Genomic DNA, 57671 nt, shown 5'->3' on the forward strand with positions numbered 1-57671 from the left:
TTATCACTACTAAACAATTGGTAAAAGATAGAAGGTTCATATTCTAAACCACTTTTTTTAGGGCCTCTAAAAGTAAAACCGGAATATATTTGGTAATTAGAAAGCAAATTAGGTTCTAATTTTCTTATAGAACTATCAAAATCTTTATCTAATATATTATTAGCATTAAAGCTTACAAAGAATCCTTTATATCTGTAAAGCGCACTCACATCAAAGTTATGATTTGAAGTTCGTCTATCATCAGTAACAAAAGGGTCTATTATTGGGTTTTCGTAACCTGTATTGAAATTATTTATATCAATTCTGAAATTATTTAGATTATACGAAATACCAAATGATAAATATTGTTTTGTGTAATAATCTAAAACTAGATGATGTGCAAATGAAAATTTAGCACCCGTTTGAATTGTATTTCCGTTTCTATCATTATAAAGTGAGACTCCAATACCAGATCGGTCAGCAATCCTGAAATCGCCATAAATGGATTGATTATCTGGAGCTCCTTTTATGCCAACCCATTGGGTCAATCCGTTAGCTCTAATTTTTAAATTATCACCAATACCTGCATAAGCTGGAGATATAACAAATTCGTTATCTGCTAAATACTGCGTAAAAACAGGTAAGTTTAATTCTTGGCTATAACTAAATGTTACAGTTATAAAAAGAATATATATGATTAGTTTTTTCATTTTAATTTTTTTTGAGGGTTTTATCTGTACAATGTAAAGTGACCAACAAACTCACGATCGTCCAGATTATCGTTTAACCTTACTACATACCAGTAATCACCAGTAGGAAGTTCTTTGCCATTGTATTTGCCATCCCATTTTTGTCCAACCCTTAAAGTTGCTATTTTACGACCATATCTATCAAAAATATCAAACGTCATATCTCTATACTGATCTGTACAACCAGGCCCCCATCCATCTAGAACACCATCATTATTAGGAGTAAAATAATTAGGGATACACACATCTATATATTCAAAATATCTAGTAGCAATTGCAACACAACCATTACTATCTGTTACTGTTACTGTGTAATCGCCAGACGCATAAATAAGGAAAGTATTAGTGCTTCCGTAAGACACACCATTTAGTGTATATTCATAATCTCCAGAGCCTCCAGAAGCTACAGCAACTATTTCGTTTAATGCTCCATCTTCTAAAACTAACACTAATGGTTCGTAAGCAATAATATCAAAAGTATCAGTTCTTTTAATACATCCATTTGTATGCCTTACATCTATAAAATGATTTAATCCTGGCGGCACATCTATAAATACATTACTCGTTTGGTATGCCCCTCCATTTAATGAATAGTCTAAATCTGATGGATTTACACTAGCATCAACCGTTACAGTAACTGTGTTGGTTGATAAATTGTTTGTACATCCATAGTCTACTTCTACCATAGGGTCTATTAATACTGATGGTGGAAATGTAATGTTCCATTCAGATTCACAACCTTGAGCATCACGTACATAAACTACATGGTCGCCACCTGCTAATCCTGTAAAATCGAATTGAGTTTGTGTTAAAGTACCAGTTGTATATGTACCATTAATATCATCTAAACTAACACTGTAAGGTAAATTTCCTCCAGAAATTTCAATACTAAACTCACCGTCTAAATCACCATTACAAACTTCTGGAATAATTGAGTTTGGAACAATAGTTAGTGTTACTGGAGTTGGTTGATCGATAATAAAATCTAAAAGAACAAAACAACCTAATTCATCTTGAGCAATAGCTTGATAAGTTCCTGGTGCTAAATCTTCAAAAATAGGAGTATCAAAAAACTGATTTAATTGAGGTGAAATAGCATATTTTATAACTCCTGTCCCCCCAGAAGCAGTAATTTCCATTACGCCATCATTACTTCCAGTACAAGTAACATCAGTAACCCTAAAGTTTACAATTAATGGTGCTGCTGGTTCTGTAATTGTTGCTTGAGCACTTGTAGATAAGCAATCACCGCTATCTACCTGTACTTGATAGGTACCAATTGGTAAATCAGTAAATACTCCTGGGCTACTTTGTATTGGTGCAGGAGCAATATCTGTTCCTGAACCATCTTGTAATGTATAAACATAGCTACCTAAACCTCCTTCAGCAGTTGCTATAATAACACCTGTACTATCTCCAGCACAATTAATTGAAGCATTAGTAGTATCTAAACTAACCATTAATGTTGGTAATGGATCTATTGTAATTTCATTAGAAACACTAGATATACAACCATTAGTATCTCTTACATAATACATATATGTACCTGGTGTAACACCAGTAATAGTTGTAGATGTAGCAAAAGAACCTAAAACAGTTGCAAAAGTAGCAGAATTACTATACTCGTAAGTTCCTGTTCCGCCAGTTGCACTTAAAGTAAGGGTCGCATCTGTAGTACAAGTTGGTGTTGTAGCAACAACCAAGCTTGGTTGTATTTCAGTTGGTTCTGTAATAACAACATCGGCTGAAGTGTATATACAATTATAACCATCAGTAACAACAATATTATAAGTTCCTGCTCCTAACCCATTAAATACATTTGATGGTTGAGGACCAGACGTACTAGTTGTTGGAGAAGTCATATTTAATGTATACGAATAGTTGCTCCCTTGCCCTCCACTCACAGCATTTACTGTTATTGAAGCATTAGTGTCTCCAAAACAAGACAATAACGGTGTATTTGCAGTAGCTGTAGCCGTAATTGGAGGCGGAATAACTAATGTTGTTCCATCGGATGCTATACATCCACCAGCATCTCTAACATTTACTGTATAGATACCTGCTGATAAATTAATAAACGTACCGCTTGGTGAGTATGCAACTGTTGCCGCTCCTGTTAACTCATATTCATAAGTTCCCCAACCGCCACTCGCAACAGCAGTAATTGTTCCGCTGTTATTATCACAAGTCACATTTGAAGTCTCAGTAGCAACAACCGATAAGGCTTCAGATGGAGAAGGAATAATAACGCTTCCAGTGTTGGAACAAAACGGGCTAGCAGTTTCTGTAATAACAATAGAATAACTACCTGCAAGTAATCCTGTAACTGGTTGAGGGTTTGTTGATGTATTAGCAGCTACAACACCAAAAACAGAAGTGCTGGAACTATCAAATACTTCATAATTGTATGGACCTGAATAACCACTCACATTTAATTCAAATGAGCCATCATTATCACCAAAACAGGTTACTGGAGCTGGTGTTGTTGAGATTGTTGGAAGCGCTGTTGTAGGAACAACTATAATTGCATCTTCAGAACATAATGTATTAGTATCAGTTATTGTTACAGTATATGTACCAGACGGTACACCCGAAAACACGTTAGTACTTAAACTAATTGATGCAGGGTTAGGACTAATAGTATATGTATATATTCCTGTACCTCCTGAGCCAGTTACAGTAATTTCTCCATCATCGTCATTACAAGTAGCTAATGCTGTTACTGAAGGAATTAAGTCTATTGGTGCTTCTATAGTTACAGTTACTAAATTTCCGCAACCGTTTATATCTTGAATTTCAACAGTGTGCACTCCAGATGATAAATTTGATATGGTAAATGGTGCTGTACGTATTTGAAATGCACCGCCATCTATACTATAACTATATGGTGCAATACCTGCTGTTGTTAATGCAACATCAATTTCAAAATTACCTTCTGTAGCTGTACATTGATTAGTAACTAATGCTGTTATAATTGGTTCAGGGTCTGCTGGTAAAACTAAAACCGGGGTCGATTTAATACAACCATTAGCATCAATAACATGTACATAATAACTATTAGCATCAACATTGAAAGTACTTGCAGATGCCCATGAAGGATCTGTAGCTAATGGTGGAACTGCTGATGTAGTAATTTGATATAAATATGGTGCTGTACCATTTGTGGCAATAGCACTAATTAATCCAGAGTTTGGATTACAATTTGCGTTTTTATCAACCGTAGCAGTTATATCTAAATCTATAGCAGATTCTGTAATTTCAAAAATTGCCGTTGCAGATTGACAGCCATTGAATGAACCTGTTCCGTTTTCAGTAAAAACAATATAATATTGTCCTACAGCTAGCGTTCCAGGTGACGGTGTTGTTACCGTTTCTGGAGTCCCAAAAGTAACCGGCAAATTTGTTGGTCCATCTACTAATACATTTGTAAACGCTGTATAAATAGCATAATCAACTGATGTCGTTGTACTATCAAAGTTATCAATAGTAAATGTTACACTACCATTGTTTTCACCTATACAAACTACATTATTAGGAACAACTGATGATGTTAAAGTTGAAGCTGGATCTATTGGTGCATCAGCAGATTTAACATAGTAACAATCTGTTACAAGATCGTGCACTACAAAAGTGTAAACAACTCCTGGTATTAGATTTGTAAATGTTCTTCTATTTGGAAAACCTACATCCGAAGGGAAAAAAGTTGATGTATAAGGCGCAAAATTAAATTCTAAAATACCAAACTCATAACTACCACTACCTACAGCAGATATTGCTTCTACAGTAGCTGTACCACCTGACGTACAATCTGGTACAACGGTAGTAACATCAATTAACAAATCTGATGGTGGTGATGCAATAACTATTTGCTGAGAAAAACTACAACCATTAGCATCAACTACATTTATTGTATAAGTACCAAAATTGATAATATTGAATGTATGATCTTCATTTGATATAGCTGAATATGGGTTACCAGGAATAACATCATTAAAGTTATTGGTAATATGATATGTAAAAGGTGCAGTTCCTCCTGCAACGTTTTCAACAGTAATTGAACCTAAACTAGAACCTCCTGGATTATTACAAGTAATATCTACCTTTGTTAAATCAAAAGTAATCGGACTAGGTTCTGTAATAGTAATGGTTTCAGTATCTGTACAAGATTTAGAATCTGTTAATGTAATCGTGTACGTCCCTGCTGGTAAACCACTAGTTTGTGTACCGTAATCTGTAGCTGTTGTATCGTTATTAACGTTAATTACAAAAGGAGGTGTTCCAACTGAATTATTAATTGTTATTTGAATAGCAGCATTAGAATCTCCATTACATAAAATAGGTTGCGTTTGCACTACCGAAATAATTTCTGGTAATGTTATAGCATTTATAGTTTGTACATTAGACACGGCTGTACATCCATTGGCATCGGTTACCTCAAATTGATATGTACCATCTGTAGCCGTTGTATAAGTAAATGGGGTACCTGTTACACCTAAAGAAGTATAAGCTCCGCCATTAAATGAAACAGCATAGGTAAATGGTGAAACCCCTCCAGAAATTGTTCCAGCAATTGAAGCATCTGGTGATGCTGTACAATCTATATCTTTAGTTAAAACTGTGCTTACTGCAATTGGTGGTAATGGAGCAATAGTATAAGATTCAATGTATACACAATCATTTGCATCTCTTACTTGAAATGTATAAGTGTCTGGTGATAACCCTAAAAACACATTAGAAGGTTGATATGCTGTAGCTGAAGCAGCTGGAGCAATTATTTGATACTCTAATGGCAATGTGCCACCAGTAGTTCCTGTAATTGTAATATCAGTTGTAACAGTAGGGCAACTTAAAGGTGTATTACTAAACGCTAAATCTGTTGGTGGATTTAGTGGATCAATAGTTATTGGTGCAGTAACAAAAGTACAATTATTTGCATCTCTAATAGTTACTGTATAAGTTCCATCTGTTAATCCAGAAAATGTTGTTCCTAGTTGAAAATTAAATCCATCAATACTGTAAGCATATGGTGGGTTTCCGCCAGAAACTCCAGAAACTGTTATAACACCATTAGTTATACAAGTATAAGGTGTTGTTAATGTCGCTGTTCCCGAAATTGCAGTAGTAGCTATAATAGATACAAGCTGCGGAGTTGTAACACACACCTCTGTTCCAAAAGTATATTGTACCACCACATTATAATCTCCTGCTGCAAGTCCAGTAAATACAGGCGAATTAAAAAATGTCGCACCGTTATCAATACTGTATTCTAAAGTATTCCCATTTGGATTAGTGACATTAATATTTATTGCACCTACGTTACCATCATCTGAACACAGAATATCTGTTTTAGTAACATTAAAATCTGGTGATGGGGTGGCATCAACTGTTATCGATGTATCTGCAGAACAATTATTAGAATCTACAACAGTAATATTATAAACTCCTGCGTTGGGTACATTTATTATTGGTGTCGTTTGAAAAACCGTAGTACTATTTACAAAATAGAAATATGGTGGTGTACCTCCTACTGGATAAACAGTAATTTCGCCATCTGTACAGGTTAATGGTTTTGTTAATGCCGAAGTTGCTTCTAATAAAGGAGGGTTAATAATATCAATATTTCCAGAATAAGTACAGCCGTCTTCAGTTGATACATTTACTGTGTAAGTTCCAGGGTTTAAATTTGAAAATGTATAATTATTATCATTTATAGGTCCTACACTATTTACTAAAGTAGCCCCATCATAAATTGAAAAGAAATATTGAGGACGTACATCATTTGCAGCTAATACCACACTACCTAATTCGCCATTACAATAAGGTTGGGTAATAATTGTTGAAACTGTAAAATCTCTTTCTCGTATTTGAACATCTGGAACAGAAAATATACAAGGATTAGGAGTAACACCAATTTGTCTTACATAAACACTATAAATATTAGGCGAAGTAATTGAAAACACATTACTCGCTTGATAGTTAGTACCATCAATACTATACTCATATCCACTAGGCACACCTCCTACAACAATCTCTCCTGGTGTAGTACAGTAAATATCTCTAGATGTAACTGTAGGAACTAGTAAATTGGTATAAACATTAAAATAGAATTGATTAAAGCAACCTCCTGTATAATTTAAGGTTAATCTATATTGACCAGCCGTATCGATTAAATAATTAGGGCCGGTTTCAACTTGATTCCAAACGCATCCTGGGTCTTCATTAGCACAATCTTGGTCTACAACAGCTGCACAACTTGTCTCATCAAGTCTTTCCCAAATTATAGATGATGTATCTGTTATATTGGTTTGAATATATCTTGTATCTCCTCCTCCACATAAGAAAAAATTAGGCAGTTCTTTACCATCATTTGGGCAAATAACTACTTGGTCTGCAAAAGGAATTAATGGGTTTGTAACTCCTGCCCCAAAAGTAACAACATTAAATTCTTGATTTATTGATTGACAAGGAGCTGTAGCAGTATTTCGAACATAATATGTTCCTACTGCGGTTACTGTAATGGATTGTGTTGTTCCTATTACTGGTGTTCCGGTAGGGCTTGTAGACCAAGAATAGGAATCATAACCATCGCCAGCAGTTAGTACTGTACTTGCTCCACAAAGGATAACATCTTCAATAAATGTACAGTCAATATCTGCTAAAAAGTTTGTAGCAGAAGGATTTAGTAAACAACCTGCATTAGTATTAAAACTTGGATCATCTGATATGGTAAATGTTGGATTTAGCGTTCCGTTATATGTTGCAAAAGCCTGATTACTTATAATATTATCACAAGCATCATTTAATAAACTACAGGTTTGAACAACAGTTACTTTAAAACGAATTTCTTGTACAGGGTCATTTTCTTCTACAACAGAATTATCAACATTAAAAATTATTTCTCTTGTAACCGGATTGTAGCTTTGCACCGTAACTCCTGGTGGTAAAACATCTAAATCAGTAGGATAATTAAAAACTATATTTATAGGGAGTATATCTCTAATAGTAAGATTTGTTGCATCATCATTACCTGTGTTTTGAAAACCAATAACGTAATTTAATTCATCCCCAAGTGCTACTAATTGGCCACCAATATCATTTCCTAAAGCATCTTCAACAATTTTAGTAAGTACAATATTTGGTTCAATAATATCTACCGCTAAGGCATAGAAATAAGGAAAATAAGTATCTCCACTAGTTTCTAAACGAACTGTTCCAGATGTAGCATCATTAGCAATAACTGTATTTCCTGGGTTAGGAACTACCATTACACCTGTATCAAATCCTAAAGTATTGGTACTATTTGGGTTTCTATTGTTTACTGGAGTTGCACTTAATTGGGTAACTGAGCTATTAAAAAAGTTAGTTGCTGGTCTATCAGTTGTTGAAAGATTTACGCCATTAAGTAATAACTGATCTCCCAAAATTGGACTATCACCTTCTAAAGTTGCAAATGCAAAATTTGCTCTAACTGGAGCTGGTGCTGGTACAGTTCTAAATCCAGAAACTGGAATATCTAATGCTGGATTTCCGCCAGGAACACTTATAGCGCTAAAACCATCAAAGCTTGTAATTGATTTCCCTGGTAATGTAGGATTCTCATAAACAATAAACAAAGACCATCCTGCTGAATGCCCTGTACCATTATATGGACTATAAGAATCTGTTTGCCCCTCTGCACTAGAAACATTAGCTACAGTATAAGTTCCTAAATCTGTTCCTAAACTTGTAACAATACTTGTAACGTCTGCATAGCAAGCATAAGGAAAACTATCACCACCATCTACAGAAGTTCCGTTGGCATCGAATACAACTGTTCCTACAATATCATTATAGCCTCCAGTGGGGCCTCTAAATTTAACGTTTGTAATAGGTGCTGCTCCATTTGTAACTGCTCCCCAATATAATCCTGCATGAATAATTCTATAACAATTAGGGTCTGAAATTACTAAGTCTGCGCTAGAAGAACTAAATGTTGACGCATCTCCATCTATATCAATATACCGCATATCAACATTATGGTTATATACGGTATTATCATTAAAGGCATTATTGTCTGGCCCCAAAATATTATTACCAATTAAAACTATATCGCCTTTTAAATCCTGATTAAACCTAGGAGTAAATGGTACAAAGTTTTGAGAAAAAGCATGAAGACTCACCAAGAGAAATAAAACAACAAGTCCAATGCTTACATAAGTAGTTTTTTTCATAGTCGATTAGTTTAGCTTTTCTTTTTCTTTGGGGGCTTTAAAAAAGAAATGTTACAGCTATTTAAAATCAATAAAGTAAGTCTATATCTACTTTAAAAGCATTTCGTCTATATTTAATGATTTTAAACGGTATAAATATCGTAATTTTTTTTGTAACAAAGCGGAAGATGGACAACAAATTAAGCAGTTTATCGATGAAATGATACATTAATCATTAAATTAAATTAAATTTGTAGTATTTTTAATGCAAAATATATTTATCAATAACTGTTTTTAGTTTAAAAGCAGACCTATAAGTGTATAATCATTCTTAAAACACAATGAAGTATTAAAAAAAAATGACAAAGAGTAACGGAAAACTAATTATTCATTTTCTATTTTAACCAGAGAAATATTACCATTATATGGTTTACTTCCTTTTAATTCCATTGCATTTCTTGCAGATTGTATATCATCAAATTTTTGGTAATAGATATAATATTTACTTGTAGTTACATCAAAGAAGAAGTCTATATTGGATTGACCAGCAGCCACTGCTTTTCTTAAAAATTCATCTCTTTTAGCTACATCACTATGTACACCAACTACAACATAAAATCCGTTTTCGGTATTTTTTACATCTTTAACAATTTGTATGCTGTTACTCTGCGCTTCACCAGAATCAAAGTCTTCTGCTGTTAAAGGTTCAGATGCAACAGGTGTGAATTGTTTTATTTGGTTTAAAGCAGCCCTGTCTTTTTGGTATCTATCTTCTTCATTATCGTAAGCAGCACGCTTAATTCTTCTTTTTCTTTCCACCTCAGTAGCAACCTTAATAGTTTCTAAAGTTGATAATAATCTGTCTTTTGTTCTTAATATCTGTATTTGCTCTGTTTTTAAGTCTTGAATGGCTTTAGAATAGAACGCATTAGCTGGATCATTCACATCACTAACTTCTTTAAGTCTTTCTGTATATAAATTCTCTAATCTCACTATTTTTTCATTTTGAGATTTAATTACATTATCAATATCAACTTTTAAAGATTCTAATTTTGCATTCTCTGCCGTTACACTTTTAAATGGCTTTGGAGCTTTATAAATACCTCTTTCACTTAAATCATTTTCCTCTTTTAAGTCTTTAAGGTCTTGTTCTCTACTGGCTACTGTTTCATTTAATTTTGCTAATAATTCTTGTTGCTCAATTTTAGAATCTGTTGTCAACTTAGTAAGATCATATAAATACCTAGTGGTTTCATCAGTTGGTGCAGGAACAATTACACCGTCCAATTCTATCATCTTAATTTCTTCTTCCTTCTCTTCTTCCTCTTTTGCCTTCTTCTGTGCTTCAACTTCTGCTATCGCTTTTTCTTCAGCCAATTTAATTCTAGCTTGTTCATCAGCTTTTAACTTTTCTTCTAGTTTTAATCTAGCTTCTTCGGCTGCCTTGAGTTTGTTTACTTCTTCTAACTTTAAACGCTCTTCTTCTTCAGCTTTCTTAATAGCATCAACTTTAGCCTGCTCTTCTTTAGCCTGTTCTTCTAATTTAATTCGGGCCTCCTCATCAGCTATTCTTTTTTCCTCTACTTTGGTTACATTATCTAACTCTAGTTCTGACTTTACACTAGAACCATCTACTGCTTTAACCAAAGTTTCTTCTTCAGTTATTACATTATTTTGTTGTGAAGCACGTTTTCTTTCTTCTGCTTTTTCTGTCGCTGCTAATCGTCTTGCTTCTATTCTGGCCTTAGCTTCTTCTTTAGCAATTCGTCTTTCTTCTGTACTTAACTTTGGTGTTGTAGTGCTTTTTGCAAATACTTTTCTTTTCTTTTTGCTTGTTAAAAGCGCTTGTTCATCGTCATCTCCGCTATAACTATATCGTTCTTTATTTTTGAATTTATATGCTAAAGTAATTTCATGGGAGTTTCCAAAATTTGAAAAATCACCTATAGACTTCTCATAATTATATTCTATTGCGATTTGAGTGCTAATGTTTAATCCTAATCCTCCTGACACACCATTTATACTATTATACCCTGCTTGCATCCAAATCCCTTTTGGCACACTTAACATAACTAGCCCAGAAATAACGGTTTGATCTTTTTTAAATTCTGATCGTAATAATCCTGAAAATTTACTTTCATCAAAAAAACCACGACTGTTTACATAACCTGTATACATTATATGACCTTGAACACCTTGTTCTGGGTTATCTTCAATAAGGTTTGAAGTGAGTAAATTATAGGAAACGGCATTGTTTATAGACACTCCAAAATCAAAAAAATCTGTACCATAATTTATACCAGGGTTTACCGTAATTATGGAATTTGATGGTATGTTTTCTAATGATGGGTCTGGGAAATTTGTGTTAACCCTACCTTCATTTATTCCACTCTTGTAAAACCCAAGGTTAAGTCCAAACGTTAAATTACTATCAGTATTAAGAACCGCATTGTATGCAAAATTTAAAATACCTCCAAAAGTTGTTAATACACCATAATCTTGTTGAAACACTCCAACTCCAATACCCACATTTTCTCTAAACCTTCCAGCATAACTCGCTAAATATGTTAATGGTGCATCATCAAACTGAACCCATTGTCTTTTATTATAAAAGCTTACATACTTATTTTGCTCTCTTACAAAACTAAATGTTGGGTTAATAGTATATTTGTTAAACTTTAAAGAATTTCTAGTTGGTATATCAAAAGCAACAATTCCATCCTCTTGAGAATAGAATTGCTGTGTAATACAGAAAAATAAAACTATATGTAATAATAGTTTTTTCATGCTATTTAATGATTGTTATCGAGCCTTTTTTAGTTTTATTATCTTGAGTTGTAATAACATAATAATAAACAGGGTTTATAGCTTTAAATGCTAATTGCTCTTCTGGCCAATTATTTAAATAGTTATCGGTTTGAAGCATTACTTTGCCTTGAGCACTGAGTATCGTTACAGATGCATTTGCTCCGTTTACATACTCTTGTGGAATTATCCATGTGTCATTTATTCCATCACCATTAGGGCTAATTAAATTTGGAATACTAGAAACATTAGGAAAAGCAGTACTTACTTTAAATAGAAATTCGCTTGTAGATATGCATCCTACAGTTTGTTTAATTACAACCTTATAGTCACCTGTTTGAGTAGCTTCGTAACTATTACTAGTTGCACCTGCAATTAATGTACCATTTAAATACCACTTAAACTCAGGGTTATTGGCAGTTGTAGTTACCGTTGCAACTAAGGTTTCATTATCTTCAATCATGTTAAGCTCTAGGACATCAATCTCACTAGTAAACCCAACACCATTTAAATCTATAGTTGCACTTGTTGCACAATCTCCTAAATCTATATCTACAGAAAACTCTCCAGATTCATTAGTTACATACATTTGGTTTGTTGCTCCAGGAATTTCTGTACCATCTTTATACCATTGATAGCTAATACCGTTTATAGCACTTAAAGTTGTTGAACCTTGACTTGCGCAATACGGGTTACCAAGACTAGAACTAATAGACGATGTTCCGTTTGTTGTTGATTCGCTTACAGTAACTCGATTTGAAAATGAATTTGATGTACATGTACCATAATTAGTTTCAGCAAAATAGGTACCTGATTGATTTACAGATAGAGTATTTCCAGATGAAACAAAAACTGATGTTGTTGGACTTGTTACTTTATACCAATTAAATGTAAGTGATGGGTATTGTAAAGGTGAATCGTTATCACCTGTTCCAGGATCATCAATAGTTAACAAATAACTACCGCCTGAACAATACACTCCTGTATCAATCAAATTGTTTATTGAGAATGGTGTGTCTTGAATTTTATAATATGCAGGAAAAGCTACCGAACCTGTACTTGTAGCAGTTGGAGCAGTACTTTTAACCCTAACCTTATAAGATTGACCAGCTGTATCAGTTGGTAATGAAATACTTAATGTTGCTGGAGATGTTGTAATTGCTCCTTGTGCAGAAGTATATACTACAGTAGCATTAGAAAAAGCACCAGTTTCATCAGAAAGTTCTATTATAAATTGATTGGATGAACTCAAATTTCCTTCAGGGGAAAAAGAAAACGTAACATTATAAGTATTGAAAGAAGGACTTGCACAAGCCTGACTGAAGCCTAAACTTGGCGTACTTATAACCACTTGTGCATCAATAATATTAGGTGCAAGAAGTGCAAAAAGCGCTATAACACAAGTAATGTAAAAATTCTTCATTCGATATTATTTTCTTTAAAAGAGAAATGTTTATCATTACTATCATAGAGTTTTAATTACCTGCTTCATTATTACTGGTTAATCATAATAAATTCCGATGTTTATGTACAAACAGGAAATCGAAAAGTTCTATCAAACTAATAATAACTGGATTCACTTCTAATCGTCTATTCGATTTAAATCTGGATCAACTTCATTTGAAGCTATTATTTTATTAATTCTTAACCTATAATCTGGTCGTCTTTTATTTTTTAAATCAATAAACGTTTCAGAATTATTACTTTTAGAATAAACATTAAAAAATGCTGTATTTCCATACCAGTTCTCTAAATCTTCATTATTCATATTGTTTTCAACAAAAATGTTTCCATTACAATTGTTAAAATACATATCTGTAAATTTGATTTTTTCCAAATTTTCTTGATTAACTCTAATTTTATCTTCAAATAAAACCGCTGGATTAAAACCAGATATAACACTTTTAACCATTTCTAGTGAAGCGTTATGACCAACATAAACTGCCTCTTTAACTAAGCCTTGATTTATATCAGATTTTAAATCATCGCTATCTGTTATTAAAGTTATATTTTTTGCTACTACTAAAGTTCCTTTTTTTGTGAAGTCTACTTCCTCTTTATTATCATAGGAGTTTACCTGTAAACATCTAGCTCCAGAGCTATTTGAAACATAAGGCGAACGAATAGCTAAAGAGTTGGATAAATTACATTGTGCTCCATAATTAAATTTAAAATCATTACTGTTTGACTTATACGAAACGGCTTTATTTAAATTAACCTCACCTCCTAAAACTTCAAATGAATTACCAGCACAATGACTAACCATTATATTTTCTAATACAGTTTCGTTACCAACACTAGCCAATAAAAGTCCGTTAAAATAGCCTGCATTTTTAATTCTCTTACCTGCATATTCAATTCTTACATATCTTAATATTCCAGAATTACTTGCAGGGTTTTCTCCTCCATAGTTTGAGTTTTTATAAATAGTAGCATTAAGTTGTGTATAATACGATGCTACAGATCCGCTTCCAAATTTTGTTATAGGTGCGTCACCAAGAATAATTAGTCCGCCCCAATCCCCTGCTCTTTTAACACTTCTGTTTGATGTAAAAATAATAGGGTCTGTTTCTAAACCATCTGCAATTATTTTTGCCCCTTTAGAAATAGTAAGTGATCCCTTTGTAGCATAATCTCCTATAATTACTGTTCCTGGCTCTATAGTAAGTGTCGTACTATCTGTAACAAAAACGCTACCAGACAGTAAGTAAACATATCGTTTTGAAAGTTTTGTGTCTTCGGTTATATTGCCTGCTAGTATCTGAGTAGGTTCACCATGATCTACCGACTTAGGCTTAAACTCCGTCCAATTGTGTAACCAATTATCAGTACCAATTATTCCTTTTTCTTGTTGTCCAAAAATGTTTCCAGCAACTAGAAGAAATACACATAGTATTTGAGTAAAATTTTTCATGAGTATTTTTTTATGTTAAATAGCAAATAGGTATATCTTTAATATTAAGCTCAAATATATAATAAAATATCTATGAAATACCAATTATTTCGATAAAATGCTTAAAATGATCATTTTTATATTACTTTTTTATCGATGAAATGCACATTAACAAGACAAAAAAATAGAAATAAAAGAAATGTAAAGCTTATTACATTTCTTTTATTTCTATTTTAGGTTTGAAAAACAATAGAATTAAATCTATTATCTAATCAATAGTTATCAATGAAACTCACTATACTCATGTAATGATTTCATAGTTTCTTCATAAAACAGAATAGCAGCAATTAAATTACTAGTATCTGAATATGGTAATATTCGTCTTTGAAACTCATTGTTTGTCTCCAAAAAGCTCTCTGTAGCTTCAAATTGTTCATCAAGTGCTGTTCTATTGTCTTTATCGTTCGGAATTCCTAAAGTAGTCATAGTTACTCCAGGTTTAGTAGCAAATGCAATATATGGCAATAATTTAACAAGGCTTTCTATCCGTTCAACATACAAATCCAATAACTGACCTTTTTGCATTCTGTCTAGATCTTCTTTTGTATGATATTTCTTTATAGAAACTTTTTCGCTAATGATGCTTTTTGCTACTTTCTTTTTTTGAGCAAAACCAATGCCAGTAACTAAAAAGAAACTAAAACTTATTAAAATAATTCTTATTTTCATGTCGAAGATTTAAGGGTTTAAAAAGCAAATTTATGTAATTAATCGTAAAAAACAAGCGTTTCATCGATTTTTTTATAAATTTATTTAGTTTCGGCATTTAAAAAAAAACTATTTTATCAAAAAAAGAATGGTTTACTATTCATATTAACTATGGTAATCAATATTTAGATCTAGTAGCCTCACAAAATTAATAGAACTTTAATACATAAGAAACTAAGCAACATTAACAAGACTTAGTCTATTTCCGGTACGAAATTGATACATTGAACATTAAAGTAAATCAAAATGTATCATAATAATAATTGATTCATAACGAATATTTCAATTAATATTAGCGCTACCATGTATTAAAAAAAAACTTTATTTTACTTATTAAGAGCATAGTATAAATCAATTGGTTGGTTGGTTAATAATCAATCAACCAATTCAAAATCGCCTTGTTCTATATAGTTTACTTCACTAGAAGTACCTGTTGAGGATAATTCTGCTACATTTCTTCCATCAACCAAAACAATTGGATTTCTTTTTGTTCCAGCCGCTGTAAACGACATACTATATATAGCGCCATTTATAGTATATTCTATTTTTGAAACTGCAGTATTCCCATTATTATTCTTCGTTGTTGTAATCTGAATAGCATAGGCCTCATCTGGTGTAATACAATCATTTGCTGTAATGCCAGTACCGTCTTCATGAACAAATTCAATAGACACGGGGTCAAAACTTTCTACAGTGACAGGTGGTGGTGCCGGATTATCATCATTTTTTGAGCATCCTAAAACAAAACATAGGATTATTATGGTTATGTAATAATATTTTGTTTGCATTACTTTATTCTTTTAAATTAATACTTATCTGTTTTTCAAACCCATTAACTTGAATGGTATAATTTCCTTCACTTAAACTGGTAAAAATAACTTCGCCATTACTTAAGGTTTGAGCAGCTTGTGCCACCTGATTTTTAAGTAACACCACTTCACTACCATTTTCGGAAGACAATACCTTAATAGTTCCCCCATTATAACACACGGCATCTTTTTTATAAAAGGTTAAATTCCCTATTACAGCATTATAACTTACAGTTATTTCCCATTCGTTGCGTGTAGATTCGTCTTCTGAAAGTACTTTAACCATAACTGGATTGGTAAAATCTAATACGCTACTATCTGAGATTAATTTTTGACTTTCACTAAACAGTTGCGCACCCGAGCTTATTTCAAAAATGGAAGTTAAGGCTGATACGTTTATACCATTATCTACATAAAGTATCATAGTATTATCTTGTATATTCCTATTACTAATAGTGACATCTTTAAAATTAAAACTAATTAGTTCTGCTTCATCATTTAAAGCGGGGCTCGCAAAACTAAAGGCTTGTGCTAAATCGCCATAAAGAGCATTAATTTCGAAGTTTACTGTTTTAACTATATCCACAACCTTATCGTTGGTGGAGTCGTAAACTTTAAAATTCAACGCTTCTCCATTGGTGTTTGAAAACACATTAAAATAAGCATAATAGCGATCTTTACTTGATACATAAATTAAGTTAGTAACACCTCTACATTCGCCACCTACAAATGCCGCCACTTTATCATTAGTACTGGTTAATGTTGCTCCATCTACATTTAAAAAGGCCACAAATGACATGGTATATTCAAAATCGTTTTCGTTTACAGACCATACTGGCTCTTGACCATAAACGGTTATTCCTATAAAGAAGAATACTATTATGTTTGTTATTATACGTTTCATAGCTTCTAGTTTTTAATGATTCTATAGGTTGTATTTACATTGTTGAGATTCACTTTTAAAAAGTATATACCGTTACTAATTCTTGGGGTCAGCTTAATTGTATTTTGCCCTTTTATTGTTTTGTGTGTTTCTGAATGAACAAGTTGCCCTACCACATTAAATAGTTTGAGTTCCATATTACTTACTTCGTTAGAATTAAGTTGCAACATCAATTCATTTTTAAACGGATTTGGATACATTTTAAGACTTTCTAAAATATCAGATTCTAACACTAGAGGGACTGCTACAGTACCTAGCACTGTATTACTTTTAAAGGTTACTACTTTTTGTGTTGGTCTTTGACTATTACCGTTACCTACGTGAAAGGTTAATGCTTCTGGGCGTTCTCCGTATATGGTAATAAAACTTAGTGCTTTATCGTCTACTATTTGGTTAGTTGCCTCTCCTTTTAACACACCATCTTCATCATAGATAAAGAGCTCATGATATCCCTCAGGCAGTAAAACCACAGCATTCATATTCTCTGAATATTTTGCAAATTCTGGTTCAGTGCGTTTGTGCACAAATGCCGTGTTAGTATTTTTTGAAGCCTTCGTGTTTGAAGATTTTCCAAAAATATTAGCATATTTAAAGGTTTGATCTTTACTAGATTTCACCATATATCCCTTGCCAGTTTCCAGGTAGCTTAAAGTTCCACTCCATCCATTCAATGGATCGTAAATAGCAAATAAATTCTGTGATTTTATGATGTCTCCATCGGACACATCAAACGTAGCTAAAGCTTCATTTACTGATACATTCTTATTTAATGGATAGGGCAGCCAATTCCAGTTCTCCTGAATATTAAAACTCCAAGCACTAACATCAACACTACTTCCTTTTAATTTTAATGATTGTTGATTTGCAAACTTCATCTTGTACATAAAATTTGTAGACAAACCAGAATTAGCACTAATTGCTCCATTCCATGAACTGTTAGCAGGTGTAGCGTTATCTTTGAAATAGGTTTCTAACTGTGTTGGAGAATGACTCAATATACGATCTGATGTTTGTAAATTCATACCAGATGTTAATACATTTAGGTTAGAGAAGTTAGCGTCATTTACATTAAATGACACCCAAGTCCAACCTGCATTTAAAGCAATGTCTTGTTCTACAACATTAGTGTTTTCAAATATTGCAGGATTGCTTAAAGATCCTATAACATTATTCTCCACAAAGGTTACGGATGCATTGCCATCTAAAGTAGATTGCATTATTTGGCCTTTTGTTGCATCCCATATACTGAATGCTATTGCTTCTCCTGATACAGTATTACTGTAAACTGTTAGGAATACAAAATATTCTTGATACGATTCGTTATAAACAATATTCGCAACACCTCTAGTTTCTCCATTTACAAAAGCTGCAATTCTATCGAATTCATCATCTGAGAAAATACCATCTATCTTTATACGACCAACAATATTCATACTAAAATCAAAGTCATTAGGGTCTACTTCCCATGCTGGTTCTTCGGCTAAAACTCTAACTTCTAGTTGTAGTTTTTCATCTAAACCAAAATCGGTTTGTAAATAAAGGTTTTCTATATACTCTCCTACAGATAGACTTGCATCAATAGTTGCCGTGATTGTGACCTTACTATCTGGTGCTAAACTGCCAGATTTACTACTTAAAGACAACCAGTTTGGCACACCTGAGATATTATAAGGCTGGACTAAACCACCTTTATTAATAATAGTAATTTCAAACGAAGGGGATTCATTACCTGTTTTAACAATATCAACAACTTCATTAAAGCCATCAACAAACCAGCTCATTTCGTTTTTCTGAACAAAGGCTGTCCAGGTAATTGGCGATTGCTGCATGTTGTTTGAAGCATCAAACATACGATGCACTGTAATGTCTAGTATCTGACCTTCCAAAGCTGCCCAGTCGGAAATAACAGGTTCCAATATCATATCATCTTCATTAATCACATGGTTTACCTGGAATTTGATGAGTTTACGTTCTGGTTTTATCGCTGGTACGTCATCAGAATAGTTCACAGTTCCTAAATTTAACACCGCGTTCGATGGAATCACGCTTTGATTTGTAAACGCATGATAATATCGTGGCCCGTTTGCTGTTACCGGATCGGGTTCGTTCATACGTGCATATAATAATAAACCTATACTTTCCACGTCCATTTCGTTGAATCGATCTCTGGAAATTTGGTCTACGTTACGTAATGTATTCCATAAACGGAACTCATCAATTTTACCTGTAAATACACGATCTACAGTTTCAACACCTGCCTGGTCTTTAAATCCGCGAACACCAATCCAGGCTTGATTTCCTGAAAAACCACCGATATCTGTTATTGGGTTTGAAGACACCTGTTGTGCATCTACATAGGTTCTTAAAGAGCCATTTCTATTGAATAACAGTGTAATATGGTGCCAATTATTATCAGCTACACTTTCGGCTGTTAATACATATTCATTTTCCTCACTGGCAAAATATAAGGCTCCCGAACTATTCATATTAATAGCCCATTTATTAGCAAACCCGTTAGATTGTACAGGGTCACTTGTTTGCGGTGTTCCGCCTCCTTTTCCCCGGCCGTTAGAGAATATAGTAGCCTCTTGCGGCGTGTCTGTTTTTATCCAAAAGGATATGGTCGCATCCATGGTGTTGGTGAGTTGTACAAAGCCTACATTATCTAATTCTAAATACTGCCCATTAGCAAACTCATAGGAAGTCCCTTTGGGTTTTATGTCCCAATCAGCACTTACTGCAGCGTGTTTAAATCGCGCTAGGTCATTAGCGATAGTTCCTCGTCCTTCGTTCATTGCCCAATAGCCAACTAAACTGTTTTCATTGCCTAATAGCTTGGTATAGATATTGGCAAAAGCTTCACTTAAACTTATAGATTTTGTCCATAATCGCAGGTCATGTATGTTTCCTATAAAGGTGTTTCCGCCAATTACTAGTGGGTTATTGTTTGTAAATTGCGTATTTGCTATTCCGGTTGCTCCACCAATGTCACGATCATCTTCATAAATACTAAGACTACCTGATGCATTATTGTGTGTAATTGTATAATGGTGAAATAGTCCATCAGTAACCATGGTTCCATTAGCCGTAATGTCTCCTAGGGTAGCATAAATGTCTCCATTTTCTAAACGAATATTTAGTCCGTTTTGCTGACTAATTACTGTAGCTGTTGATGCAGTTGTGGCATTGTTCATCCAGAACTCCACAGTCAAATCGCCTGATACTAATCTTGGGCTTTCTATGGTCGCGGTGTTATTAGCGCCTTCAAAACGCAGGGACACACTATGATCTATTGGTAACTGATTAGTTTCTCCTTTAATCTCAATAGTACTTACCGCGCTGTTGTAGAAGATGTTTTCGTTAAAACTAACGCGTAAATCTTCTCCTGGGCCTAAAATACCATCGGTAGGTAATGGTGTGCCGAATTGTTGTGGCGACTGTAAATCTATACTTCCCGAAATCACGTCTGAAATAAATTCGGTATCATTGGTACAGGTGCTTCGAGCTCTTATTTCATAGTTTCCATCTTGTAATTGCAAGCTTACAATATCAAAAGCGAAAATAACTTCGGCATCTGTAATTAAAGAAATCTCAGACTCGCTATTGGCCACGGCCTCATCATAAAACACCTGTGTATTATAATAGGTATGCAAGCGTGTCCAGTTAGGAGACGTTGCTAAACGGTATTCTAGATCTATCTTCTTAAAATTGTTAAAAGCTTGATTGTATTCCGATACATTGATAGCTAACGGATTGGTTGAACCATCATTATTAAAGGCTGCATCTACATTATACACCCAATTATCTAATGGGGCTTTTACAGCTACTTGTGAACAAGATGGCACAAAGTGGGCAGAAATCAATACATCATCAAATACGTTTACAGGATCACATTGTGATTGTAAAATAACTCGTATATCTTCATAATCATTAACATCAGAAACTGATTTTCCTAATGTTAAGGTATATTCTACCGTTTGACCATATGGTACAAAAACCACAGTTCCATTCTGACTAACATTTATTAATGCATTATCTGGATTTGTTAAGTTATCTACAATAAGTTCGAAATAATTAAAACTAGCTGCATCGCTTGTAGCATCTGCATTGTTTGAAAGCTGCAATTTAAATTCCGCATTGTTACTTTCTGGGATATTAAATATTTCAGAAACTTCAACAAGAATTTTAGGGTCTTCTGCTTTTTCAGTGGCGTTACTTAATGTTTCTCTATCTCCTTGCGCCAATTCTATAACAGGATTATTAGGATTATAAGTAGCGTGATTATAATAATGCGATAACTCTGGACCTTCATAAGGGCAGGATGTTCTACCGCCTACGGTTGTAAATATAGGACCACTACCATCAAACAAATTGATAATATCTACACTTAACACATTTGCTGGATCGTTGTCTTTTAAGGTATAACTAATAGTTGTCGTCTTTGTATCTTCTTCTGTTAAGGATGCACTAAATGCTTGACTTGCAAATCCTGTTGTTGTAGATTCTATACCTAATTTATTGACGCTAAAACCAAGTTCTAGTTGTAAACTTTGTTCTATATTAATATCAAACTCTAAAGTTGATGTATTTACAACGACAGATTCTATACTTCTAGACACTTCACCAACACCAGAATCAAAAGTGATATTATCTTGCGATTTTGATGTTATTAAAGCTTTTTGTTCATCCGCTAGTTTTAATTTTTCTTGTAATAAACTTTCATACGGTCCACCAACTTGCGCATTATTTATTTCATCTTGAAGATCGCTTGTAAAATCGCCAATAGCCTGCAATGCAGTTTGCCCAATAAAAGTAGGATCATTTAATGCCGTATATTTACTACGCTCGTTATTTAATATGATTCTGCGCCATAAGTTAATTTGATTTTCATACCAAGATTGAGGTTTAGCATTTTCTACTGTACCACCATTTGATAAAGTTTCTACAATAGTTTCGTATTCCGGAATTAAATCTGTAATAATGAATTTTTGAGAATACACAAAGAAGGTGTTTGTTGGCTTTTCACCAAGGTAGAAGGCTTTTTGTTTATTTAAATACACTTTATCACCAACTCCATTGGTTAATTCAAAATTATCACTAGGGTCACCTATCTGATCTAAAGTTGCCTGAAAATCATCAAAACTTCCTTTAGAATAATTTTTAGAATTTCCTATATATAAATCACCTTCTGCTCCTACAAATTCTGGATCATCACTGGTTGATATGGTTTGGTTGAATGTATAGGTTTTGGTAATACTATTGCCATCTTTAGAAGAGGCTTCTACTGAAATATTCCCTGTTAAGCTATTGGTAACTTCGGTATTAACAACAAGTCCAGCTCCTGGAGGTCCTGCTACAATGGATACTTCTCCTCCCAACATTAATTTCACACTTTGAGAAATGCCTCCTCCACTTGAAAAACTATTGTCTGTGGTAAAACTAATGCTTTCTCCAGCTTCTATAGATGCGAAACTATTTGACCCTGGCGGGTCTCTTAAAATAATATCTGGAATCTCTGGTGCTTCTGATAGTATGGATTGACTTCCATCTCTTGCACCTCCTAAAATAATCCCATCGCTAATATAATTTTCAGCAGAATATGATACCCCTTCAATAACATATTGAATATCAATATTACGTGTAAAAGGTGTGTTTGTATTAGGTACTCCACCAATAAATGAATAATTGGTAATACTATTATCATTAGCATCAGTTTCAATAACTTCTGATTCTGGTATTGCTAAATTATTTGTAATACTTAACTGCCCATCTACAATAGGAACTATATCTTCAACGCCATTTATATCCATATCAAAATTTTCATAACGCTCAAACGTATTTAAAACTATTTGGTAAGTAGAAAACTGTTGATAAATAAGAACATCATCATTTGATCCATCTGGATGCTTAAACCCTTCTGTACTTATAGTTTGGTCAACACCATTACTGTCTTTTAAGACAAGTTCACTTTCAGAGGTTTGGTCAGTAACCCGTAAAACTGGTGTAGACCTATAAATAAAACTTTTCTCAAAATGATAAGGTACACCTTCGAGCACCGTATCATCAGGGTATTTAAACTCTGGAGTTAAAAGTGGTGGAATGCTTGCAAAGTTAACAGCTTCTTTAGTTCCTGAAGCAATAATACTTGTATTGATAGCAGCATTACTAGCAATCTGTAAACCAGTACCTCCAACAATCTCATAGTTAAGTGGCATCAATTCTACACGATACTCTCCTGACTCACTATTAGTTTGAAAATTAAATTTTGTATAGGGCGTTACATTGGCTCCAACTGGTGCATAATCAAAAGTCATATTCGCTACACCAATATTATTTTTAGAACTTACATCTAAGTTTTCTATAACTGGTAGGCTATTTTCAACTTTAATAAATGGTGTACTAAAAAACCCATTATCACCAAAACCTATTGGTTTTTGGGCTTCTACCGAGCCACCAACAACACGACCAACAGCTGTAACTCTGGTTTCATCTATAAACACAACCTGTTCTTGTGCATCTTCAAAAAATTCTTGAAAAGTACCCGTTTCTGCCGGAAATCGACCTTCATAAGTAAATTCATGTCCGTTTTTAGCAACGCGAATAAAGTGATTACCAATAGGCACACTAATATCAAAATTACCTTCGCCATCAGACTCTATAGGGATATTATTTTCATCTAAAACAATATTGCCATCTATATAAATGTTAGCACCTTCTACGGGAATACGTGCATAACGTTCTAAACGGTCATTATCCGCATCGGTATCATTTAAATCATTTAACCAATATTCTCCTTTATTATAAAAATTACCGTTTTGCTCATACTGGTTATACGTTTCATCTAAAATACTAGTGCCTCCACTTACATACTCATCACCATCACTAAGACCACTCAAAACACCTCCGTTTACATCAACAAAAGAAGGGAACACACCTCTGGTATCATATAATATTTTACCTTTAAAAATAAAGGATGACGTGTCTGTAAAATCTATTTTATTAACTACTTCCGAGCCTTCTCCTAAGAAGACCAGTTGCTGATTCGGTTCAAATTTATGCTGTCCGAAGACAGGCGTTATTTTAAAAGATTCCCCCGTGCCTGTATATGGAATGGCATTGATTTCGTAGTTTCCATTGGCATCGGTAACACCTAAAATACCCAATTGGCTAGATGATGGAATATTTCCAGCACCTGATACAAAAGAAATATCGTTGCTAATGTTCTGAATATTTAGGTTTCCGTGATTTTTATTGTAGTTGAACCCGTTTCGGGAAGCGTCGTAAGCGTAGTTACCTGTATTTTCGTTAGCACTTAGATAAGCTATTAGATCCGGATCATTCCCGCTTATATAACGTTTATAATCTGTACGAATATCGGAAGCAACCTCTTTGCTCTTCCACACTCTAATTTCATCAATCAATGCCGTGTTTCCACCACCTATATGAACGTTGGTCCAGCTACCAGAACCCACATTAAGATTGGTGGTCTGCGTGGGTATGGTAATCTCCAGATAGGGCGATGTGTTCGCGGGATCAGTCTCAGCTCTAACATTGTGTGCCTGATCCCTGTAAGCTGTGGTCATGGGACGTCCGTTAACAAATAAAAGAGGCACTTTGTTATCCTCCATCTGTACCGTAATATGCATGAAATTAGTATTGAAGTCAGTCACGGAAACCATAATATCGTCACCACGTGTATTTACATCGCCAGAAGGATATACATTTTCAATAACAAACAAGCTTCCGGCTATATCAATTTCAAGCGTTTTTGATGCTTCCTTTAAATTAACGGTAACATCAAGATTATTACTATTCTTTTCACTTACCCGGAATAATCGAATGGCATTTCCGTTGTCGTCTGTATAGGGTGAATCGGGCCTCACCCAAGCTTGTAATGTGGTAGCCGTAGCGATGGGTTTGTTTAGATTATTAACTTCCAATTGATTGGATGCTGGAATTATCAATCCACTACCATAGCTGGATACACTCCCATCAGATTCTGCTATAACGGTCACATTTTGCACTGGGTTACCTCCCTTAAAGTTAACATTTCCGGTAACAATGGCCGTTGGATTTCTAAACCCTATGCCCGTAATAAAATTGGTATATCGTATTTCGGTCTGGCTTACCCCTTTTGCCAATACTTTATATTCGTATAGCACACCGCCATCTACATATTTATCTTCATATTGAGTGTCGTTAGGCCCAACGCTGCCAATAAATTGAAAAGCGCCAGTACTTCCCAGTTCCCGACGGGATATTTCAATAGAGGTAATTAAATTAAAATTGTTTCTTATTTCCCATTGTAATAATACCTTATCACCAAAGAATCCCTTGGAAATATCGAAGGAATCTTCAGAAAAGGTTCCGAAGATATAAAACACATCCCATGGAAAGCGAATATCGGTTGGCGTCGCATTATTATCTGTTCCCAAATAGGGTACCCCCACCTGGATGGTATAATTATTACTGTTTACGGTTTCCTGTATGGCCTGTGAGGCGGTAACCACCTTGGCGCCATCATCTTGCTGTGCCCAGAGCCCCGAAACCAGGAGCCCCAGGAACAGCGTTAGTAGTTTTGTTCTCATCACCCTATGCTTTTATAGTTTAATGATATAGTTTACCCCATAATTTATTGGGCGGGACTCTGTACCTTCTGTAGAAACTGTTCCAGAAATAGTATGCGAATGATCTCCATTAGCACTTGTTGGAACTACAGATATTCCAGCTTCAGAACTAAGAATATTAAATGCCGGATTGGAGCCAGCAGCAAACCTTCTATTAAGCATAGAAGTGGTGTGAAAGTGTGCACCAGCTGTGTTCGTAGCTAAACTACCCGCCGCATGATTATGTGCCAGATTATCGTCTTGCTGTCTGGTATTTAATGCCGGACCGGAATTGCCCGTATAACCGTTTACCCCATTGGAGCCGGCACCTCTTAAAAAGAAGCCTCTTAAATCGGGCGCGTTGTTGCTGCCCAATAGCGCTATTAAATTATCAGAACCATTAATTCCGGTTAAGGAACTGCCATCACACAGTACCCAACCTGTTGGGGCCGTTGCTCCCACAAAAGGCATAATAGACCCTGTTGGCACACCGTTATTGGCGGCCACGGCATAGGGAACGTGTTTTAATTTTTCATCGGATATCGGTGTGTTGCCTTCACTAATTCTTAAATAGAGTTGTTGGTTTGCAAAAAATGCCCCGTTGGTGGCTGCTGGACTTAACACATGAGAAAATACCCCAAAGGCATCTGTAGCGATACTCACCGTTTCTAAATTACCAACTCGTACTTCGGCATTACCATTATTGGCATCTAAATAATACAGCTCGAAGGTTAAATTGATATTGGTATTTGCTCTTGCCGTGTTATTATTATCTCTGGCAATTCCTTGTACCGCAATATCGGCTATTTCTGCTGAGGTTTGCGCATAATTGTAGGTTGCTACAAAAAGCATTAATAGGGTTAAAAATGTAAATTTTGTTTTCATGGTTATTATTGTTAATTCGTTATACTCTTTTTTGAGACAAGGATATACATCCAATGCTAGTGCAAGGTATAACTAGGGGTAGTCTATAACAATACGTACCACTTGCAAATACTACGTAGCCCTACGTAGCGTTTGATATGAAAGTTGCTTACCGAATTTATATGGAAAGTATAAGCTCTTTATGCTCCTGAGCCCAAGAACTAAGGGCATCCATTTCGTTTGAAAGGTCTAATTTTTGGATGATATTGGAGCGGTGTTTTTCTACAGTTCTACTGGATATGCTTAATAATTCTCCAATTTCTTTAGAAGATTTCCCTTGTGCTACTAAACGAACAATGGTACGCTCTGAAGGGCTTAAGAATTTAATTTTCTCAATTTCTGGTGAAATCTGATTTTGAAGTATTTTATTGAATTCTGAGCTAAAGTATGTGCCACCTTTATAAACTTCCTGAATGCATTTGTGGAGTTCGATTGATGGTTCATCTTTTAAAATATAACCTTGTATATTAAGTTTTTGTGCTTTTGAAATAAAGCCTCTTTGTTTATGAGATGTTAGGATGATAAACTTTGTGTTTTGTTGCTTATCCAAACATTTTTGAATGACTTCAAAGCCTGATAACAAAGGCATTTCTATATCTAAAATGGCAATATCTGGTTGTAATGACATAATATCATCTAAAGCTTTTGCACCATTTTCAACTGAAGAAATAACATTATAATTAAACGATTTAAGTTCATCTACTAAACCTTTGAGTAACATCGGGTGGTCATCGGCAACTAAAACAGAAATTTCCATAATTATACTATTGGTATTTGAGCTAGGACTTCCGTTCCTTCTTCTTTTTTACTTTTTATTGACAGCGTACCTTTTAACATACGTATACGTTCTGCTATAGTTTTTAAACCTAGACTATGTTGTTTTACTGACGCCACATTATCAAAACCTACACCATTGTCTTTTATTAAAACGTCTACACCATTTTTATGTTTTGTAATGTTTACGGTTAGTGTTTTAGCCTTGGCATGTTTTAAAGCATTTGTTACCGTTTCTTGAATAAATCTATACAAATTAAGTGTTTCTGTTTCATTAAATTCGTTATCAATATCATCAATCTCTACAGAAAAAAACATATCGGTTTCTTCATCTAAGTCATTTAATAATTGTTGAATACTTTCTGTTACACCTAATTGCTTCAGCGCAGCTGGGAATAATCCTCTTGATATACTTCTTACCTCTTCAAGAGCATTATTTGTCATCGCTGATAGTTCTTCTTGCTCCAAATTCTGAGCCTTCCTTTTAATTAATGTCAGCTGCTGCCCCACACTATCATGTAAATCTTTAGATACCCTTGTGCGTTCTTCTTCTTGAGTTTTTATAAGGTCTTGCGAAAATTGTTGTAATCGTTTTTGTTCTATCTTATTCTTACGATTAATACCATACAATACAATTCCTGATAATATGGCTATAGTTAAAACCCAAAATAAAGGTCTTCTCCAAAATGGTACGTTAATCACAAACGGATAGGTATATATATTGTCTTGCCATATGCCGTTACCATTATCTGCAGTAAATTCAAAAGTATAATTTCCGGGAGGCAGATATGAAAAAACAACCTCATGGTTTTTGACTGGTTGAGACCAGACATCTCCATCCCTTAAACCCTTTAGGCGATACTTATATTTTACGTTTTCAGGAAATGTATAGGTAATCGCTTCCATATCAAATGTCAGGTAATTTTCTTTATAGGACAAAGACACTTTCCCATCTTTTGTATAGAATGATTCATTTAGGGGTTCGGAAAATAATGATACGCCGGATAGATTTAATTTAGGAGGCTTTTCATTTGACTTATATAAAGATTCATTAAAGATTAATAAGCCTTTTGGAGTTTCACCGTAAACAATATCATTGTTTTTTATACTCACACCATTAATATGAAAACCATCTTCCATAATATCCTTATCAATAGGAAAGGTCTTCATACTAATACTGTCCTTCTCCAATAACAAATTCAGGTCTACTCTTCTTAAGGAAGAAATATCGCCTAACCATAAATCATTACCATTTACGGTCATGGAATTAAGACCATTCAAATCGTTGAATCTACTTTGGTGGAACGTTTTAACCTGATAACTTGAGTCTGTATATCTGACGTAATAAATACCTTGCTCCGTATCCCCCACAAAAAAGGAATGGTCGTTCACCTGAGCCATAGCGTTATATAATCTGCCATCCGGTTCAAACCCATTTATTGGCGAAAGTGGCCCGTCTTTAAACTCAAAAATACCAACCTTAAGACCTGCCAGATAATGATCAGCGATCTTTATAAGATTAAAAGGTTCTGCGGCAGGAATAATCAAGGTTGTGTCCGGTTTTACGATATGAAACCAGTCATATCCGCAAAGTATATAACGGTCTTTATGCGCATAAACGTTGTTAAAATAACCTTTACCTATAATATCTTTTTGTTTTAGGTTTTCGTATAAATAAGTCCGACTCGTTCTGGAAATCAAAAATTTGTCCTTAGAGATTTGATCTATGGCTCTAATATCTAAATCGTTTATGAGCGTATCTTTAAGTGTGTTATTTTTTAATCGATACAAACCCTTGCTGGTGGCCATTAGAACACTGTCTTTTCCTTCCTGAATAGTTTTCGCAATGCCTTCTTCCGCTAATCCATTTCCAATAGGTAAAAACTTAAATGAATCATCCCTGTATTTAACCAAACCATTCCATATATCGACACCCCAAATATTACCATCCGGGTCTTCCGTAACATCATGAACATAGGGTGTAGGAATCCCTTTTTTGGTATTAAGCATGTTATAATGCCCGGTCGTTTTATTAAAAATCACAATACCATTTCCTTCCAACCCCAATAGCAGTTCATCGTTATTTCTTTGGCGGATACTTTGAATACGATTACTATTGAATTCCTTCTGATTAAATTTGTATTTTACTATGGAACCATCCGGCAATAATTTTACCAATTCGCCATAGGTTCCTATCCAGATGTCACCGGAACCATTAATATCTTTTGATATGCAATACGAAATATTATTAAGAGCGGGAGAGGTTATTAGTTTTTCCGATTTAAAAGGATTCAATGTTATCTTATGAACACCATCATTTAATGTAGGCGCCATAATGGTATTATCATCTAACCAAATAGCGTCATTAATAGCCAGTGGTAGCTCATGCTCATCAACAATCACTTTCGCTTGAGCACCATCGAATTCAACAATACCTTTAGCTGTAAAATAGATGATGTTTCCATTTTTCATTTCCAAAAACGACCTAATATGTGCATATTTTTGAGGGAGCCTATCTTTCAGATTGATTACGCTGTCATTTTCAATATAATTGGCACCTCCGGAAATGGTTGCCACCCAGATGCGGCCTTTAGAGTCCTCATATAACTTAGTAGCCAAATTGGAAGACAGGCCTTCTTTAATAGTGAAGTTTTTAAAGTTAGATCCGTTAAACTTTTGTACCCCTTGTGAAGTAGCTATCCATAAATAGCCATTACGATCGGTCAAAATACTTTGAGAAGCATTACTCAAAAGTCCTTGTTTCGTGGTGTAGTGCTTAAAGGTGTGATCTTGTGCAAATAGAGAGAGTGAGAGAGCACATAAGAAAACACCTAAGACAACTTTTTTTAACATACGTGTAAATATAATTAATTTTAGAATATGTTAAAATTGACTTACATATATAAAATTTAAGCAACCGTTAAAACATATAATTAAACTGTTGTGACTTAATACAAAAATAAGCAAGAACAAACGCTACCTAATAATCTAGTCGCTTTAAGAATAGCTCTTTGTAGGTTTTACCAATTGGAATCGACTTATCATTGATAAAAACCTGACTACCGTAAACTTTTTCAATTTTATTAATATTGATAATGTATGATCGATGCACTTGTACAAAAGAAAAATTTGCTAATTTATCTTTCCAATTTCTCAAACTATCTAATATCAAGATTTCTCTATCCTTGGTAATAACATTTACATAATCTACTTCGGCTTTTAAGTATAAGATGTCATCAATTTCTACTTTATAGATTGTTTTATCAGCATATAAAAAGAGCTGTTCGATTTTTTCTTTCTGTTGTACTAAAAACAGATTCCTAGCCCGTGTGACAGCTTTAAAGAATCGCTCATAAGAAAATGGTTTTACTAAATAATCTAAGACAGCTTCCTCAAAAGCTTCAATAGCATGATTAGAATACGCAGTTGTTACGATTACTTTCGGTGGATAGGTAACCGTTTTTAGAAAAGACAAGCCGTTTAGTTCTGGCAGTTGAATGTCTAAAAATAAAACGTCTGCTCGCTTTAACTTCTCCAGAGGGATGTCTAATCCGCTTTCGTACATTCCAATGCAATTTACAAAAGGTGTTTTGTCTATATACCCCTGCAAAACCTCTCGTGCTGATTGTTCATCCTCTAAAATCAAACAGTGTATCATAATTCAATTTTCAATAGTACGTTAAATAGATTATTTTCTTTTTTAATCTCAAGTTGATGTTTCTCTGGGTATAACAATTGTAAACGGTTTTGAGTGTTTTTTATTCCTACTCCGCTTTTTTTCCAGCCCAATTCTAGTGATTCTTCGGCATTTGCTAGAAATGGGTTTTGGCATTGAAATATCAATTCATTATTCTGCAATTGTATATTAATTTTAATCAAATGATTTTCTCCTTTTAAAATACTCGTATATTTAAATGCATTTTCTACAAAACCAATAAATAACAATGGGGAAATGTGCTTTTCTTCGGAATCAATTTTTGATATAAAGTCAACTTTTACTTTACGTAACAAGCGCTCCTGTTGCAAATTAATATAATCATTTACATGCCGAATTTCTTGCTGAACGAGTACTTGTGCCTTTTGTCCTTCGTGTAATAAATACCTAAAGCTATCGGACAATTTTAGAATCAACTCAGGTGTTTTCTCATCTTTCTTCAAAGCGTTCGCATAGATAGTATTAAGTGTATTAAACAAAAAATGCGGATCTACTTGAGCTTTTAGAGCTTTTAACTCTGCTTCTCTTTTCTCTTTTGATAATGAATCAATCACTAACTGTTTCTTATACAAACCCTTTACTGAGTATATGGCAAAGAAAACAATTCCGAAGCTGATATACGTCAGCATATTCGCTGCAAAATGTTTCCAGAAATGAGCATTCTCTTTATGAAAAACTCGATCAGAGAATTCATAGATAACGGCATTTAACACAAAGGCAATAATAACAAAAGGAATGAATTTCAGTAAGTTCTTCTTTGGGAAAAACCATAGATATAAAAAATAAGAAATTGTCATTTTAAACAGCAATGAATTAAGCTCGTGTGCAAACGTCATCATATAACCACCTTCCCTTCCTAAGTACTTCATATAGGGATAAAACAACACAATACTCCATATAAAAATATGAAGTATTGGTTCCATTTTTAAAAATTTATAATATCTGTTTTTCTTTTTTTCCAAGATTAGCAAGTTACAATATTATTCATGTGAAATGATCAAATTTTTTAGAGCAGCTTTGGCAAAAATTACTTTTTCACCAGTAGTACCACTAATCCGGAATATCAAATGCCCACCAAACAATGGATTGCAATCCTCCTGATCAAAAATTATTTCGTCATTGAGTTTAAACCATAAACGGTTGCCTTGTTTTCCTATTTCTACATCATACCATTCATGGATACCCATAATGTTTTCTGCTTTTGTAAGATGAAAACCTTTAGAGCGTGGCGATGTATTTTTAAAAAAGAATGGTTTGTAGTTATGAGAAACATTATTAAATGTTAAGTTATAATGTTCTAAATGAGTTCTCCAAGTCCAAAATCCAGTGCCTTTAGTTTCTTTTGGCGGAAGTGTGATTCCTTGAGACTCACCAGCATCTGACGCAGAAAAAAGAGCAATTAAAACAGTAGATTCTGACAAAGCTTTTACTTTATAATTTATAATAATGTCCCCTTTGTAACTTTTAGGGCTCACTAAAAAATAGCCGTCTGCTCCTTCAGTTTCCTCAATAATGAGCTCCTCACCTACTACTGTTGACTTTCCCTTGTCTAACGTTCTCCAAGTAGAAAGTTCTTGAACTGTAATTGTTTCTTTTTTTAATGTTGTTTCCGAGCAGTTTGCCAGCAATACAAGCGAACAAAAAAGCATGATTCTAGGTGTAATTGTTTTCATTATAATGTTTTAAATAGATTAATCGGTAGTTCCTCCGTAGTTATAGTTTCGTGATTTCCTGCTTCTAATTTTTCCTTTGTTCTGAAATATTCTATAGTTTAGACTAAGCATCCATGCGAAGGTTTGTGATTGGAATTTCCAAGTTTCATTTTGAATTATCCCAGGTAATACAATTGTACGCCTGCGCAAATTAGCATCCAACACATCCACTATTCGGAAATTTGTTGTTAGTTTATTATCCAAAAACGAAGCCCTAATTGCAAAATCGATACGATTTCTAGGTTCGGTAATACTATAAACACTTTGGTTTCTTGGTGTATGACGAAAGGTAATGTCTGTACTGATATTTTTTGTAATTTTAAAAGTGCTCTTCAATATGATATTAGAACTGTATAAGTTATTCCAAGTTATATCAGGTTGATTTGCCTTGGTATAATAATAGTTTGCAGAAAGTTCTGAATTCCAATAGCTAGTAATTTTATATTGAATTGTATTTTCTATTCCAAAAGAATTTCTTTGTCCAATATTATCAAAGTTTATAAAATGAACTCCATTAGCATCAATAGTTTCTAACCATTGAATGACATCTGTACGATATCGGTAGAAAGTTGATGCTGAAATATTTATTCTTTTTCCATTGTATTGATAATTCAATTCAAAATTATCGGCAAACTCTGGTTGTAAACTTGGATTGGAATTCCATTGAAAGTATTGATTCCCAACTTGAAACGGGTTGATATGACGAAAATTAGGGCGCGAAATTCGTCTACTATAACCTATATTAAAGGTATTCTTATCATTTGAGGTATAGGATACATGGACTGATGGAAAGAGATTTAAAAATCGTAAATCACTAGCCTGATTGTTTGCTGTATTGTTAGAGTCTGATGTAAAGTGCTCATAACGAATACCTGTTTGCCAATTAAAACTTCCTGTTTCAAACCTTGTTAGTCCATAGATTCCAATCAAGTTTTCTTTATAATCAAAAGCATCCTGCGTTGCATTACTTGCATTTGGTGTAAATTCTCTAAAGCTTCTTAATTTTCTATAATTCCAAGAAAAACCAGCCTCGAGCGTCATTTTATTTATAGGTAATGTATAATCAAAAGCTAAGGCATGTAAATCATTTCGATTGTTTTGCAATTCATCAAATAAAAAAATGCCTTCTTCAATATCAGATGCAGGCAAAATATTTTCATTGTTCGTTAGATTGTAATCCAACTCTAAATAATGCCCCTTTGAAGTAAACTTCTTCCTGTAATTGGCATTATAAACTGTTGTTTTGTGCATATGTGATGAATTCCTTGTGTACATATAGTCTGGGCGACCGGTTACATTGGAATAAAAAGTGTTGTTATGGAAACTATGTGAATCATCTGTATAATCGACCTGAAAGGATAACTCGTTGCTTTCATTTAAGAAAAAATCTATTCCTAATGAAATGTTATTAATTTTCCCATTAAAATTATGCGGCGCAAAAAAATCACGTGTATTTCCGTTAGTATATTCTTGATAAATCCATTGCTTACTATTCATGCTTCTTCTACTATTTGATGCGTTCAATCGAATATTTACAGAAGAAAGATTATAATTCGCATCAAAGCCATATTGATGACGTTTTGTACCTACAGAAGAATTTAATGTGAGATTCAATCCGTAATTTGTATTCTTTTTTAGAATTATATCAATAATTCCTGAGATTCCATCTGCTTGATTCTTGGAAGATGGAGACGCAATAATCTCTATTTTATCTACTGATGAAGCAGCAATTTGCTGCAAAAGCTCTGTTGTATTTAATGGTGATGGCTTCCCATTCACTAATACTCGAACATTACCTCCTCCACGCAGTGAAATTGTTCCTGTTCCTAAATCGGTTTGTATTTCAGGAATTTGATCAAAGGCTTCTAAAGCTGTGTTTCCTGATTGTTGTAAATCTGCTCCAAGATTTATTGTTTTACGATCAATTTTAAGCTGGGTGGTGTTTTTTTTCGCTTGTATAACGACTTCTTCCAATTCATTGTCCGGTTGTAAATTGATGACAATAGCATTGAAATCACTAATCTTGGAGATCGACAACATATAAGTTTTGTACCCAATAAAACTTACCTCAATATGTGTAGCATTTTTATTGTTCTTCAATTGAAATTCACCATCATCATTGGTCGAAACACCATCAATGAGATTTGTGCTATTATAAATGACAACAGTGGCATGAGGAATATTTTCCTGAGTATTCGCATCCTTTATAATCCCTTTATAAACAAGATTTTTTTGAGAGAAGACAGGTGCAACACATATTAAAATAAGTAGTAATCGCATTATTATTGAGTTTTTCAATACTCAAATGTGTTGCTCTTATTCTAGAATAGGAATTTTATTCTGTGAACTTACTCAGTAGCTCTGTTAACTAATATCAACATTAATACTTCCTTGTAGCAAACGTCTTAATTTCCATTCCACAGACATACCTCTCCTCCCTATTCATAAGGATTTCAATGAAAATGGTATAAAAACGGAACAATTACTTTGACCTATTTGCCAATACAGAAATTCGCAAAAATATTACCTAACAAGTCATCATTTGTAATTTCTCCTGTAATCTCACCAAAATAGTAAAGTGCTTGACGAATGTCAATTGCTAAAAGGTCTCCCGATAAGCCAGAACCCAGTCCAAGCTTAACTTTTTCAACTTCTTCTAATGCTTTCAATAGCGAATCGTAATGTCTTGTATTAGTGATAATTGTATCGTTATTTCTAAGAGCTCCGGTGTTTACAAAACCAAGGAGTTTGTTTTGCAAGGTATCTACACCAAAATTCGTTTTTGCAGATAACAATTCTACATCAGAGATTTCATTTTTTAATTCAGCAATTGCTTTTTCTGAAAGCATATCTATTTTATTAGCAATAACAATAAGTGGTTTTAATGGGTATTTATTTTTTATTTTTTCAATTTCAACTTTCAACTTTTGTAGTTTATCTCCATCATTTAAAATAACATCTGCTTCAAATAAATAAACAACCACTTGTGCTTGATCAATTTTCTCAAAAGTTTTTTTAATCCCTATACTTTCTACAACGTCTTTAGTATCTCTAATTCCAGCAGTGTCTATAAATCGGAACCCAATACCTCCAATCGAAATCTCATCTTCAATAGTATCTCTTGTTGTTCCTGCTATATCAGAAACTATAGCTCGATCTTCATTTAACAATGCGTTTAAAAGAGTTGATTTTCCAACGTTAGGTTCTCCAACAATAGCTACAGGAATGCCATTTTTAATAACATTACCAACAGCAAACGAATCTATTAATCGCTTTAAGACCAATATTATACGTTCAATTAGCTCTTTAAATTGAGTTCTATCTGCAAACTCAACATCTTCTTCAGCAAAATCAAGCTCTAATTCTATTAACGAAGCAAAATTTAATAACTCTCCTCGCAACTTGGATATTTCAGATGAAAAACCACCACGCATTTGTTGCATTGCAATTTGATGCGATGCTTCATTATCACTAGAAATTAAATCTGCTACTGCTTCAGCTTGAGATAAATCGAGCTTCCCATTTAAAAAAGCACGTAACGTAAACTCTCCTGCTGTTGCCATTCTACAGCCGTTTCTTAGAAATAATTGAATAATTTCTTGCTGAATATAGTTAGAGCCATGACAAGAAATTTCAATAACATCCTCTCCTGTATAAGAGTTTGGATTTTTAAAAATTGATAATAACACCTCATCTATGGTTCTATCTCCATCAATAATATGACCTAGATGTATAGTGTGTGTAGCTTGGTTACTTAGTATTTTACCAGAAATTGATTTAAATTGCTTTTCGGAAATACTAATGGCGTTTTTACCAGAAAGCCTTATAACTGCAATCGCTCCTGCTCCAGACGGTGTTGCTAATGCTACTATGGTATCTTGATTTATCATAACGCAAAAATAATAAATTGCTTTGCCAGTTTTGATACATATTCTTTAATATATTATTATAGTACTACTCTGCCGATATAACTAAATATGCAGCATTAATATTTTTATGAAAGATATTTCTTTCAAAATAATTATTACTGTTAATTTTTTTGATTATAAAATGATATCAATAACAAATATTTTCTAAACTAATTGTAACTAAATCTTTAAATATCAATGATATTACTATAGATATTTTTAAAATGATGCCTTCTTCATAAAAATGATATCAGCTAACAAATATATTATGCAAGCATAGTATATTTGCACGCCCATTTTTATGATGAAAAGATATGTCAATTACAGAAAGTGCCCTTTACTCAAAAGCAAAAAGTATTAAAGCTATAGAATTAGGAAATCTATACTTTTTTGAAAATTTCTTAATTGCAGAGTTCAATGAGGGTGTAAATATTAGCTTTGATAATTTTCATGAAGCAAAAGCCTTGATAAAAGAACACTATGGCAAATCGAACTTTGGCTTTATAGGTAATAGAATAAACTCTTACTCTATATTGATTTCTGATGCGCCACTTTTTAATGAAGCTTTTAAAAATCTAACTGCTTATGCAACTGTAACCTATAGTTCGTTTGCAGAAAAAGTATTTGATGTTGAAAATCATTTTTTCGAGTTTAACAAAAAGAACTTTACATCTTTATTTGAAGCTATAAAATGGGTTATGAAATCGCTACAAGAAGAAGCATCAAGCTAAATAAATACCATCTGGTTTAATCTCAATTAAACGTTGCTTATACAAAGTACCCACAGCTTTTTTAAAATTCTTTTTACTCATTTGTAGCTTGTCTTTTATTGCATCAGGGCTAGACTTATCCGTTAAATTTATATAGCCACTATTATCGTTTAGCTCTTGCATAATACGCTCAGCATTCGGTTCTATATTCCTGTAGCCTATTTGACCTAAAGCAATATCCAATTTGTTACCTGGACGTATTTTTTTAACAATTCCCTTTAGCTTATCACCAACACTAATGTCTTTAAAAATTTGGTCTTTATAAATTAAACCTAAATGGGTTTTATTTACAATTACGTTCATCCCAATATCGGATGGGTGAGAGATTATTAAATCTACTTCCTCAAACTCAGTAACTGAAAGCTCTTTGTTATCTAAAAATCTATTAGTTTTACTCGAAGCTACTAGCCTATAGGTTTTTTCATCTAAATAGCAATGCACTAAATACCAACCACCTGGTTTCATTTTAAAGGCTTGCTCTTTAAATGGGCAAAATAACTCTTTAACTAACCCCCAATCTAAAAAAGCGCCATAATCAGTTACTTGATTACACCTCAATAATGCAAAATCGTTGCGTTTAATATAAGGCATATCAGTAGTTGCTACGGGTCTTTCTTCATTATCTAAATACACAAAAACCTCTAGCTTGTCCCAAATTTTAAACGCTTCCGGAACATACCTATTTGGTAATAATACTTCGTTATCTTCATCATCAATTAAATAAACGCCATGATCTGTTTCGCGAAGTATTTCTAATGTATTTATTTGTCCTAATTCTATCATGGCGCAAAGGTAATGATATTGAAGAAGATTATTTATTTGTTAACAACAAAACTACTGGGATATATTTCTTTCATTTAAAAAAAATCAGAACAAAGAAAAAGCGTTACAATTATTGTAACGCTTTTAAAATTATATTGAACTACTTATATACTAGTAAGCAGACTCTTTTTTGAAATGCTTAGTCAATAAATAGTATACAACTGCTCTATACTTATTTCTGTTTGATTGACCATATTGATCCATTACAGCTGCAATCCCTTTATCTAAATCTGCACCATCTTTTAATCCTAGCTTTTTGATTAAAAAATTGTTTTTAACTGTAGCTAATTCTGATTCGTCAGAACCTGAAACAGTAGAAGAATCTGCATTATAAATTGAAGGACCGCAACCAATTGTAACTTTAGTTAATAAATCCATATCAGCATTAACGCCGCATTTGTCTTTTAAATCAGCTGCATATTTTGCAATAAGTTCGTCTCTTTTACTCATAATTAAATAGTTTTTTAATGTGTTTGTGAAATTTGTAAAATACCTTTTAAAGATAACTATTTTTTAGACACACAGAATTATAGAAAGTCACTTTATTGTCCAATAAACTTAAAATATTGAAGTAAAACCTCATCATTTAAGTTTTTTGGAGTAAAAACCTCCAATAATTTTGGTTGATTGCCTAATGAGTAAAATGAATTTAAGTTATAAATTAAATTCGATTCATTTGAAACACTATTGTATTCAAAACCATACATTTTGCACAAATGCTCTGCCGATAACCGATGCTTTGTTTCAAAATAAGCATCAAAATTTTCAGTGTTTTTATGACCAGGAAGAATTCTAAAAATACCGCCCCCTTGATTATTAATAACTATAATTCTAAAATTATTGGGTATATAGTTATTCCATAACGCATTACTATCGTATATAAAACTTAAATCTCCAGAAATTAATGTGGTTTGTTTAGCATTAGCTACTGCACAACCTATAGCAGTAGATGTACTGCCATCTATACCACTAGTGCCTCTGTTGCAAAACACTTCTAATGTACTATTTAAGTCGAATAATTGCGCGTAGCGCACAGTAGAGCTGTTTCCTAGCTGCAATATGGTATCATCTGGAATAGCATTCAAAATAACTTCGAAGGCTTTTAAATCGCTAAAATTAATAGCTTTCAAATAGTCATTGTGTTTATTAAGGCGTATTGATTTTATAGATGTCCAGGTATGTTTATAATCACTTTCCCTTGCTTTAGAAACATCATCTAAAAGGTTTTCTAAAAATTGATTTGGTGTTGTTTTAATAAATTTATCTAAACTAAAAAATGTGTCATTTGCTTTCTTTGTATCTACATGCCAATGATGCTTTGGTTTATACTTACGTAAAAAAGCTTTAATCTTTTTTGATACAATTAAACCCCCAAACGTTAATAAGATATCTGGTTGTAAGTTTATGAAATTTTCGTTATTAAAAGGTGCAATTATTTTATCTATACTTGGAAAAAAATCTTCGTGATGCAAATTCGAAGTCGTTTCGGTAAACACAATCACACTGTCATCGTTTGCTAAAGTATCTAACCATTTTTGCTCTATAGTATTGGGTTGGCTCACACCAACCAATATCATTTTCTTTGAAGCTTCACTCCAATTTTTAATACAATCGTTTAAAACTGAAGGTTCAATTTGCAAAATATTCTCTTCAATAGAAATTGTTTTGGGGTGTACCGTTGGCTCATCAATCATATCATACAAAGGTTCATCAAATGGAATATTAATATGTACTGGTCCATGCTTTGAAGATGCAATATTTATGGCTTTGTTTATTTCAACTTCGTTATATTCTTGAATGCCTTGCTTTAAACCTAATAAGGTTTCAAGCTTATTTTCTAAATTTTTAAAAATAGGTAACTCCTCTTCTTCCTCTGCTTGATCATCTAGATCCAACTTTAAGTTAGCTGAATACAAAATATGATTTTCAAATACATTGGGTTGATTTATGGTTTGTCCGTCTCCAACACCAATTAAATGTTTTGGTCTGTCTGCCGATAAAACTAACAATGGAATATCGCTATAAAAAGCTTCTGCTACAGCAGGGTAATAATTTAACAAAGCACTACCAGAAGTACAAACCACAGCAGTGGGTTCTTGTAATTGTTGCGCTATACCTAAAGCAAAAAATGCAGCACAACGTTCGTCAACAATACTATAACACTTAAAGTAAGGATTATTAGTAAAACCAATAGTTAATGGTGCACTTCTGCTGCCCGGAGAAATAATAATATGCTTTATACCTTTTGCTTTACAGAGCTGTATAACGGTTTGCGCTAGCGGAATTTTTGGGTATTTCATGTCGCACAAAAATAAGAAATTAGGCAGTTAAAATGCTAATTACAAAACGTTTTTAATAACTAAGGATTTTGATACTGTTTCTTCCCACTCACTCACTGCATCAGAGCTTTTTGTAATACCACCACCAACATAAATTAAAGCTTGGTGGCTTTTTATTTGCATGCAACGCAAATTAACATACAACTGTGTGCTTTTTTTAGTTATGGCATAAGCTCTATTTTCTATATTACGCTTTCCTGAACGAGGTGACTTAATCGTTTCTAAGTTTAATTCTCCCAAAAAACCTGTGTAAAATTCGCGATTATGGCCTTCATTTTTTAAAATGAATTGTTTAGCACTCATCTTTGGAAACCCACAAACAGCTGGTGTTGGATGCAATACAGAAACTACATCTTTTAGACTTGAATTTGATTGTAATCTTGCAGAAATCATCGTTTTTAAATGCAATAAGTTTCCAGCCTTTACGGTTTCGGTTTGCGATGTGCTTATTTTTTCGACTAAAGGTTTTAAGCTTTCAATAATAAAATCTGTAACAATGTGTTGTTCTTCTTTCTCTTTTTCTTGCCAAACCACATCTAAAGTCCCCTCATAATCTTGTGTGCCAGCCAAAGCCATAATAGAAAATTGCTTGCCCTCTATTTTTATTAAAGTTTCGGGTGTTGCACCTAGCCACAGCCCTACTTTTGGGTGATACCAACAATATATAAATGCTGATGTATAAAGATTTAAAAGGTTTTTAAAAATTGAAATCGGATTTGGCTCAGAAATATTAATAGCTTCCATTCGAGATAATACGACTTTCTCAAATTCATTATTGTTAATAGCATTTATCCCCTTTTTTACAAGATTGATATGACGCTTTTTAGAGTTTTCGTCTGTATACTTCCCTACTAAAGGCATCTCGACGGGGTTTATACCGAGCGAAGTCGAGGTGCTCGATACAACTTTGGAAACAGAAATTGTTTCTGAAGCTTCAGTTGGTATCAAAACCGAATTCTCTGAATCATCAAAAGGAGAAAACACAAATCCTTGTTCGGTAAAATCTTTAGTAAAATGCAAATCGTTAGTTTCTTGAAGTAGTGCTTTTATAACATCTTCATTGGGCTTTCTATAAACTACAAAAGGAATTTTGTTACGGTAATGGGTTTCAATACGATTAAAAAAATCTTCCAAAGTCATTAACTCTTCTTTTTTGGTAATGAAATGGTAGAAAGTCTACAAATAGATATTAAATTATCAGCATCATCAGTTACTCTAATATCTAACAATTGTGTAGTTCTGCCTCTATGCAAAAAAGTAGCTTTGGCATAAACGAAACCTTCTGTAACACTTTTTAAATGATTGGCAGTAATTTCTATACCGCGTACAAAGAATTTTTCAGTGTCTATAAAAATATGTGATGCAAAACTCCCTACGCTTTCTGCTAATGCTGCAGTTGCTCCACCATGCAATACACCATCTGGTTGATACACTCTTGAATTTACTGGCATTTTAGCAACTAAAAAGTTATCACCAAAATCTACAACCTCAATCTCTAAAGTTTCCATTAAAGTGTTTTTACAGGCCTTATTAGCTTTAGCTAAAACGTCTTCTTTAGATAATTGCATATAATAGTGTGTTTATAAAATCGCAACAAAAGTACATTACTTATAGTTAAAAATCAATGACGAATAATTTTGATTTCAAGGTTTTTATAATAAACCTTCATATTAGGTCCTGTATGTACTTGCAGTGCTATAACTCCAGAGTTTGAATTAGCACCAACTTCTTTATCTATAACGTCTATTGTTTTAATATCATTTATAAAATGTTGTAAATGGTTACCGTTAGCAACAATTTTATAGTCATTCCACGCTTCATTATATATTTTACTTTGAATCGCCTTTGATGTTGTAAAGGTTTTAACTTCTTTTTCACCGTTTTCCAAAACAGTAACTTGTTCTCCTCTATTTGCAATAATACCTCTACCCTTTTCTTCATATAAAATACCCGAATAATTATTTCCTGCTTCCATATCGGCTTGATAACCGCCAACTACAAACAAATCTTCATCAAGTACTTTTGCTCTATATTGTACACCACTATTTCCTCCAATTATTTTATACTGAAATTTTAGTTCGAAATTTGAAAATTCGTTTTTATGAATTAAAAAAGTGTTTTGCTTCAATTTATATTCATCAGTATTCTTTCCAACAATACAACCATCTTCAACTGACCAAACATTAACATCTCCTTTCCATCCTTCAAGATTTTCTCCATTAAACAATATAATATTATCTGATTTATTTTTAGAAATCAAATTACAACTAGACAAAAAAGCAATTATTATTGCTAAAGCTAGTCCCTTAATAAGGAGGTTTTTGCTATTCATAAAATTCTAATTATAAACCTTATTACTTTTATCACCTCCAGCTATCAAGAAAGCCATCAAATCACTTAATTCTTTCTCGTTTAAACCATTAATTAAACCGGTAGGCATTGCAGACTGGGATGCTATTTCTTTTTTTAAAATATCCTTTTTGTTTATTTTACTGGTAATATCTGGTGAGAATGCATTAACACTTATTTCTATTTCATTTTCGGTCTCGTTAATAAGTCGTCCTGTAATTGAATTACCATTATTTAAATGGTATATGGTATTCCTATAGCGGTCTGAAACTGCTTTTGAAGGATGTATTATAGCTTCAGCCATATCCTTAATAGAGAAACGCGTCCCCAGTTGAGTAAGTTCTGGACCCGAATTCCCTCCAACGCCTTTAACGCTATGGCACGAAACGCATAACGAGGCTCTAAATAAATTTTCTCCACTTTTAAAATCCGCGTTTTGCTTATTTGCTTTATATGCTTTTTCAACATCTGAAACTGCATAATTTTTACCTGGACCTACTGGCATTTTTACATCTTTCATCAAATTTGCTTGCTGGCTCATAGATTCAGTAGATAAAGATTCAAAATATGCTCTTTCATCTACAATAACATTATCTAACGCCTTACGCTGTATTGCTTTTATAAAATTAGAATATTGCTTACCTCCAGATTTTTTTAAAGCTCTATTGTACCATCTAAAATAACGTTCTCTTAAAGCTTTTGTCCAACCTGTTTTTATTTCACTTAAACTCTTAGCATAACTTATATTTTGCTGATTAGGCATGTTCTTGAGCATGTTCTCTACATCCTTACCATATTGATCACTACGTTTAGAAATATCTCCAGACAAATAAATTGATTTCAAATTTGATGTAATGGTGTCGTTTTCCATTTTATAAATGGTAGGTTCTAAAATTTCTGGTACATCTAAATAACTAAACAAAGCGCATAATTGTTTATTTACTAAATGAGATTCTTTCAAATAAAATGGTAATAGTTTGTCCTTAATTGAAGTACTCAACGATAAATCCATTTTTTCCTCAGTTCTAATTATTAATAATTCTACCGCTCTTAAAAAATCTGTTTTTTCTGTTTCATTTAAAATTTCCCAATCCATTTCTAACAGCGTTTTTAATGCCATTATTCTATCATTGTTTTGTCCTTGGTGAGCAATGGCAATAGCTACAGCTATTTTTCTTAAAGTATTATCTCCTCTAGCGACTTTGTATTTCCAAATATTTACATCTTGATTTTCTAAAGCGACTCTCGAAGCGTATCTTATATATCTATCTTCATCACTTAAGTTTTCTACAAGAAAATCAATTTGAGTTGCATCTTTTTTTATTTGAAAAGCTTCAATCTTTTTTCGCAGTATTCTTTTATTTTTTCCTGAAGTGTTTTCAGATAGTTTTTGCATCTCATTAGAACGTGTTCCTGTATAGGTTACCTTATACAATGCTGATTCTAAGCGTCTTCCTCCTGTTAAAAAATATAAAGCACCATCATTCCCTACAATACCATTAGTTAGTGGTAATGGCACTCCCGATAAAAATTCAGTTACCTCTGCGGTATAACTGCTTCCTTTTGGTGTTAAATTTGCAAAATACATGGTTCCATAACTCCAATCAAAAAGATACAACCCCTTTTGGTAATAAGCAGGAAATTTTAAACCATTACCTTGAAGAAGTCCTGTTGGAGAACCCTGACCTAAATTAGCAATGCCTGGTAAATTATCTGGATATTCTGGAGCAAATTTCCCAGTTCCTGTTCGCCATCCAAAATCACTACCACTTGTTAAATGGCAAAGCCTAATGGGTCTATACCAAGGCATTCCCATATCATATTCCATATCAGAATCAAAAGCAAATAACTCACCATCATGATTAAAAGCTATATCGTATGTATTTCTAAGCCCTACACTTAAAATAGTCCAGTCTTTACCTTCAAAATCCGTTTTAACAACCCATCCTCCTGGAGCTTTCCTATCATTTGCATGGCCGCTAGGATCTTTTATAACTGGCAGCAAATTATCTTCACCCCAATTTTTAGGGATTGTACTTTCAATATCTTCTGGAATATCAGTATGATTCCCTAAAACTAAGTATAATGATTTCCCATCGGGTGCCAGTACAATATTATGTGGTCCGTGTTCTCCATCACCATCAAAAGACCGCAACATACTTACAGTATCAAAATCATCATCATCATTTGCATCTGTTATTTTATAAAAACCACTATGAATCTTTAATTCGTTATCTGGATGCGCATTTACCAAGGCATATAAATTTTTATTATGCCAAAGTAAGCCTTGAGCCATACCTATGGTTACGTTAAGTTTTTTAACCTGAACAGAATCTTGTTTATTCTCAACATTTGGTAAAGTCACTCTATATATATTTCCGTATTGATCAGAAGCATACAAACGCCCTTTATCGTCTTTAGTAACACTAACCCACGATCCTTGATTATGTTCTCCTGGGCTATAAAGCTTTTCGATTTCAAAACCTTTAGGCATAGTAATTCCTTGCTGTGTTATCCGCTCTGTTATAATTGTTTCTGGATCAGATGAGCAAGCAATTATAACAAGGCATGTAAAACTTATAGCTAAGTATCTTGAAAAAGATTTCTTCATAATCATTATTTTGGAATAGTTAATAATTCGGTTAGGTATGACCCCATAAATCTAATAAATATTATGGCTTAATATAGCATTAAGAATATAAGATGATGTATTTTTAATCTTTAAAACAAAAAAAACATTAATGCATCCACAGGAAAAAGAAATATCATATAACATATCAAATTCCTATTCTACTCTAAATACGCTTACAGAATCGACTAAAAATGTTTGGTTTGTTTGCCATGGCATGGGATATTTAAGCAGGTATTTTTTAAAATATTTTAAAGGATTAAATACTGAAGAAAACTATATTATTGCACCACAAGCAGGTAGTAAGTATTATATTCAACCTGGTTTTAAGCACGTTGGCGCAAGTTGGTTAACTAAAGAGAATACTGTGAAAGACACCGAAAATGTGATGCGAAATTTTGATGCTATTTTTGAAGCAGAAAATATTCCAAATACTACTAATTTAATTGTTCTTGGATATTCGCAAGGTGTTAGTGTTGCTTTACGTTATGTTGCAAAACGTAAATTACAGTGTACACAATTAATATTACATTCTGGTGGTATTCCCAAAGAATTAAATGCTGAAGATTTTGCGTTTTTAAATGCCAAAGTAAATTTAGTTTGTGGAACACATGACGAATATTTAACTACAGAACGTTTAGCATCTGAAACTAAAAAAGCAAAACTTTTATTTAAAGATTATTTAAATGTTATTATGTTTGATGGTAAACATGAAGTGAATATTGAGATTATTAATCAATTAGTTTAATTATTCAAAATGAAAAACAAACCTCTACTGTTTATTTTATTTTTATCGGTTTTCATTCAACTCTACAATTGCAGCAGTAATACTGATGAGTCAGAAGAGGAACAAGTGACTCCATTTAATGAAACTGCAAAAGTAATAGGTTATTTACCAAGCTATAGGTTTAGTCAAAGCTCTAAAATAGATTATTGTAAAATTACGCATCTAAATTTGGCTTTTGCAAACCCCGATGTTTCAGGGGATTTAATTATGCCTTCTATTGCTGATGTAATAAATCAGGCAAGAACTGCAAATCCTAATATAATAATTTGCATTTCTCTCGCAGGTGGTAGTCTAACTCCAGAGGTCGCAGACAACTGGAGCGACTTAATTGATATTGAAACTAATAGACCTGCATTTATTACCAAAATAGTAGATTATGTGCTTGCAAATAATTTAGACGGCGTTGATGTAGATTTAGAGTGGGACCATGTAACTATAGGCTATAGTGGTTTTGTTACAGAATTAAAGACTGCCTTAGATTCGCATAATAAAATTATTACCGCTGCATTACCAAATAATACTCGGTTTGGAAACATAACAGATAGTGCATTGCAAGCCTTCGATTTTATTAATATTATGTCTTATGATGCTACTGGTCCATGGAACCCTAATAATCCTGGGCAGCATAGCTCTTTTCAATTTTCAGAGGCTGGTATTAATTTTTGGAGAAACACAACTAAAATTCCTAAAGAAAAACTAACTCTAGGCGTGCCTTTTTATGGTTATAATTTTAGTAATAATCCTGTAACTGGCGTTTCCTTTCAAGATATAATAGCCTCTGATGCGGCACTGGCAAACGTAGACAAAACTGGTAGTACATATTATAATGGCATACCAACCATTGAAGCAAAAGTCGAATTAGCACAAAACGAAGTTGGTGGCATTATGATATGGGAATTGGGTCAAGATGCATTCAATTCTTACTCGCTACTATCAACCATACATAATAGATTTACATCGCTAAAAGTAAAAACTACTGGCTTATGCGGTAACGAACCTTGATAATAAAAACAGTAATGAAAGTACCTACCCTAGAAAACAATCGTGTTAAACTGTCGCTTTTAGATTTAAGTAACTACGAACACTTAGCTCCCATTGCTCAGCAACCTAATTTAGTACAATTCTCACCTAGTAAAATTGATACTCCAAACGATTTAAAAGCCTATGTTCAAAAGGCTGTTGATGGTTATTACCATAAAACCACTATTCCTTTTATAGTATTTGATAAACAAACTAGTAGGTATGCTGGAAATTCGCATTTTATGAATATTAGCTGGAAAAATAAAGTGGTTGAAATTGGATCAACATGGATTGGTAGAGAATTTCAAGGTACAGGGCTTAACAAGAACATGAAGTTTTTAATGTTACAGCATGCCTTTGAATCTTTAGAAGTTGATAAAGTAGCCTTTAGAGTAGACGAACGTAATATACGTTCTAGAAAAGCCGTTGAAAAATTAGGCGCAACTCTTGAAGGTATTATGCGCAAGGACACCTTAATGCTTGATGGTTTTAAGCGTAGTACATGCTGTTATGGTATTTTAAAAGAGGAATGGCCAAAAATTAAAGAAACTGTTTTTGATGGATTTTAGAGAGGTTAACCTTTTCATTCTCTGACGTTAAAAACAATCATTTTTAGCAATTATAGTCGTTTTTTATTCTATAAACTGGGTATAATGCTTATATCTTTCAAAAATTTGTTTTACGTAATTATACGGCTCTAAACCACGAACATAACCATATTTTACTACGGGGTGATTGTAATGTTTAGCTTTACTTAGTTTTAAAATTGTAGTTTCAACATGATCATCCCAAACATCTTTTTGGAGCCCTTCTACTTCTGCTAATCTTTGTGCATCAAAAACATGCCCCAAACCACAGTTATAAGAAGCCAATACAAATTTAGTCCGTTGAATTGAATCTGTTATATGCTCAAAATTCTTCCATAATTGTTTTAAATATTTTGTCCCTCCTTTTATACTTTGTTCAGGGTCCGATCTATTAGTTACTCCAAGCTCTTCAGCTGTTTTAGGCATTAATTGCATTAACCCAGATGCCTTTGCCCAAGAACTTACTCTAGGGTCAAATTTTGATTCTTGATAAACTTGAGAAGCCACAAGTCGCCAATCCCAATTTAATGGTTTTGTGTATTTTTTTATTAAACCATCATAAGGGCTAATTTGCTGTTTGTTTAAGCTATAAAAATTACTCTTTATTCGTCGTTTATAGTATTTCTTGTTTTTGAAGTATTTGTTATAAATAACATTAAAGTCTATTTTTCTTTTTATTTGTTTTAACCAATCATTTGTAGCATTTAATAAATCTTGAGAGTCATGTCTTGTAGCCCATGCTATACGTTGAGAAAAACTAACAGGCAACTTAACATCTAAAACAGGATAATAGGTACCCATAATACTAGCAATGTTATTATCTGCTATGGTATATTTAATTTCTCCATCAGCAACTTTTTTAATTATTTCATCAGTAGCCAATTCTCCAGACATTAAGTTTATATGTATTGTTCCTCCTAACTCTTCAGACAAGCTAGATATTCTTTCTTTATATGATGTCTCACTTCTTACAGAAATAGTATCACCTAATAAATCTATGGGATCATGTACTAAGGCCTTTTTTAGTTTTCCCCAAGATATACTGCGCCAATTATCTGGCTTCTTTTGTACCAAAACCTGCTTGGTTAAATATAAATGGTTAGTAAAAGAAACGTACTCTTTTCTATCGTTAGTAATAGTTAAGCCATGTGCTATAATATCGCCTTCTCCATTATTTAATTTTTCAAAAAGATCATTAGCATTATTAACTACTATTATTTCTAAATCCACATCCAAGTATTCTGCGAATCGCTCTAGTAGCTCAAATTCATACCCCATAGGGCGTCCTTTGTATAAAAAGTAAGATGTTCCACTATATACTGTTAAAGCTCTTAAAGTTCCAGATGCTTTAATTTGTTCTAAATCCCATTTTTCGTTAGTTTCAGGTATTTCATTTTTGTTTATTGTCTCTTTTTCGCAGCAAAAAAAAAGAAACAAAACCAGATAAAGTAGCCTTATGTTTATATTTAAACCAACTTTCTTTTTCATTAAACGTTATTGATAAACTCTTATATAATCAACCACCATACTGCTTTCTTCAAAAGAAGGATCTATATCTGGTTCTATAGCAATATTCAATAAAATATATTGATCCGTTGTAAATGGCCAAGTATCAGAGTTTCTTTCAGCTGGTTCGTATTCATAATGTACTACATCATCAACACTAAATATCATTTTATTCTCGTACCACTCTAAACTATAGATATGAAATTGATTTGAAACATTCTCTATTACTCGACCTCCAAGATTCACGACATCATCTCCTGCACTAGCTCCTGTATGTACAGCACTTTGAATACGATTTTGCTTTTTTCCCCAATGTTCCAAAATATCAATTTCGCCACAAACAGGCCAATAAGTCGTTCCGAAGCCTTGTTTTTGCCAGTACGCCCCTGGTTCATCTATATTTTTGTTAAGCATCCATATAGCTGGCCAAGTACCAACACCTGTAGGCATTTTTGCGCGCACCTCTACTCGACCATAAGTAAAAGCGAATTTTGAATTTAACCTTGCCGAGGTGTATGCTTTAATTTCTCCCTGATCGTTAAATATTTCTTTCCTAGCAGCTATATTTAAAAACCCGTCTTCTACATACGAGTTTTCTATTCTATTTGTATAATGGTTTATTAACCCGCCATACCAGTCTCCTCCTGCAGGTATTTGTGTTTGATGAAACCATTTTGTTGAATCTATAGGGCCACTGTTATTAAACTCATCAGACCAAACTAATGTGTCAAATTTTATATTTGATTTACTCTTAGATTTGGCACAATACGTTGTTGAAAAACAAACACATAGTAATACTATTAATAATGAAAAGCGCATAAGTTTGATGGAATAAAAAATATATTCTAAATATACTGTTTACTTTAAACTAAAAAAAATAATATAAGTTGCGGCAGTGGCTATCGCTTTCTATTAGCTATATAAAAAGCCTCTTAATACTCTACAGAAATTGATGTGTTATAATGCGTTTTTGACTGGACTTTATTAGCATGCACAAATAGTAAAATTTTCTTATAGCGGCCGTTAAACACATTCTTATAGTGTTCTATTTCATCAATAGATTTGGCATTATATACAATCTGCTCCTTTTTATTGTTTACTGTACCATAAATAGAAATTTGGTACATGTTTTTAGATTTAGAACCTATATAATTTGAAGAATACGTAATTCTACTTACTTTAAATGCCTGCTCTTGGTTATTATACTTTTGTGGCGATTTGTAGAATACGTTTTCGTACTTATCATTTAAATTAGTAGCTCTAAGTTTTGTTGTTTGAGCATATGATGTACTATATGCTAACATAATTACAAGTAATACTATTTTTTTCATGATATTAAGTGTTTAATTTTTTCTGTAGTTCTCCTATAAATCTAGCAAAAAAAATCTACTTCCTAATATTTGTTGAAAAAATGGAATTATAAAATAAAAGTGGTAAACATTAAAGTTACCAATTTTAAAAGCTTTTAAGCCGTTTGTTGCAACGACTTATTCTTTTCTTTTAAAATGGCTAATTGCTTTTCTAAAAAAGTAATGGCTTGCTCTGTTTTGTAACTTGTTTTAGAGGCTAACTTTTTAATGTCTTCCTTTAATTTTTCTTTACCAGAAGCTGCTGCTTTTGATACATCTTCTTTAACTTCTGAAAAATCTTGAGTAATTTGCTCTTTAATTTCTTTACCTTCTTTTTTAAGGGTGTCTCTGGTTACTTTTCCTTTTTCTGGCGCCAATAATACACCCGCTGCTGCTCCTAATAATACGCCTAATGCTATGGCGCCTTTATAATGAATCATATTATTTTCTTTTAAATAGTTAAACTGTTTTATTTATAAGTAGTAAAACTTACCTAATTGTTACAAACAAGCTGTTTTCCAAACAATTAAGCGCAAAAAAAGCGACCCAAACTTTAATTCAAATCGCTATTAATTATTAATATAGCGTAGAAAACGTCATTCTGAACTTGTTTCAGAATCACATTTCTATGATTTATAAAATACTAAAGTGAGACCCTGAAATAAATTCAGGGTGACGCATTCAAATCATGGTGTACAGCTATTTAGCTTCCTCTTCTTTTTTTAAAGGGGAATGGTGCTCATGCACTATCCTCCAGCCTTCATCTGTTTTAACAAATAGCAAAGTAATTTGATCATTAACTACAACAAGGTCATCACCAAATTTAAGATGGAAATCGGAATGAAAGGTTACATTAGCTACATCACCGTATACAGCCACTTTTATATCATTAGCATCAAGCTTTACAACTTCTGTTACAGAACTAAATATTGTTCTTTCGTGTTCTTCATTAGCCTTACTTCCATTGTGAGGCTCTCCGTTTTTAAATTCGGTAAACTTAGGTCCGTAAGCATGAAAAGAAATTAGTTTATCAATATCTCCATCTTTAATGCTTTGCGCAATGGCTTCAAAGGTTTCTATAACCTCCTGCTTAGCTTCAGGAAATTCGTCGTTAATAAGATCAATTTTCACTTCTTCAATTACTGGAACTTGCTCTTTTTGCTTACAGCCGATAATTAAAAAGCTGAAAATCATAATACATGCTAATGCAAATTTTGTTTTCATAATGATATATTTAGTTGGTTAGTATAAAATGCTAAAAACTATTTACTTAAGGAGAGGCAATAACCCAAAATACTGAAAATAAGTGAATTATCATAAAACTACCAGAATTAGTAAATGAATAAAGGTTGTAATATGTTATTAAAAACCAGAAAAACTAAGTCCTGAGTAGAAAGTGTTTTATGATTAACGTGAAAAGATTTACACAACGCTACCGCTAGCTCTAGCTAGTGGCGACAATTTATTTATTTCCTTAACCTTGACTGTGCCAATCTTTAACGCCACTAGTTTTTAAACTAGCGGTAGCGGGGGTTTCGTTGCGTTGAGAACTAAGATAGCAATTAAACAGAAACCAATTTGTTCAGCAGCGAGGATTTTCCGAAAGGAAAATCAGACGCAATGACCTATACGCGTTGTTAGGTATAGTTTATTAATGTACAAAATCATTAGCTTCCCATTTATCTAATACAGATTTATCCCATTCTTCCATATAGTATAAAAAAGTATTAAAGATATTTATTAATTCAAAAGTGAATTTTAAGTACTCTTCTTTTGTTGATTCAGGTTTTAATAATAAGTTTTTCTTTAATGTGTTTATTTCATAAGTTCTATTGAAATTCGTATTAGTGTGAGCAAATTCATTTCTTAACTTCCAAATAGAATCTAATGTATGAAATAAGTTTTTTGCACCACGAATATCAGGAATTGCTAAAAACGTTGAAGCTCTTTTCATCTTTTCACTAAATAGTTGTCCTTTAGATTTGTCTGCAGATATTATCCTAAATGTTCTTTTTTTTATTTCATTTAACTCTATGTCTTTTTCAAGTTCTAATGCTGATATTTCTAACTTACTAAATGCTTTTTTTCTTAAACTTGAATTCCTTTGTAGACTTAATTCAATGATTTCTTTTAAATAATACTCGAATGAAGATGTGAAGCTTATTATTGCTGAAACAATAGTACTTTTTCTTAATTCATTTAATAAGTAATTGGAAGACTGAGCAGTGCTCTCTGAAATTGAATGTATGTAAATTGATGATTGTTCTTTTTCTAAATAAATACTCATTGATTTTTTCCAAATCTCACATTCCTCTTCAGTAAATTGAGTCGACATCATGATTTGATGATTCATGATTGATATAGAAGTTAACAAACTTGAAAATGGTCCTGATATTAAATTATCTGTAATTTTAATTGAGAGCATAAATTGTACCTAACGACTTGATATGAAATCGTTTTAATGTTTTATATCTTTTGATAAGCGAAGTTATATTTTCTATATCAAAAAATCAATACGTAGTAATACGTAATTTTCAATCTTATAAACAAAAAAAACACTCCCCAAAACTGGAAAGTGTTTTAATTAAATACTGTATTTGTAAAAATTTAGTCTTCCAAACGTTTACCTGTCATTTCACGTCCGTTTTGTAATAGGGTTATGCTTTCCACTTTACCAGCATCGTTTTTATTAAAGGTTAATTGCGCATTCACTATTTTTAAGTAGAATACATTTTCAGATTTAGGAAAAATGTCAGCAGCCGATTGCCCTGTAGCCTGTCCTTTTAATTGACTTCCTTCCTTTGTTATGGTAATAATAAAACTGGGTGCCAGCTCATATTTACCCACATAACTTTCTAAAATCGCATCTGGAACAACCACTTCTTTTACATACGCTGAGACATCAGCTCCTAGCTTTTTTAAGGCTTCAATACCCAATTGATTATTAGGGTTTAAGTCTACCGACTTTTTATAATTAATTATAGCTAAATCGTTTTTACCTAAATTCATTAAGGCTTCACCATAACTATCATATACATTTGATGACTTAGGAAAAGCCTCAACATTAAGTTTAAATACTTGAGAGGCTTCATCTGTCATGTTATGAGTATTCATGAGTTGGTAGCCAATGTTATTCATTTCTCTTTCAATTAACTCATAATTTTCAGAATCTTTAATCGTATTATAATGTGCTAATCCTGCTTCAATTCCTTTATCTTGTATAACAGCTAACAACGCATTGGCAATCGATTTTTTAGGGTGACTATAGTCCTTACCATACAAAATGCCTCTTATAGCACGCGTCATATCATTTAGTGGTGCACCTCCTGTATTGTTTAAAAGCACAACCAACGATTTATCTGAAGGTGCTCTGGAAATATTAGTGTTAAAGCCGTTAATACCACCGCCATGCCCAATGGTATAAATGCTATCGGTAGATTTTCCTATTTTACCATAACCAAGCCCCCAACCGTAAGCATAATGCCCTCTTCCAAAAGCTGGAGTATATGGTTTAAAATACATATCCATATATTTTTGTGGCAATAGCTTGTTGGTATACAAAGCTTGATCCCATAAATACAAATCCTCAACGGTAGAATACATTGACCCTGCCGCATATGGGATAGACATATCTAAATATCTTGAATTTACATGTGCATTACCGTTTTTCTCATAACCTGTTGCACGATTCTTTAAGATATCTCCATGATTATCATAGCCTGTATCATTCATATTTAACGGAGTGAAAATATTATCGTGAAGCATATCCTCATACGTTTTACCTGATAGTTTTTCGGCTATAACGCCTAAAAGAAAATAGCCCGAATTGCTATAGCTAAACCTTTCTCCTGGTGAAAAATCTAAATCTTTACCATCAAATACTTTTACAAACTCATCTGGCGTATAGGGGTCTCTACTATCATCCTTAAAAAACCCAGGAAATGATGTGTAATTTGGTATGCCAGAAGTATGTGTTAGTAAATGATGTGTTGTAATTATATCGCCTTTGTCTTTTGGATAATCGGGAAGATAAGTTGTAATGGGTGCTTGCAAATCTAATTTTCCGTCGGCAGCCAATTGCAAAATAAGCATTGCCGTAAATTGCTTGGTGATAGAGCCTAAACGGTGCTTTGTATTGGGTTGGTTAGGAATATCCCACTCCATATTCGCCATACCAAAACCTTTTTTATAAATTACTTTACCTTGGTTTGATACTAAAACAGAACCATTAAATTTACCATACTCGGTATACTCACTAATTAGTTTGTCGATTTGTTCAGCTTTAGTTTGAGCAAAACTCATATGACATAAAAAAACTGCAGTAATTAGAATACTTTTTCTTGAAAACAGATGGTTTATAACAGGTTTCATAAATTATTTTTTTTGATTGATTAATAGATACATGTATGTATGACGATTGATAACTTTATAAAGTTACAGAATAAATTGATTAATATTAAAAATAAAAACTAGCAAGATTGGAAACACATTTATATCAGTTTACAAATGCATTGAGACCCTTTATGAAAGAAAAGATTACTTATTAAATTTAGTTTTTAATTTATGACTTAAGAATACCGCCATGGCACCTCCAAAAAAAGACACCAACATATTAATAATAAACAGTAACATATTTGCACTGCCTGATTGCATTATTGCTTGTGGGTTAAACCCTAAGCGCCCAAAAACCTTAATAAAAAGAATACTGCCAAAAACGCCAGCAATTGTATTACCTATAACTCCAGAAGAATAGTTTTTAAAAAGAAAACCTAAGCTAAGCCCTCCTAGAATACCAATAAAAACACTAATTAAAGAAATTAAGGTATCAGTCATAAACTTAAAGTTTTAATGACCATAATCCATATGGTCAATCTTACCGCCCATTATTCTTTTTTGAACAATCATATATACAAAAAGAAGAATAAAGCCAATAATACCCCAACCTAAAGCTACCGATAAACCATAATCTGAGGCAGCTGTATTATATATTGATAATGGTTCGTTTATATCATTTACAGAAGGCAATAAAACAGGAAATAATGAGGCTAATGATGATGAAATGCCTCCTACTATTAATAAGGTAGAACAAACAAAACCATACCTGTCTTTCTTAAACTTATGAATAAAAAACAATCCTGTTAATCCCACTATATAGAGTAAAGGAAAGAGTAATAAATACCATTTTTCAGCAAAATTATTTAACGCATCAGGGTTTACTATTTGCCAGCATATCACAGAAACTATAGTTAATGCTAATAAAACGCAATTGAGCTTGAATATTACTTTTTTTAGTTTCTCGTTTATAGATGAATTGGTTTTCATAATAACCCAATTTGCTCCATGAATGGCTAGCGTAACTACACTTATTAAACCAATAATAATGGTAAACCAATCGATAACACCCGGGTGATTGGTTAATGGGCTAAAACTTGAATTCCATAAGGGTAAGAAAAAGAAATGTGCTTCGTAAGTTGAAATACCTTGCTCAACTCCTCCTAAATTAACACCTCTAACAACATTGCCTAATGCAATACCAAAAAATAAGGCTAGTAACAAACTAGAAACTCCAAAAGATTTATCCCAAATATCTTTCCACATTTGATAATTAAATTGGCTTCTAAACTCTAAGCCTATAGCCCGAAAAATAATTAACCATAGCACCAAAATTAATGACAGATAAAACCCACTAAATACCGAAGCGTAAAACGTTGGGAAAGCCATAAATAACATCCCGCCAGCGGCAACTAGCCAAACTTCGTTTGAGTCCCAAAACAAGCCTGCAGCCTTAGCAATAACTTCTTTATCTTTTTCAGATTTTGCAAAAAACAAATGGATGATACCAGTACCAAAATCGTAACCATCCAACACAAAAAACATAGCTAAAACAACTGCTATAATTAAAAACCAAAATATTTCCATAATTTAATGTGTTTGATGTTTAGGTCCTTGATGAATTGCTTTACCAACGAGTACTAAAAATAATAACCCCAGAAGCATGTATAGTGCAACAAAACCTAATAACGTAAATAATGTATTTCCTGAAGATACTGTTGGCGATACGCCATCTGCTGTTTTTAATAAACCATAAACCAAATAAGGTTGTCTTCCTAATTCGGCTACATACCACCCAGTAATATTAGCAATATATGGGAATGGTACTAAAAACATAATAGTCCACAATAAGGGCTTGATATTATATAATTTTTTTCGCCATAAAAAGAATCCTGCCAAACTCATAACACCTATGAAAATAGTACCCAAACCAACCATGATATGATACGAATAATAAAGCGCAGGAATATTATCAGGCAATTCATCTTCTTCAAAATGATCCATCCCTACAATTTGTTTATCCCATTCTTGATAGGTTAAAAAACTAAGAATATTAGGCACAGCGATTTTATTATCTAACTTTTTTTCAACCATATTTGGTTGTCCTATAAGTACTATTTCGGCTCCAGCTTCTTCAGTTTCAAAAATACCTTCCATAGCAGCAAATGAAGCGGGTTGGTATTTTGCAACATTTTTAGCGTTCCAATCGCCAGTTGGAAATGCAACTAGTAAACTAGAAATAAGGCCAAAAATAACACCCGTTTTTAAAAACAGTTTTCCGTACTCAATATTTTTTTGTCTCAAAATATAGAACGCTCCAATGCTAGCTACAACAAACGATGACGTTACTACTGATGCCAATTGGTTATGTAAAAAAGCGGGCAATAACCAAGGATTAGTAAATAAT

The 57671-nt window shown here is 33.1% G+C and carries 38 protein-coding genes (2 of these 38 cut by a window edge); 4 read left to right on the forward strand and 34 right to left on the reverse strand.

The features are described 5' to 3' along the window. From M3P09_RS12640 to mnmE, 17 genes are all read right to left on the reverse strand, one after another. A protein-coding gene (locus M3P09_RS12640; protein WP_099563103.1) for a PorP/SprF family type IX secretion system membrane protein crosses the window boundary here: on the reverse strand, window positions 1-689 show its 5' portion. 295 nt of this gene lie to the left of the window's left edge; only the first 689 of its 984 coding nucleotides appear in the window; the start codon lies at window positions 687-689; its stop codon lies off the left edge, out of view. Between the two features lie 20 nt (window positions 690-709). Next, entirely contained in the window at window positions 710-8938 is an 8229-nt protein-coding gene (locus tag M3P09_RS12645) for a T9SS type B sorting domain-containing protein (RefSeq protein ID WP_249973420.1), read from the reverse strand. A 363-nt stretch (window positions 8939-9301) separates the two neighbouring features. Then, on the reverse strand, window positions 9302-11704 hold the full coding sequence (locus M3P09_RS12650; RefSeq protein WP_249973421.1) for a PorP/SprF family type IX secretion system membrane protein: 2403 nt from the start codon (window positions 11702-11704) through the stop codon (window positions 9302-9304). Between the two features lies 1 nt (window position 11705). After that, window positions 11706-13145: a T9SS type B sorting domain-containing protein gene (locus M3P09_RS12655; RefSeq protein WP_249973422.1), complete on the reverse strand. Its 1440-nt coding sequence runs from the start codon at window positions 13143-13145 to the stop codon at window positions 11706-11708. A 159-nt stretch (window positions 13146-13304) separates the two neighbouring features. Beyond that, window positions 13305-14636 carry a hypothetical protein gene (locus M3P09_RS12660; RefSeq protein WP_099563107.1) on the reverse strand — a complete coding sequence of 444 codons (1332 nt, stop codon included), beginning with the start codon at window positions 14634-14636 and terminating at the stop codon, window positions 13305-13307. 261 nt (window positions 14637-14897) lie between these two features. Continuing rightward, the gene (locus M3P09_RS12665) at window positions 14898-15344 is read right to left on the reverse strand and encodes a hypothetical protein (RefSeq protein ID WP_099563108.1); all 447 of its coding nucleotides are present in this window, start codon (window positions 15342-15344) and stop codon (window positions 14898-14900) included. A 413-nt stretch (window positions 15345-15757) separates the two neighbouring features. Continuing rightward, the gene (locus M3P09_RS12670; RefSeq protein WP_249973423.1) at window positions 15758-16171 is read right to left on the reverse strand and encodes a hypothetical protein; all 414 of its coding nucleotides are present in this window, start codon (window positions 16169-16171) and stop codon (window positions 15758-15760) included. Between the two features lie 4 nt (window positions 16172-16175). Further along, on the reverse strand, window positions 16176-17096 hold the full coding sequence (locus tag M3P09_RS12675) for a hypothetical protein (protein ID WP_249973424.1): 921 nt from the start codon (window positions 17094-17096) through the stop codon (window positions 16176-16178). A 5-nt stretch (window positions 17097-17101) separates the two neighbouring features. Beyond that, on the reverse strand, window positions 17102-25723 hold the full coding sequence (locus M3P09_RS12680; protein WP_249973425.1) for a LamG-like jellyroll fold domain-containing protein: 8622 nt from the start codon (window positions 25721-25723) through the stop codon (window positions 17102-17104). Window positions 25724-25735: 12 nt separating this feature from the next. After that, a complete protein-coding gene (locus M3P09_RS12685) occupies window positions 25736-26626 on the reverse strand; it encodes a tail fiber protein (protein WP_099563117.1) in 891 nt (296 codons plus the stop codon). A 157-nt stretch (window positions 26627-26783) separates the two neighbouring features. After that, window positions 26784-27422: a response regulator gene (locus M3P09_RS12690; RefSeq protein WP_249973426.1), complete on the reverse strand. Its 639-nt coding sequence runs from the start codon at window positions 27420-27422 to the stop codon at window positions 26784-26786. Window positions 27423-27424: 2 nt separating this feature from the next. Continuing rightward, on the reverse strand, window positions 27425-30292 hold the full coding sequence (locus M3P09_RS12695) for a sensor histidine kinase (protein ID WP_249973427.1): 2868 nt from the start codon (window positions 30290-30292) through the stop codon (window positions 27425-27427). A 127-nt stretch (window positions 30293-30419) separates the two neighbouring features. Beyond that, window positions 30420-31097 carry a LytR/AlgR family response regulator transcription factor gene (locus tag M3P09_RS12700; protein WP_099563120.1) on the reverse strand — a complete coding sequence of 226 codons (678 nt, stop codon included), beginning with the start codon at window positions 31095-31097 and terminating at the stop codon, window positions 30420-30422. After that, complete coding sequence (locus M3P09_RS12705) at window positions 31094-32077, reverse strand: sensor histidine kinase (RefSeq protein WP_143404084.1); 984 nt, start codon at window positions 32075-32077, stop codon at window positions 31094-31096. Before M3P09_RS12705 ends, M3P09_RS12700 begins: the two co-directional genes overlap by 4 nt. Window positions 32078-32134: 57 nt before the next feature. Further along, window positions 32135-32803, reverse strand: a complete 669-nt coding sequence (locus tag M3P09_RS12710; RefSeq protein ID WP_249973428.1) for a hypothetical protein — start codon at window positions 32801-32803, stop codon at window positions 32135-32137. Between the two features lie 42 nt (window positions 32804-32845). Further along, window positions 32846-35146: an outer membrane beta-barrel family protein gene (locus M3P09_RS12715; RefSeq protein WP_249973429.1), complete on the reverse strand. Its 2301-nt coding sequence runs from the start codon at window positions 35144-35146 to the stop codon at window positions 32846-32848. Between the two features lie 212 nt (window positions 35147-35358). Further along, a complete protein-coding gene (gene mnmE / locus M3P09_RS12720) occupies window positions 35359-36756 on the reverse strand; it encodes a tRNA uridine-5-carboxymethylaminomethyl(34) synthesis GTPase MnmE (RefSeq protein ID WP_099563129.1) in 1398 nt (465 codons plus the stop codon). Between the two features lie 332 nt (window positions 36757-37088). Between mnmE and M3P09_RS12725 the strand changes: the two genes are divergently transcribed. After that, window positions 37089-37505 (forward strand): hypothetical protein, encoded by a 417-nt coding sequence (locus M3P09_RS12725; protein ID WP_249973430.1) that lies wholly within the window; start codon window positions 37089-37091, stop codon window positions 37503-37505. Here the strand turns inward: M3P09_RS12725 and M3P09_RS12730 are convergent. The 7 genes from M3P09_RS12730 to M3P09_RS12760 all read right to left on the reverse strand — a co-directional run bounded on the left by M3P09_RS12730 (window position 37497) and on the right by M3P09_RS12760 (window position 45665). Further along, a complete protein-coding gene (locus M3P09_RS12730; RefSeq protein WP_249973431.1) occupies window positions 37497-38327 on the reverse strand; it encodes a CvfB family protein in 831 nt (276 codons plus the stop codon). The genes M3P09_RS12725 and M3P09_RS12730 overlap by 9 nt on opposite strands. A 150-nt stretch (window positions 38328-38477) precedes the next feature. Then, entirely contained in the window at window positions 38478-38816 is a 339-nt protein-coding gene (locus M3P09_RS12735; RefSeq protein ID WP_099563132.1) for a DUF2853 family protein, read from the reverse strand. A gap of 92 nt (window positions 38817-38908) precedes the next feature. Further along, entirely contained in the window at window positions 38909-40666 is a 1758-nt protein-coding gene (gene menD / locus M3P09_RS12740) for a 2-succinyl-5-enolpyruvyl-6-hydroxy-3-cyclohexene-1-carboxylic-acid synthase (RefSeq protein WP_249973432.1), read from the reverse strand. A gap of 39 nt (window positions 40667-40705) precedes the next feature. After that, the gene (locus tag M3P09_RS12745) at window positions 40706-41845 is read right to left on the reverse strand and encodes a chorismate-binding protein (RefSeq protein WP_249973433.1); all 1140 of its coding nucleotides are present in this window, start codon (window positions 41843-41845) and stop codon (window positions 40706-40708) included. Beyond that, window positions 41845-42273: a PaaI family thioesterase gene (locus tag M3P09_RS12750; RefSeq protein WP_249973434.1), complete on the reverse strand. Its 429-nt coding sequence runs from the start codon at window positions 42271-42273 to the stop codon at window positions 41845-41847. Before M3P09_RS12750 ends, M3P09_RS12745 begins: the two co-directional genes overlap by 1 nt. A 53-nt stretch (window positions 42274-42326) precedes the next feature. Then, window positions 42327-43037: a 3-keto-disaccharide hydrolase gene (locus M3P09_RS12755; RefSeq protein ID WP_249973435.1), complete on the reverse strand. Its 711-nt coding sequence runs from the start codon at window positions 43035-43037 to the stop codon at window positions 42327-42329. Window positions 43038-43043: 6 nt separating this feature from the next. Further along, complete coding sequence (locus M3P09_RS12760; RefSeq protein WP_249973436.1) at window positions 43044-45665, reverse strand: c-type cytochrome; 2622 nt, start codon at window positions 45663-45665, stop codon at window positions 43044-43046. Window positions 45666-45795: 130 nt separating this feature from the next. Here M3P09_RS12760 and M3P09_RS12765 point away from each other — a divergent pair, with 130 nt between their 5' ends. From M3P09_RS12765 to M3P09_RS12775, 3 genes are read left to right on the forward strand one after another with little or no spacing between them, the layout of a single operon-like run. Next, window positions 45796-46431: an alpha/beta hydrolase gene (locus M3P09_RS12765; RefSeq protein WP_249973437.1), complete on the forward strand. Its 636-nt coding sequence runs from the start codon at window positions 45796-45798 to the stop codon at window positions 46429-46431. A gap of 9 nt (window positions 46432-46440) precedes the next feature. Next, complete coding sequence (locus tag M3P09_RS12770; RefSeq protein WP_249973438.1) at window positions 46441-47472, forward strand: glycosyl hydrolase family 18 protein; 1032 nt, start codon at window positions 46441-46443, stop codon at window positions 47470-47472. Window positions 47473-47486: 14 nt separating this feature from the next. After that, window positions 47487-48059 carry a GNAT family N-acetyltransferase gene (locus M3P09_RS12775; protein ID WP_099563140.1) on the forward strand — a complete coding sequence of 191 codons (573 nt, stop codon included), beginning with the start codon at window positions 47487-47489 and terminating at the stop codon, window positions 48057-48059. 63 nt (window positions 48060-48122) lie between these two features. Here the strand turns inward: M3P09_RS12775 and M3P09_RS12780 are convergent, their stop codons facing one another. The 10 genes from M3P09_RS12780 to M3P09_RS12825 form a co-directional block, all read right to left on the reverse strand. After that, window positions 48123-49565 (reverse strand): MltF family protein, encoded by a 1443-nt coding sequence (locus M3P09_RS12780; protein WP_249973439.1) that lies wholly within the window; start codon window positions 49563-49565, stop codon window positions 48123-48125. Between the two features lie 6 nt (window positions 49566-49571). Beyond that, window positions 49572-50402: a glycoside hydrolase family 16 protein gene (locus M3P09_RS12785; protein WP_249973440.1), complete on the reverse strand. Its 831-nt coding sequence runs from the start codon at window positions 50400-50402 to the stop codon at window positions 49572-49574. Window positions 50403-50515: 113 nt separating this feature from the next. Beyond that, window positions 50516-50914 carry a hypothetical protein gene (locus M3P09_RS12790; RefSeq protein ID WP_249973441.1) on the reverse strand — a complete coding sequence of 133 codons (399 nt, stop codon included), beginning with the start codon at window positions 50912-50914 and terminating at the stop codon, window positions 50516-50518. Between the two features lie 134 nt (window positions 50915-51048). Then, window positions 51049-51372, reverse strand: a complete 324-nt coding sequence (locus tag M3P09_RS12795; RefSeq protein WP_099563143.1) for a YtxH domain-containing protein — start codon at window positions 51370-51372, stop codon at window positions 51049-51051. Window positions 51373-51631: 259 nt separating this feature from the next. Continuing rightward, entirely contained in the window at window positions 51632-52156 is a 525-nt protein-coding gene (locus M3P09_RS12800; protein ID WP_249973442.1) for a YybH family protein, read from the reverse strand. A 427-nt stretch (window positions 52157-52583) separates the two neighbouring features. Beyond that, window positions 52584-53357: a HEPN domain-containing protein gene (locus M3P09_RS12805; protein ID WP_249973443.1), complete on the reverse strand. Its 774-nt coding sequence runs from the start codon at window positions 53355-53357 to the stop codon at window positions 52584-52586. Window positions 53358-53539: 182 nt separating this feature from the next. Further along, window positions 53540-55303 (reverse strand): serine hydrolase, encoded by a 1764-nt coding sequence (locus tag M3P09_RS12810; protein ID WP_249973444.1) that lies wholly within the window; start codon window positions 55301-55303, stop codon window positions 53540-53542. 165 nt (window positions 55304-55468) lie between these two features. Next, a complete protein-coding gene (locus M3P09_RS12815) occupies window positions 55469-55765 on the reverse strand; it encodes a hypothetical protein (protein WP_249973445.1) in 297 nt (98 codons plus the stop codon). A gap of 12 nt (window positions 55766-55777) precedes the next feature. Continuing rightward, window positions 55778-56851: a cytochrome d ubiquinol oxidase subunit II gene (gene cydB, locus M3P09_RS12820; RefSeq protein ID WP_249973446.1), complete on the reverse strand. Its 1074-nt coding sequence runs from the start codon at window positions 56849-56851 to the stop codon at window positions 55778-55780. A gap of 3 nt (window positions 56852-56854) precedes the next feature. After that, a protein-coding gene (locus tag M3P09_RS12825) for a cytochrome ubiquinol oxidase subunit I (protein ID WP_099563149.1) crosses the window boundary here: on the reverse strand, window positions 56855-57671 show its 3' portion. 515 nt of this gene lie beyond the right edge of the window; the window shows 817 of its 1332 coding nt (coding positions 516-1332); the start codon falls outside the window, past its right edge; the stop codon is at window positions 56855-56857.

Origin of the sequence: Jejuia spongiicola, from assembly GCF_023502325.1 — a bacterium.
In the GTDB taxonomy this organism is placed as follows: domain Bacteria; phylum Bacteroidota; class Bacteroidia; order Flavobacteriales; family Flavobacteriaceae; genus Wocania_A; species Wocania_A spongiicola.

Bases quoted from the DNA above. Each gene is read 5' to 3' on its own strand.
- M3P09_RS12645 (WP_249973420.1), bottom strand. From the start codon at position 8,938: ATGAAAAAAACTACTTATGTAAGCATTGGACTTGTTGTTTTATTTCTC.
- M3P09_RS12650 (WP_249973421.1), bottom strand. From the start codon at position 11,704: ATGAAAAAACTATTATTACATATAGTTTTATTTTTCTGTATTACACAG.
- M3P09_RS12655 (WP_249973422.1), bottom strand. From the start codon at position 13,145: ATGAAGAATTTTTACATTACTTGTGTTATAGCGCTTTTTGCACTTCTT.
- M3P09_RS12660 (WP_099563107.1), bottom strand. From the start codon at position 14,636: ATGAAAAATTTTACTCAAATACTATGTGTATTTCTTCTAGTTGCTGGA.
- M3P09_RS12665 (WP_099563108.1), bottom strand. From the start codon at position 15,344: ATGAAAATAAGAATTATTTTAATAAGTTTTAGTTTCTTTTTAGTTACT.
- M3P09_RS12670 (WP_249973423.1), bottom strand. From the start codon at position 16,171: ATGCAAACAAAATATTATTACATAACCATAATAATCCTATGTTTTGTT.
- M3P09_RS12675 (WP_249973424.1), bottom strand. From the start codon at position 17,096: ATGAAACGTATAATAACAAACATAATAGTATTCTTCTTTATAGGAATA.
- M3P09_RS12680 (WP_249973425.1), bottom strand. From the start codon at position 25,723: ATGAGAACAAAACTACTAACGCTGTTCCTGGGGCTCCTGGTTTCGGGG.
- M3P09_RS12685 (WP_099563117.1), bottom strand. From the start codon at position 26,626: ATGAAAACAAAATTTACATTTTTAACCCTATTAATGCTTTTTGTAGCA.
- M3P09_RS12690 (WP_249973426.1), bottom strand. From the start codon at position 27,422: ATGGAAATTTCTGTTTTAGTTGCCGATGACCACCCGATGTTACTCAAA.
- M3P09_RS12695 (WP_249973427.1), bottom strand. From the start codon at position 30,292: ATGTTAAAAAAAGTTGTCTTAGGTGTTTTCTTATGTGCTCTCTCACTC.
- M3P09_RS12700 (WP_099563120.1), bottom strand. From the start codon at position 31,097: ATGATACACTGTTTGATTTTAGAGGATGAACAATCAGCACGAGAGGTT.
- M3P09_RS12705 (WP_143404084.1), bottom strand. From the start codon at position 32,077: ATGGAACCAATACTTCATATTTTTATATGGAGTATTGTGTTGTTTTAT.
- M3P09_RS12710 (WP_249973428.1), bottom strand. From the start codon at position 32,803: ATGCTTTTTTGTTCGCTTGTATTGCTGGCAAACTGCTCGGAAACAACA.
- M3P09_RS12715 (WP_249973429.1), bottom strand. From the start codon at position 35,146: ATGCGATTACTACTTATTTTAATATGTGTTGCACCTGTCTTCTCTCAA.
- mnmE (WP_099563129.1), bottom strand. From the start codon at position 36,756: ATGATAAATCAAGATACCATAGTAGCATTAGCAACACCGTCTGGAGCA.
- M3P09_RS12725 (WP_249973430.1), top strand. From the start codon at position 37,089: ATGTCAATTACAGAAAGTGCCCTTTACTCAAAAGCAAAAAGTATTAAA.
- M3P09_RS12730 (WP_249973431.1), bottom strand. From the start codon at position 38,327: ATGATAGAATTAGGACAAATAAATACATTAGAAATACTTCGCGAAACA.
- M3P09_RS12735 (WP_099563132.1), bottom strand. From the start codon at position 38,816: ATGAGTAAAAGAGACGAACTTATTGCAAAATATGCAGCTGATTTAAAA.
- menD (WP_249973432.1), bottom strand. From the start codon at position 40,666: ATGAAATACCCAAAAATTCCGCTAGCGCAAACCGTTATACAGCTCTGT.
- M3P09_RS12745 (WP_249973433.1), bottom strand. From the start codon at position 41,845: ATGACTTTGGAAGATTTTTTTAATCGTATTGAAACCCATTACCGTAAC.
- M3P09_RS12750 (WP_249973434.1), bottom strand. From the start codon at position 42,273: ATGCAATTATCTAAAGAAGACGTTTTAGCTAAAGCTAATAAGGCCTGT.
- M3P09_RS12755 (WP_249973435.1), bottom strand. From the start codon at position 43,037: ATGAATAGCAAAAACCTCCTTATTAAGGGACTAGCTTTAGCAATAATA.
- M3P09_RS12760 (WP_249973436.1), bottom strand. From the start codon at position 45,665: ATGAAGAAATCTTTTTCAAGATACTTAGCTATAAGTTTTACATGCCTT.
- M3P09_RS12765 (WP_249973437.1), top strand. From the start codon at position 45,796: ATGCATCCACAGGAAAAAGAAATATCATATAACATATCAAATTCCTAT.
- M3P09_RS12770 (WP_249973438.1), top strand. From the start codon at position 46,441: ATGAAAAACAAACCTCTACTGTTTATTTTATTTTTATCGGTTTTCATT.
- M3P09_RS12775 (WP_099563140.1), top strand. From the start codon at position 47,487: ATGAAAGTACCTACCCTAGAAAACAATCGTGTTAAACTGTCGCTTTTA.
- M3P09_RS12780 (WP_249973439.1), bottom strand. From the start codon at position 49,565: ATGAAAAAGAAAGTTGGTTTAAATATAAACATAAGGCTACTTTATCTG.
- M3P09_RS12785 (WP_249973440.1), bottom strand. From the start codon at position 50,402: ATGCGCTTTTCATTATTAATAGTATTACTATGTGTTTGTTTTTCAACA.
- M3P09_RS12790 (WP_249973441.1), bottom strand. From the start codon at position 50,914: ATGAAAAAAATAGTATTACTTGTAATTATGTTAGCATATAGTACATCA.
- M3P09_RS12795 (WP_099563143.1), bottom strand. From the start codon at position 51,372: ATGATTCATTATAAAGGCGCCATAGCATTAGGCGTATTATTAGGAGCA.
- M3P09_RS12800 (WP_249973442.1), bottom strand. From the start codon at position 52,156: ATGAAAACAAAATTTGCATTAGCATGTATTATGATTTTCAGCTTTTTA.
- M3P09_RS12805 (WP_249973443.1), bottom strand. From the start codon at position 53,357: ATGCTCTCAATTAAAATTACAGATAATTTAATATCAGGACCATTTTCA.
- M3P09_RS12810 (WP_249973444.1), bottom strand. From the start codon at position 55,303: ATGAAACCTGTTATAAACCATCTGTTTTCAAGAAAAAGTATTCTAATT.
- M3P09_RS12815 (WP_249973445.1), bottom strand. From the start codon at position 55,765: ATGACTGATACCTTAATTTCTTTAATTAGTGTTTTTATTGGTATTCTA.
- cydB (WP_249973446.1), bottom strand. From the start codon at position 56,851: ATGGAAATATTTTGGTTTTTAATTATAGCAGTTGTTTTAGCTATGTTT.